Annotated in this window: 50 protein-coding genes and 2 tRNA genes (2 of these 52 cut by a window edge); 26 read left to right on the top strand and 26 right to left on the bottom strand. The window is 37.5% G+C overall.

All coding sequences use genetic code 11. The features are described 5' to 3' along the window. A protein-coding gene (locus FEE95_RS14555; RefSeq protein ID WP_138658736.1) for a BspA family leucine-rich repeat surface protein crosses the window boundary here: on the top strand, positions 1–3,232 show its 3' portion. The gene continues 935 nt to the left of window position 1, outside the view; 3,232 of the gene's 4,167 nt are visible here — the last part of the coding sequence; its start codon lies off the left edge, out of view; it ends in the stop codon at positions 3,230–3,232. A 71-nt stretch (positions 3,233–3,303) separates the two neighbouring features. Here the strand turns inward: FEE95_RS14555 and FEE95_RS14550 are convergent, their stop codons facing one another. The 7 genes from FEE95_RS14550 to thrA form a co-directional block, all read right to left on the bottom strand. Further along, on the bottom strand, positions 3,304–4,014 hold the full coding sequence (locus FEE95_RS14550; RefSeq protein WP_138658735.1) for a YebC/PmpR family DNA-binding transcriptional regulator: 711 nt from the start codon (positions 4,012–4,014) through the stop codon (positions 3,304–3,306). 143 nt (positions 4,015–4,157) lie between these two features. Then, positions 4,158–4,445: a 4a-hydroxytetrahydrobiopterin dehydratase gene (locus FEE95_RS14545; RefSeq protein ID WP_138658734.1), complete on the bottom strand. Its 288-nt coding sequence runs from the start codon at positions 4,443–4,445 to the stop codon at positions 4,158–4,160. Positions 4,446–4,617: 172 nt separating this feature from the next. After that, complete coding sequence (locus FEE95_RS14540) at positions 4,618–5,466, bottom strand: sugar nucleotide-binding protein (RefSeq protein WP_138658733.1); 849 nt, start codon at positions 5,464–5,466, stop codon at positions 4,618–4,620. Between the two features lie 6 nt (positions 5,467–5,472). Then, positions 5,473–6,558, bottom strand: coding sequence for a glycine cleavage system aminomethyltransferase GcvT (gene gcvT, locus FEE95_RS14535; protein ID WP_138658732.1), 1,086 nt, complete (start codon positions 6,556–6,558; stop codon positions 5,473–5,475). A 91-nt stretch (positions 6,559–6,649) separates the two neighbouring features. Next, positions 6,650–7,945, bottom strand: a complete 1,296-nt coding sequence (gene thrC / locus FEE95_RS14530; RefSeq protein ID WP_138658731.1) for a threonine synthase — start codon at positions 7,943–7,945, stop codon at positions 6,650–6,652. After that, positions 7,946–8,875: a homoserine kinase gene (locus FEE95_RS14525; protein WP_138658730.1), complete on the bottom strand. Its 930-nt coding sequence runs from the start codon at positions 8,873–8,875 to the stop codon at positions 7,946–7,948. Between the two features lie 88 nt (positions 8,876–8,963). After that, complete coding sequence (gene thrA / locus FEE95_RS14520) at positions 8,964–11,408, bottom strand: bifunctional aspartate kinase/homoserine dehydrogenase I (protein WP_138658729.1); 2,445 nt, start codon at positions 11,406–11,408, stop codon at positions 8,964–8,966. 307 nt (positions 11,409–11,715) lie between these two features. Here thrA and FEE95_RS14515 point away from each other — a divergent pair, with 307 nt between their 5' ends. Next, on the top strand, positions 11,716–13,260 hold the full coding sequence (locus tag FEE95_RS14515; protein ID WP_138658728.1) for an NAD(P)H-hydrate dehydratase: 1,545 nt from the start codon (positions 11,716–11,718) through the stop codon (positions 13,258–13,260). Between the two features lie 89 nt (positions 13,261–13,349). On the opposite strand, the gene FEE95_RS14510 is transcribed toward FEE95_RS14515, so the two are convergent. Together FEE95_RS14510 and FEE95_RS14505 are read right to left on the bottom strand one after the other, a co-directional pair. After that, positions 13,350–13,751: an STAS/SEC14 domain-containing protein gene (locus tag FEE95_RS14510; RefSeq protein WP_138658727.1), complete on the bottom strand. Its 402-nt coding sequence runs from the start codon at positions 13,749–13,751 to the stop codon at positions 13,350–13,352. Positions 13,752–13,953: 202 nt separating this feature from the next. After that, complete coding sequence (locus tag FEE95_RS14505; RefSeq protein ID WP_138658726.1) at positions 13,954–16,503, bottom strand: ATP-dependent Clp protease ATP-binding subunit; 2,550 nt, start codon at positions 16,501–16,503, stop codon at positions 13,954–13,956. Between the two features lie 260 nt (positions 16,504–16,763). Here FEE95_RS14505 and gyrA point away from each other — a divergent pair, with 260 nt between their 5' ends. Then, the gene (gene gyrA, locus FEE95_RS14500) at positions 16,764–19,313 is read left to right on the top strand and encodes a DNA gyrase subunit A (protein ID WP_138658725.1); all 2,550 of its coding nucleotides are present in this window, start codon (positions 16,764–16,766) and stop codon (positions 19,311–19,313) included. A 40-nt stretch (positions 19,314–19,353) separates the two neighbouring features. Then, a complete protein-coding gene (locus FEE95_RS14495; RefSeq protein ID WP_138658724.1) occupies positions 19,354–20,616 on the top strand; it encodes a tetratricopeptide repeat protein in 1,263 nt (420 codons plus the stop codon). Positions 20,617–20,664: 48 nt separating this feature from the next. Here the strand turns inward: FEE95_RS14495 and FEE95_RS14490 are convergent, their stop codons facing one another. Together FEE95_RS14490 and FEE95_RS14485 are read right to left on the bottom strand one after the other, a co-directional pair. Beyond that, positions 20,665–21,417 carry a C40 family peptidase gene (locus FEE95_RS14490; protein ID WP_138658723.1) on the bottom strand — a complete coding sequence of 251 codons (753 nt, stop codon included), beginning with the start codon at positions 21,415–21,417 and terminating at the stop codon, positions 20,665–20,667. Between the two features lie 15 nt (positions 21,418–21,432). Next, the gene (locus FEE95_RS14485) at positions 21,433–22,608 is read right to left on the bottom strand and encodes an acetyl-CoA C-acyltransferase (RefSeq protein ID WP_138658722.1); all 1,176 of its coding nucleotides are present in this window, start codon (positions 22,606–22,608) and stop codon (positions 21,433–21,435) included. A 181-nt stretch (positions 22,609–22,789) separates the two neighbouring features. Between FEE95_RS14485 and FEE95_RS14480 the strand changes: the two genes are divergently transcribed. The 8 genes from FEE95_RS14480 to FEE95_RS14445 all read left to right on the top strand — a co-directional run bounded on the left by FEE95_RS14480 (position 22,790) and on the right by FEE95_RS14445 (position 31,990). Then, complete coding sequence (locus FEE95_RS14480; RefSeq protein WP_138658721.1) at positions 22,790–24,838, top strand: HD family phosphohydrolase; 2,049 nt, start codon at positions 22,790–22,792, stop codon at positions 24,836–24,838. Between the two features lie 66 nt (positions 24,839–24,904). Next, on the top strand, positions 24,905–27,298 hold the full coding sequence (locus FEE95_RS14475; protein WP_138658720.1) for a TonB-dependent receptor: 2,394 nt from the start codon (positions 24,905–24,907) through the stop codon (positions 27,296–27,298). Between the two features lie 150 nt (positions 27,299–27,448). Further along, positions 27,449–27,537: transfer RNA gene (locus tag FEE95_RS14470), tRNA-Ser, on the top strand. Between the two features lie 79 nt (positions 27,538–27,616). Further along, positions 27,617–27,691 (top strand) — tRNA-Pro (locus tag FEE95_RS14465). A gap of 227 nt (positions 27,692–27,918) precedes the next feature. Then, on the top strand, positions 27,919–29,163 hold the full coding sequence (locus FEE95_RS14460) for a site-specific integrase (protein ID WP_138658719.1): 1,245 nt from the start codon (positions 27,919–27,921) through the stop codon (positions 29,161–29,163). 392 nt (positions 29,164–29,555) lie between these two features. Continuing rightward, complete coding sequence (locus tag FEE95_RS14455) at positions 29,556–30,389, top strand: RteC domain-containing protein (protein ID WP_138658718.1); 834 nt, start codon at positions 29,556–29,558, stop codon at positions 30,387–30,389. Between the two features lie 171 nt (positions 30,390–30,560). Then, positions 30,561–30,848, top strand: a complete 288-nt coding sequence (locus tag FEE95_RS14450; RefSeq protein ID WP_138658717.1) for a helix-turn-helix domain-containing protein — start codon at positions 30,561–30,563, stop codon at positions 30,846–30,848. After that, on the top strand, positions 30,845–31,990 hold the full coding sequence (locus tag FEE95_RS14445; protein WP_138658716.1) for an exonuclease/endonuclease/phosphatase family protein: 1,146 nt from the start codon (positions 30,845–30,847) through the stop codon (positions 31,988–31,990). The genes FEE95_RS14450 and FEE95_RS14445 overlap by 4 nt, the downstream gene beginning before the upstream one ends. Positions 31,991–32,061: 71 nt before the next feature. On the opposite strand, the gene FEE95_RS14440 is transcribed toward FEE95_RS14445, so the two are convergent. The 3 genes from FEE95_RS14440 to FEE95_RS14430 form a co-directional block, all read right to left on the bottom strand. Further along, positions 32,062–33,378, bottom strand: coding sequence for a type II toxin-antitoxin system HipA family toxin (locus tag FEE95_RS14440; protein ID WP_138658715.1), 1,317 nt, complete (start codon positions 33,376–33,378; stop codon positions 32,062–32,064). Beyond that, on the bottom strand, positions 33,372–33,686 hold the full coding sequence (locus tag FEE95_RS14435; RefSeq protein ID WP_238474589.1) for a helix-turn-helix domain-containing protein: 315 nt from the start codon (positions 33,684–33,686) through the stop codon (positions 33,372–33,374). The genes FEE95_RS14440 and FEE95_RS14435 overlap by 7 nt, the downstream gene beginning before the upstream one ends. A 358-nt stretch (positions 33,687–34,044) precedes the next feature. Further along, a complete protein-coding gene (locus FEE95_RS14430) occupies positions 34,045–34,659 on the bottom strand; it encodes an N-acetylmuramoyl-L-alanine amidase family protein (RefSeq protein ID WP_138658713.1) in 615 nt (204 codons plus the stop codon). Positions 34,660–34,849: 190 nt separating this feature from the next. On the opposite strand from FEE95_RS14430, the gene FEE95_RS14425 reads away from it, so the two are divergent. The 8 genes from FEE95_RS14425 to FEE95_RS14390 all read left to right on the top strand — a co-directional run bounded on the left by FEE95_RS14425 (position 34,850) and on the right by FEE95_RS14390 (position 41,743). After that, positions 34,850–35,137, top strand: a complete 288-nt coding sequence (locus tag FEE95_RS14425; protein WP_138658712.1) for a hypothetical protein — start codon at positions 34,850–34,852, stop codon at positions 35,135–35,137. Further along, positions 35,137–35,430, top strand: a complete 294-nt coding sequence (locus FEE95_RS14420) for a hypothetical protein (protein ID WP_138658711.1) — start codon at positions 35,137–35,139, stop codon at positions 35,428–35,430. The genes FEE95_RS14425 and FEE95_RS14420 overlap by 1 nt, the downstream gene beginning before the upstream one ends. Next, the gene (locus FEE95_RS14415; RefSeq protein WP_138658710.1) at positions 35,408–37,816 is read left to right on the top strand and encodes a TraG family conjugative transposon ATPase; all 2,409 of its coding nucleotides are present in this window, start codon (positions 35,408–35,410) and stop codon (positions 37,814–37,816) included. The genes FEE95_RS14420 and FEE95_RS14415 overlap by 23 nt, the downstream gene beginning before the upstream one ends. A 66-nt stretch (positions 37,817–37,882) precedes the next feature. Continuing rightward, positions 37,883–38,470, top strand: a complete 588-nt coding sequence (locus FEE95_RS14410; RefSeq protein WP_138659193.1) for a type IV secretion system protein — start codon at positions 37,883–37,885, stop codon at positions 38,468–38,470. A 2-nt stretch (positions 38,471–38,472) separates the two neighbouring features. Next, positions 38,473–39,315, top strand: coding sequence for a hypothetical protein (locus tag FEE95_RS14405; RefSeq protein ID WP_138658709.1), 843 nt, complete (start codon positions 38,473–38,475; stop codon positions 39,313–39,315). 32 nt (positions 39,316–39,347) lie between these two features. Further along, positions 39,348–39,962 (top strand): conjugal transfer protein TraK, encoded by a 615-nt coding sequence (locus tag FEE95_RS14400; protein WP_138658708.1) that lies wholly within the window; start codon positions 39,348–39,350, stop codon positions 39,960–39,962. Between the two features lie 21 nt (positions 39,963–39,983). Further along, positions 39,984–40,922 (top strand): conjugative transposon protein TraM, encoded by a 939-nt coding sequence (gene traM, locus FEE95_RS14395; protein ID WP_138658707.1) that lies wholly within the window; start codon positions 39,984–39,986, stop codon positions 40,920–40,922. Beyond that, positions 40,919–41,743: a DUF4138 domain-containing protein gene (locus tag FEE95_RS14390; protein ID WP_138658706.1), complete on the top strand. Its 825-nt coding sequence runs from the start codon at positions 40,919–40,921 to the stop codon at positions 41,741–41,743. Before traM ends, FEE95_RS14390 begins: the two co-directional genes overlap by 4 nt. A 15-nt stretch (positions 41,744–41,758) precedes the next feature. On the opposite strand, the gene FEE95_RS14385 is transcribed toward FEE95_RS14390, so the two are convergent. Beyond that, a complete protein-coding gene (locus FEE95_RS14385; RefSeq protein ID WP_138658705.1) occupies positions 41,759–42,532 on the bottom strand; it encodes an SOS response-associated peptidase in 774 nt (257 codons plus the stop codon). Between the two features lie 377 nt (positions 42,533–42,909). On the opposite strand from FEE95_RS14385, the gene FEE95_RS14380 reads away from it, so the two are divergent. Further along, positions 42,910–43,248 (top strand): hypothetical protein, encoded by a 339-nt coding sequence (locus FEE95_RS14380; RefSeq protein ID WP_138658704.1) that lies wholly within the window; start codon positions 42,910–42,912, stop codon positions 43,246–43,248. 188 nt (positions 43,249–43,436) lie between these two features. Here the strand turns inward: FEE95_RS14380 and FEE95_RS14375 are convergent, their stop codons facing one another. The 10 genes from FEE95_RS14375 to FEE95_RS22165 all read right to left on the bottom strand — a co-directional run bounded on the left by FEE95_RS14375 (position 43,437) and on the right by FEE95_RS22165 (position 52,055). Then, positions 43,437–44,903, bottom strand: a complete 1,467-nt coding sequence (locus FEE95_RS14375; protein ID WP_138658703.1) for a hypothetical protein — start codon at positions 44,901–44,903, stop codon at positions 43,437–43,439. Beyond that, positions 44,893–45,864, bottom strand: a complete 972-nt coding sequence (locus tag FEE95_RS14370; RefSeq protein ID WP_138658702.1) for a DUF4407 domain-containing protein — start codon at positions 45,862–45,864, stop codon at positions 44,893–44,895. Before FEE95_RS14370 ends, FEE95_RS14375 begins: the two co-directional genes overlap by 11 nt. Further along, a complete protein-coding gene (locus tag FEE95_RS14365; RefSeq protein WP_238474587.1) occupies positions 45,865–47,085 on the bottom strand; it encodes a DUF4407 domain-containing protein in 1,221 nt (406 codons plus the stop codon). It lies immediately after the preceding gene. 19 nt (positions 47,086–47,104) lie between these two features. Beyond that, positions 47,105–47,731 (bottom strand): hypothetical protein, encoded by a 627-nt coding sequence (locus tag FEE95_RS14360; protein ID WP_138658701.1) that lies wholly within the window; start codon positions 47,729–47,731, stop codon positions 47,105–47,107. A gap of 11 nt (positions 47,732–47,742) precedes the next feature. Then, positions 47,743–48,507 (bottom strand): ion transporter, encoded by a 765-nt coding sequence (locus FEE95_RS14355; RefSeq protein ID WP_238474586.1) that lies wholly within the window; start codon positions 48,505–48,507, stop codon positions 47,743–47,745. An 18-nt stretch (positions 48,508–48,525) separates the two neighbouring features. Then, positions 48,526–49,035: a DUF4236 domain-containing protein gene (locus tag FEE95_RS14350; protein ID WP_138658699.1), complete on the bottom strand. Its 510-nt coding sequence runs from the start codon at positions 49,033–49,035 to the stop codon at positions 48,526–48,528. Beyond that, positions 49,036–49,224: a YegP family protein gene (locus FEE95_RS14345; RefSeq protein WP_138658698.1), complete on the bottom strand. Its 189-nt coding sequence runs from the start codon at positions 49,222–49,224 to the stop codon at positions 49,036–49,038. It abuts the gene before it with no gap. 96 nt (positions 49,225–49,320) lie between these two features. After that, complete coding sequence (locus tag FEE95_RS14340; RefSeq protein ID WP_138658697.1) at positions 49,321–49,989, bottom strand: helix-turn-helix domain-containing protein; 669 nt, start codon at positions 49,987–49,989, stop codon at positions 49,321–49,323. 9 nt (positions 49,990–49,998) lie between these two features. Continuing rightward, positions 49,999–51,864: an ATP-binding protein gene (locus tag FEE95_RS14335; protein ID WP_138658696.1), complete on the bottom strand. Its 1,866-nt coding sequence runs from the start codon at positions 51,862–51,864 to the stop codon at positions 49,999–50,001. Positions 51,865–51,902: 38 nt separating this feature from the next. Next, positions 51,903–52,055, bottom strand: a complete 153-nt coding sequence (locus tag FEE95_RS22165) for a hypothetical protein (protein WP_171037053.1) — start codon at positions 52,053–52,055, stop codon at positions 51,903–51,905. A gap of 375 nt (positions 52,056–52,430) precedes the next feature. On the opposite strand from FEE95_RS22165, the gene FEE95_RS14330 reads away from it, so the two are divergent. From FEE95_RS14330 to FEE95_RS14315, 5 genes are all read left to right on the top strand, one after another. Next, the gene (locus tag FEE95_RS14330; protein ID WP_138658695.1) at positions 52,431–53,105 is read left to right on the top strand and encodes a hypothetical protein; all 675 of its coding nucleotides are present in this window, start codon (positions 52,431–52,433) and stop codon (positions 53,103–53,105) included. A 114-nt stretch (positions 53,106–53,219) separates the two neighbouring features. After that, a complete protein-coding gene (locus FEE95_RS22160) occupies positions 53,220–53,360 on the top strand; it encodes a hypothetical protein (protein WP_171037052.1) in 141 nt (46 codons plus the stop codon). Positions 53,361–53,454: 94 nt separating this feature from the next. Beyond that, the gene (locus FEE95_RS14325) at positions 53,455–53,910 is read left to right on the top strand and encodes a hypothetical protein (protein ID WP_238474585.1); all 456 of its coding nucleotides are present in this window, start codon (positions 53,455–53,457) and stop codon (positions 53,908–53,910) included. Positions 53,911–53,915: 5 nt separating this feature from the next. Beyond that, positions 53,916–54,110: a hypothetical protein gene (locus FEE95_RS14320; protein WP_138658694.1), complete on the top strand. Its 195-nt coding sequence runs from the start codon at positions 53,916–53,918 to the stop codon at positions 54,108–54,110. Further along, positions 54,100–56,526 (top strand): AAA family ATPase, encoded by a 2,427-nt coding sequence (locus tag FEE95_RS14315; protein ID WP_138658693.1) that lies wholly within the window; start codon positions 54,100–54,102, stop codon positions 56,524–56,526. The genes FEE95_RS14320 and FEE95_RS14315 overlap by 11 nt, the downstream gene beginning before the upstream one ends. A gap of 262 nt (positions 56,527–56,788) precedes the next feature. On the opposite strand, the gene FEE95_RS14310 is transcribed toward FEE95_RS14315, so the two are convergent. Further along, positions 56,789–57,671 carry the 3' portion of a type IV secretory system conjugative DNA transfer family protein gene (locus tag FEE95_RS14310; RefSeq protein WP_138658692.1) on the bottom strand. The gene runs 707 nt beyond the window's last position, so 883 of the gene's 1,590 nt are visible here — the last part of the coding sequence; its start codon lies off the right edge, out of view; its stop codon occupies positions 56,789–56,791.

Below are 57,671 nucleotides of genomic sequence, written 5' to 3'. Positions count from 1 at the left end.
AGATAATCCTGGTATTTCAGCGACTAATGAAATAACTATACCCACTAACCCCAATGAAGTTTATGATTATACTGTGGATTGGGGCGACGGCTCTTCCAGTACAGGGGTTACAGGAAATACTTCGCATACATATGCCAATCCCGGTACGTATACGGTCTCTATAAATGGAACTTTCCCAAGTATATATTTCCGGAATCTTGAATTAAATGATTTTGTAGGAGATGAATTCAAACTTTTAACGGTAGAGCAGTGGGGAGATATTCAATGGTCTACCATGGCTTACGCGTTTTCAGGTTGTGAAAATTTAGATGTTAGGACTAATGACGTGCCCAATCTGGCCAATGTTCAGGACTTAAATGATATGTTTAGACGGTGTGAATCTTTAATCGGAAATGATTCTTTTTCACGATGGGATTTAAGTAACGTGACGAATACTAAAGGTATGTTTAACCGAGCGAGAAGTTTTAATCAAGACATATCTGATTGGAATGTAAGTAACGTGCAATATTTTGCCCTTATGTTTAGCCAAGCTGGGGATTTTAACCAAGATATCACCGGTTGGAATGTTAGTAAAGGAACCTCTATGACGGCTATGTTTCAATTAACTGAATCTTTTGACCAAGATATTAGTAACTGGGATATGTCTAATGTTACTTACGCGCGTTCCATGTTTTGGCAAGGAGGACTTTCTGTAGAGAATTATGATAAAATCTTAATAGGTTGGAGTCAACAAAATCTAAAACCAAACCTTGATATTAATTTTAGCAGTCGTTATTGTGAAGGTAAAGTAGCAAGACAATATATAATCGACAATTTCAATTGGAGAATTAGGGATGAAGGTATCCTCTGTAAAGATCAAGATGAAATTTGGCTTGAGGCTGAATGCGCCGAAGTAGGTTCAAATTGGAACATTGTTAACGATAATAATGCTTCCGGGGGTGCTTATTTACTTGCACCTTCAGGAAATAATTATTATCAACCCCCAACTGATGAGGCCTCTATAATTCGTTTTAAATTCAGTGCAAATGATTTTCTCTACAAAATTTATGCAAGAGTAAGTGTGCCATCTCAGGAAGATGATAGTTTCTGGATACGTGTAAATAATGGCGAATGGGTACGATGGAATTTAATACCAGGTAGTAGTGAGTTAAGCTGGCACATATTTCATAGACAAGAGAATCCTCGAAACTCCTTGGCATATGATTTAACTTCTGGTGAGAATATTATAGAAATTGGGCATCGCGAAGACGGTGCAGGTATTGATAAACTATTTGTTGTACGGGCTGACGATCAAAACGGTCCAGATGATATTGGAGAATCTGGGGCAAATTGCGAGCCCATCGCTTTTAGACCTTTTATTACCACTTGGAAAACGGACAATGAGGGATTTTCCGAGGACAATCAAATTACAATTCCAACACACCCGGATGAGGTATATAATTATACGGTGGATTGGGGAGATGGTACTTCTAATTCTGCGGTAACCGGTGATATTACACATACCTATGCTACACCTGGTACATACAGAATTTCAATAGTAGGCAGTTTTCCGAGGATTTATTTTAATGATTTTATTCTTTCTTTTGATACTGATTTAAACAAGATAATTTCTATTGATCAATGGGGCGATATCGAATGGAATAGTATGGAAAATGCCTTTAGGGAATGCCGCAGATTGGATGTGGTGGCCCCAGATGCACCCAATTTATCTAATGTTACCTCAGTACGTGGAATGTTTAGAGATTGCACCCAGCTAATAGGAACTGACGCATTTAATAGCTGGGATGTTTCCAGTGTGACGAATATGATATCGATGTTCTCTCGTGCCGTAGCATTTAACCAGGATATTGGTGATTGGGATGTTTCCAATGTAACACGTATGGGATCGATGTTTTTAAATGCGGATGTATTTAACCAAGATATAGGCGATTGGGATGTTTCCAATGTGACCAATATGGCAGGGATGTTCGAAGAAGCAAGATTGTTTAACCAAGATATAGGCGATTGGGATGTTTCGAACGTGACCGATATGACCGAAATGTTTAAGTTGACGAGGCAATTCAATAGTGATATTGGGGACTGGGATGTGAGCAATATAGAAACACTAAGAGGCACATTTGCAGGGGCAGTAGCTTTTAACCAAGATCTTAGCCAGTGGGATGTATCGAATGTTGAAAACATGTTCGCTACTTTTAATCTAGCAAGTTCTTATGACCAAGACTTAGGGGATTGGGATATTCGGAATGTTTCCAACCTGGGTTACTTCCTGAACAATACCGCGATGTCAACCGGTAATTATGATAACACATTAAGAGGATGGGCCAATTTGACAGGTTTAAATTCAAATCTCAATTTGGATGCTATTACAGTTAGCTATTGCAATTCAGATAATGCAAGACAAAAGTTGATTGAGGATTATGGCTGGACAATCAATGATGCTGGCAAAGCAGCAGATTGTCAACCTTCTTCAAACGATGAATTCTGGCTAGAAGCCGAATGTGCCAATGTCGGTGGAAACTGGAGTGTAATTAATAATGCAAATGCATCAGGCGGACAATATCTATTGCCACCAGCAGGAGCGAATTACAATGGTGCGCCTAGCGACCCGAATTCGATTGTAACTTTCGATGTTGATGCGGAAGCAGGCAATTATAAGATCTATGCAAGGGTAAGTGTACCATCTCAAGAAGACGATAGTTTCTGGGTACGGGTCAATGGGGAGAGCTGGCTGCGATGGAACCTGATTCCGGGTAGTGCAGATTTCAGTTGGCATCAGGTCCATGACCGCGAGCTCAATACATCATTTTTGACCTTCGATTTGATTGATGGAATAAATACGATTGAAATAGGCCATCGTGAAGACGGCGCGGGGCTCGATAAGTTGTACGTAACAAGAACATCAAATGTACCTACCGGATTTGGTGAGGCCGATGAAACATGTAATTCAGGTATAAGTGGCAAACGGGCTATTGTAGAGACAAACGCAGCAATCTTGACACCTAACCCAGTAGTAACGTCTACCACTTTGAGTTTCGAAAAGCCAGTGGAGCTTACCACAATCCAAGTGTTCGATGTAACGGGTAGGTTGGTACATTCCTACAACGGACCAGAAGTAGCCGATGAAGGTTCGTATCTTCTTCAGGTAGACGATTTGGAGTCAGGCACCTATTTTATAAACTCGGTTGATGTCAAAGGAATAAAGCATCAAAAACAGATGGTCATTAAGAAATAGTAGATATATTTTGTACTCATAAAAGAAAAGCGACCTGAATTTCAGGTCGCTTTTTTTAGTTTTATCTAACATCATTCTTGCATCGTATGATACACATTCTGCACATCATCATCTTCCTCAATTTTTTCTAAAAGTTTCTCAACATCCGCAACCTGCTCTTCTGTAAGCTGTTTTGTTACTTGCGGAATACGCTCAAAACCAGAAGATAAAATTTCTACTTCACGTTTTTCCAATTCTTTTTGAATGGCGCCAAAACTTTCAAAAGGTGCATAAATTAGAATTCCATCGTCATCAACGAAGACTTCCTCGGCACCATAGTCAATCATTTCCAATTCTAACTCTTCAGGGTCGATGCCTTCAGCTGGAATTCTGAAATTACAAGTATGGTCAAACATAAATTCAACCGAACCTGAAGTGCCTAAATTACCATTACATTTATTGAAATAGCTGCGTACATTGGCAACGGTTCTTGTATTGTTGTCAGTAGCGGTTTCAATGAGAATGGCTATTCCGTGGGGAGCATAACCTTCAAATAACACTTCTTTATAATCTCCTTGACTTTTATCGCTTGCCCTTTTTATGGCACGTTCAATATTGTCCTTAGGCATGTTCACGGACTTTGCATTCTGAATAACAGCGCGAAGGCGTGAATTTGAATCTGGGTCAGGGCCTCCTTCCTTTACGGCAATAACTATGTCTTTGCCAATACGTGTAAAGGCTTTGGACATTGCGGACCAACGTTTCATTTTTCGTGCTTTTCTGAATTCAAAAGCTCTTCCCATAGTGATATATTATTTTATTTGAACGATAGCAAATTTAAGAAAATCAAGTTCAAGCTCAAATGTAGAATTTTGGTTAGTTAATTATCCAACTGCCAACTGCCAACTGCCAACTGCCAACTGCCAACTACGAACTGCCAACTGAATTATTCCCCCTCAATTATTTCTTCAATAGTATGTGCCAACTTAAAATCTTTCTCTGTTACGCCGCCAGCATCATGCGTGTTTAATCGAATGTGAAGATTCTTGTAAACATTACTCCAATCGGGGTGATGTCCCTGGGCTTCGCATTCGAAAGCTATTCGAGTCATGGTGGCAAAGGCTTCTTTAAAGTTTGCAAACTCAAAAGAGGTTTCGATAGCTCCGTCTATATATTCCCACCCGTCTAATTTTCCTAAATATTCCGTGATTTGTTGTTCTGATAATTTTTCCATGCTCATATTTTTTTAATATCATTTCCTCAAAAGAGGAAATCTAACGGTGTTTCTTGATTAAATCAACTTTCATATAATTTGAAATCTTTCAAAAGTACTGAAACGTTTTATAGTACCTAAAAAAGTCTTGAGTCTAATAGCTAAAAGCGAAGTGGTCTTGAGTCTTTATTATTTAGCTTAAAATATGATGGTCGATAATGTCCTGATAGCTCATCTGCAGGTTTTTCGGCAGTTTATTATCCTTTGGAAGTACGGCTAGATAACGGTCTTCATTAGTTGTGTAGACCCTTTTGTAAATAGGGTTAAAATTGCCTATTCGTTCAACCACCTCTTGAATGAATTCTTCGTGATGTACCAAATCTTTGCTTCCTAAATGAAAGACTCCGGTTTTATTCCTATTGATTAAATAATGAACTTGTTGTGTCAATTTATCAGCGCTCGTCACATTCAATATTAGGTTGGGAAAGACCTCTACGGGTTCATTCTCCAAAATAAATTTCTTGATTTCCTTAATCCTTGGAGAACCGTTACCAAATACCATGGGTACCCTTAGAATTGCCATTTTTTCTTTAGGAAGTCGCAGTAACATATTTTCAATACGAATCTTCAACCTGCCATAAACACTCTCCGAAAGTGTCTTGTCATTTTCATAGGAAGGATACTTACTATAAGCGTCAAAAACATTAGCAGAAGAGATAAAGTACAATTTGCAATCATGCTGAATGAGGTATTCTGTGATATGTTGATGCGCCTGTACCTGGGCAGCAAAGTTTCCGCGGACAGCAGATATGATGATATTCGGACGGACTTTTTCCAACAACGAAAAGATGTCATCTTCCGTCATGTCATACTTAAAAAATTGCTGGTTTTTTTCGAAGGATCTTCTAGCCGTGTTATAGGTTCCGTAGGTGTCGAAATAGTTACAGAGTTCCTTGTAAATGGAGTTTCCTATAAAACCGCTTCCTCCTAGAATGAGTATTTTTTTTCCTCCGTCATATTGCTTTTCCTTTTTTTTACTCATCCAAGCCTATGCTTTATAAAAAGGAAGTTTTACAACTGTTGCCGGAACAGCATTTTTACGAATCTGGATATTAATTTTGCTTCCTACTTCTGAAAAAATAGTCGGTACGTAACCCAGTCCAATACCTTTTCCCATAGATGGTGACATTGTTCCTGAAGTAACAATACCAATCTTTTTTCCTTGTCCGTCTACGATATCATAATCGTTTCTAGGAATTCCACGTTCATCCAATTCGAAAGCAATAAGCTTCCGTTCTGGTCCGTGAGCTTTTTCCTTGGCAAGTGCTTCACTATTGACAAAATCTTTTGTGAATTTGGTTATCCATCCTAAACCTGCTGCAAAAGGAGAAGTTTCATCATTGATATCGTTTCCATAAAGACAGTATCCCATTTCTAGCCGTAAAGTATCTCTTGCTGCAAGTCCAATGGGTTTAATTCCAAAGTCAACTCCAGCCTCCAAAACCTTATCCCATACTTGCTTTACTTCTTCGTTTTTACAATAGATTTCGAATCCCCCAGAGCCGGTATACCCGGTAGCAGAAATAATTACATGTTCGATACCAGCGAAATCCCCAACTACAAAATTGTAAAATTTGATAGTCGATAAGTCTTCTGAAGTTAAACTTTGCATAGCTTCAACTGCCTTTGGGCCTTGAATGGCCAAAAGCGAATATCCCTCAGAAATATCACGCATTTCAGCATTGAACTCTGCGTTGTATTTTGAAATATGATTCCAGTCTTTTTCAATATTTGAGGCGTTAACCACCAGCAAATATTGTTCTTCTTTCATTCTGTAGACAATAAGATCATCAACAATACCACCCGTTTCATTGGGAAGACAGCTATATTGTGCCTTTCCAATAGTAAGTTTGCTTGCATCATTTGAGGTAACTTTCTGAATCAAAGCTAAAGCGTTCGGACCACCAATCAAGAATTCCCCCATGTGGGAAACATCAAAAACACCAACTCCATTTCGAACGGTTTCATGTTCAACATTTACACCTTCGTAAGAAACAGGCATGTTATACCCTGCAAACGGGACTATTTTAGCGCCAAGAGCTTCATGTGTTTGGGTCAAAGCAGTATTCTTCATATCTAAATTTTTAGCTTAGCAAAGCTATTGAATAATTTAGGGATGAAAAAAGAGGATGCTATTGTTTTCTAAACTATTTTGTTTTCGGAAATTAACGATTCATCAAAAAGGTTTTCAAATCATCATAGGTTTTGATACGAATGGATTTTTTCTCCTTATCCAAAACTTTTTGAATCTGCCCAGGAATTGATAATTTTTCAGGAATCGTTTTTTCGACCACATCTAAAAACTTCACGGGATGTGCTGTTTCTAAGAAGATTCCATAGGTTTCTCGATGTGTTTCATAATACTTCTTCAATCCTAAATAACCAATGGCGCCATGTGGGTCAGCAATGTATTTTGAATCACTATAAATAGCCTTCATAGCATCTCTAGTCTCTTCATCTGAGAAAGTGAATGAAGATAGGTTTTCGGATAAAGCTTCGAAGTTGTCTTGAAATAAATGCCGAATTCTAATAAAGTTGCTTGGGTCGCCAACATCCATAGCATTTGAAATGGTTGCGGTTGAAGGCTTGGGGCGGTATTCACCGGTTTTCATAAAATCAGGAACCGTATCATTCACATTGGTTGCTGCAACAAAGTGTTTGACTGGCATACCTAACTTTTGGGCAACCATTCCGGCACAGATATTCCCAAAATTTCCGCTAGGAACCGAAAACACAATTTCCTTGCTTACAGATTTTGCTTGTTTGTATGCAAATAGGAAATAAAATAGCTGTGGCAACCAGCGTGCAACGTTTATCGAATTTGCTGAAGTTAGCTGCATTTTGCTTAATAGTTCGTCATCTAAAAAAGCTGTCTTGACCATTTTTTGGCAATCGTCAAAAGTACCATCTACTTCTAATGCGGTAATGTTCTGCCCTAGTGTTGTTAATTGTCTTTCTTGAATATCACTAACTTTTCCGCTAGGGTATAAAATAACCACTTTCACTCCTTCAACTCCAAGGAATCCATTTGCTACAGCTCCTCCAGTATCCCCCGAAGTGGCTACTAGCACTGTGACTTCTTTCGTTTCTCCCTCGAAAAAATACCCCAAACAATTTGCCATAAAACGTGCGCCGACATCTTTAAATGCCATTGTGGGACCGTGGAATAACTCAAGTGTCGCGACGTTTTCTTCAATCTCCACAACGGGAAATTCAAAGTCCAGTACATTCCCTAAAATTTCCTTTAATTTCTCATTCGGAATGTCATCGCTAACAAACTGATGAATCGCATTGAATGCAATTTCTTGATTGGAAAGTTCTTCAATATTTTCAAAAAAAGAAGAAGGTAAAGGCGTTATGCTTTCTGGAAAGTATAAACCTCTGTCCGGCGCTATTCCCTTAATCACCGCATCTTTGAAGGATGCTTCAGGTGCTTGTTTATGTAGACTGTAAAAATTCATTTATTCTAATATCTTTATTCCTGAAGAATTGATTTTTGAAACATGTATTTCGTAATCGATTCCGACATTTTTATAAACCTCTTTCATTGAATCTGCGACCTTTCGAGCTATCTTTTCTCTGCGACTTAATGCGAATATCGATGGACCAGAGCCTGAAATCCCACAGCCTAAAGCGCCTGAAGCGATTGCTTCTGATTTCACCTTATCGAATTCGGGAATCAATATGGAGCGAATGGGTTCTACAATATGGTCCTCTAATGAACGCCCAATTAGGTCGTAATCATTTGTGTAAAGCCCAGCTACTAATCCACCTACATTACCCCATTGTTTAATGCCATCTTTCAAGGTAATGTTAGTTTTTAATATTTTTCGGGAATCTGAAGTCTTTACTTCAATCTGGGGATGTATTACGGTCGCGAATAATTCTTCAGGGCTTGGTATAGGAATAATATCCAAGGGCTCATAACTGCGCACCAGTGTAAATCCACCAAATAGGGCAGGGGCTACATTGTCCGCATGTGCTACGCCACTTGCTAAACGCTCACCTTCCATGGCGAACTTCACTAATTCTATGGTTGAAAAGGGTTTGTCTAACAGTTCATTCATGGCCCAGACAGCACCGGTAGAACTTGCTGCGCTACTTCCGATTCCGCTTCCTGCTTTGATGTTTTTATAAATTTCAATTTCGAATCCGTATTGGGAATCGCTAGATTCCAAAAGTGCTAAGCCTGCAACTCCCGCAACGTTTTTAAGAGTCTCCATGGGTAAATCTTGGCCCTGAAGTTTCGTAATACGAATGCCTTTTTCCGATGTTTTTCGGACTACCATTTCATCTCCAACGGAATCTAGAGCAACACCAAGCACGTCAAATCCACAAGAGATGTTGGCTATCGTTGCTGGACAAAATATTTTTATTTCGTTAGGCTTCATTTAGCTTATTATTTCTGTCAGTTCGAGCGGAGTCGAGAACCTTTTTAGTAACGAAGCATCTCGACTCCGCTCGATATGACAGCTGGTTTTAAAAATTTCCGATACGAATGATATCAGCAAAAATACCTGACGCCGTAACATCTGCTCCGGCACCGGCACCTTTTATAATCATAGGTTGATTCGGGTAACGTTCGGTGTAAAACAACACGATATTATCACTTCCTTCCAAATTATAAAAATCATGCCCTTTTGGAATTTCCTGTAGACCAACACTTGCTTTTCCTTCCTCAAATTGCGCTACATACTTTAGTTTACTTTCTTTGGCAACCGCGTCAGTATATAACTTTTGAAAGTCATCTTCATACTTTGCCAAAGAGGCGAAGAAATCATCATTGTTATCGGTGTCTAGACTTTCCTGTGGCAGGAATGATTTGTTTTCAATATCACTAATTTCCAACTGATTTCCACTCTCTCGAGCTAGAATCAAAATCTTCCGCATAACATCAACACCACTCAAATCTATTTTTGGGTCAGGTTCGGTATAACCTTCTTCTTGAGCTTGTTTTACCACATCATGAAACGAAGTTTGGTCATTGAAATTGTTGAATACGAAGTTTAGGCTTCCTGATAAAACAGCTTGAATTTTTAATATTTTATCACCTGAGGCTATCAAATGTTTTAAGGTGTCAATAATAGGTAATCCTGCACCCACATTGGTTTCAAAGAGAAATGGGGCATTATAAGTTCGCGCGAGACTCTTTAATTCTTGATAGTTTGAATATTCCGAAGAACAAGCGATTTTATTACATGTAACAACGGAAATGCTATTACCCAAATACGAGTTGTATGTTGTAGAAACGTCTGCACTTGCAGTGTTATCCACAAAAATACTGTTGCGATAATTGAGCTGATTTACTTTTTCGAAGAAATGTTCTTTATTAGCTTTTTCTCCGGAAGCTAAAGTGTCTTCCCAATTTTTAAGAGGAATTCCGCCATCATCAAAAACCATAGTTCTTGAATTCGATAAGCCAATTACCCGAATGTTTAGTTTTAAATTTTCCTTGAGATATTTCTTCTGTTGACAAACTTGGTTTAAGAATTTAGCCCCTACATTGCCAACTCCCATTACAAAAAGATTGAGTTGTTTTATGTTTTCTTCAAAAAACTCCTCATGTAGAGCGTTCAAGGCCTTCTTTACATCATCTTTTTTGATAACGGCTGAAATGTTTCGCTCTGAAGCACCTTGCGCGATTACGCGTATATTAACATTATTCTTTCCTAGGGTGCTGAACATTTTTCCGCTTAGTCCCTGATGACTTTTCATATTATCACCTACTAGTGCGATAATGGCCAAGTTCTGCTCTGCTATAACGTGTTTAATTTTTCCGCGTTCTATTTCATATTCAAAAGCACTATTTACAATCTGTACCGCTTTATCAATATCATCTGTAGAAATACCAACACAAATAGAATGTTCTGATGAAGCTTGCGTAATCAAAACCACGCTGATTTCTGCTTGAGAAAGCACTTCGAAAAAGCGTTTTGAGATTCCTGGTATACCAACCATGCCTGGACCTTCTAAAGAGAGCAATGCAATATTTTCAACATGGCTTATACCACGAACCGTTTTTCCTTTTTCGTTTTGATTTTTGGTAATTAAGGTCCCTTTATCCTCTGGTTTGAATGTATTTTTTATTTCTATGGATATTCCTTTCGCCAATACCGGTTGAATTGTCGGAGGGTATAATACTTTTGCTCCAAAGTGTGATAATTCCATGGCCTCTTCATAGGAGATATGAGGAATTGCTTTCGCCTGTTTTACCAATTTAGGATTAGCTGTGTACATACCGCTAACGTCAGTCCAGATTTGAAGTATTTCGGCATCCACTGCGGCAGCAATAATAGCCGCAGTGTAATCGGAACCCCCGCGACCAAGCGTTGTAGGGTTTCCACTTTCTGAGGAGGCAACAAAACCTCCCGCTACGATAATTTTATGAGGAGTTTTGGAGAAAAACTTTTTACAGTTTGCATTGGTAATTTTAAAATTTACAGCAGCTTTTTCATTTACTTCATTAGTGATAATGAGCGTTCTACTGTCAACATGGCCGGCGTCTAGTTGCTGATGTTGGAAGTACTCACTAATGATGTATGAAGAAAGCATTTCTCCATAGCTAACAATTTTGTCTGATAGTTGAGGAGTGATCTCTCCAATTAAGAAAGCACCTTCTAGTAAGTCTTCAAGTGTGTTTAATTCACTTTTAATTTTACTCAAAATAGTGCTTTGCGCATGTACAGGAATTAAGCTTTTAACCGTATCTAGATGTCTTGTCTCAATTTCTTTTAGCACCGTTTTATATCCTTCATCTTGTTTTGAAGAAAGGTTTGCAGCATTCAACAAAGTGTCGGTAATTCCACCTAGAGCAGAAACGATTATTATGCAATTATCGGCAGCGCAATTCGCTACGATATCTTTTACTAAGGAAATATTTTGAGCATTGGCAACCGAAGTACCGCCGAATTTTAAGACTTGCATGTCATTGAATTAAAAATGTAATTTTTTGAAAAGGGCCTAAAAAGGCAGACGGACGAAATATATAGCAAATTACCCCATAGGGGTTGTAGCGGCTGTAGTGTACGTAAAGCCATTTGTAATAGAAAAATTAGTTGCTATATCGAATCTCATATCGAGCATTGGTCTAATAAAGTAGTAAAAGTAGTACTTTTGACTGCTTAATCAAATCATCAGTTGAATTTTTATGGATTCGATATTAAATCGGATTTTATAGTATCAATTGTTAGATTTTAGCTTTAATTGCCAACCTAAAATTAAGAATACCATTATGAAGCTTTTCAGTGCCGCACAAATTTATGAAGCCGATAAATTCACAATTGAAAAACAACAGATTTCAAGTGAGATTTTGATGGAACGTTCTGCGGTTCAGATTTTTAATTGGATTCATACGCGAATGCAAGGTGCTCCGGTAAAAATTCACTTGTTTTGTGGCATAGGAAATAATGGAGGAGATGGCATCGCTTTGGCAAGACATTTACAGGAACATGGTTATAATATTGCTGTTTACGTAGTGAATTACAGTAAGAAGCGTTCGAAAGATTTTTTAATCAATTTAGAGCGCTTAAAGGACCGAAAGATTTGGCCTGAATTTTTAGATTCTGATTGCACTATGCCCCTTATTGGGCGAGATGATATAATTGTCGATGCCATTTTCGGTATAGGGCTAAACAGGGCACCTGCACCTTGGGTTGTAAATCTTATGAATCATTTGCAGGAAACTGAAGCGTTTGTGCTTTCTGTGGATATTCCCTCAGGATTATTTACGGATAGAGTTCCTAAAGAAGAGAAAGATGCAATCAAGGCTAACTTTGTATTGAGCTTTCAAACTCCGAAGCTGGTATTTTTTCTTCCGGAGACAGGAAAATATATTGATCAATGGGAAGTGTTGGATATCGGTTTAGACCCTGAATATTTGACAACTACTGAAACCGAATATGATTTAATTGGGAAGCATGATGTGCTACCATTCTATATCCCTAGAAAAAAGTATTCCCACAAAGGAACCTACGGACACGCATTAATATTAGGTGGGAGTAAAGGAAAAATTGGCGCTGTAACACTAGCCTCAAAGGCCTGTTTAAATTCTGGCGCAGGTTTGGTAACGGCATATGTTCCTGAATGTGGCTTAACTTCTCTCCAAACAGCTTTACCAGAGGCAATGGTTCTTACGGGGGGCAAAGATTCCATTTCTAAAATTGAGTTTGATATGGAGCCTTCTGTCATTGGAATTGGAATAGGGCTAGGAACTGCTGAGGATACTGTAAAAGCAATTTCTGACTTTCTTGAGAATAACAAAACACCTTTGGTAATTGATGCTGATGGATTAAATATTCTAGCCAAGAACAAAGACTTATTAAAAAAGTTGCCTGCTCAGACCATTCTGACGCCACATCCAAAAGAGCTTGAAAGACTAATAGGGAAATGGAAAGACGATTTTGATAAACTAAAGAAGACAAAAACCTTTTCTAAAACGAACAATTGCATCATAGTAATAAAGGGGGCACATTCAATTACCGTATATGGTGAAAGAGGTTATATCAACACAACGGGAAACCCCGGTATGGCAACAGCGGGGAGTGGAGATGCCCTTACTGGAATTATATCTGGGTTGGTAGCCCAAGGATATGAGCCTTTAAAAGCAGCGGTTTTTGGAGTGTATCTGCATGGAAAAGCTGGTGATATATCGGTTGAAGAAACTGGTTATCAATCATTGACTGCTTCAAAAATTATCCAGGGTATTGGTAAGGCTTTTATTGATTTGTTCAAAATACCTGAGCCACCGCAGCAGGTTCAATCCGAGGAAGCACAATAGTATTCTTTGAATTACACTTAAGATAGAATAAGAAAGTCCCAAGGTTTAAAACCTTGGGACTTTTAGTTGTTCGCCATTCACAACTTTTATTATTTTCCTCTAATTCTTCTCTTAACCCAGGCCAATGCGTTCTCATATTTAATGAAGAACTTCATTGGCTTCTTGTAGAAAAGTTTCTCTATTTTAAAATTATGCATATCGATTTCCTTTACCGAAACAATGGCAAAGGCCTTTAGGTTATCTAGCCCTCTTAAATAGGTATAAACCGTAGGGTCAATTGCATACGAGTTTTTACGAAGGCTGATATAGCCAAAGTCTTTATTCCTAAAGTGTATTTCTGCAATACCTAAAATTTGATATGCTCTTTCTAAGGTCAGCGTAGCTCCATCTTCAAAAACGGATACCATGTAGTTGTCAAAGACTTGAATCTTTCCAACTTCCAATTGATACTCTCTGACAACAACTGTCTTCTTTGATTGTCCTAACTTCATTTAAATTCGTGTTATAGTGTGTCTCACACGAAAGTAGAGCTACCTGTCACGTTAGGGAAAAATAATAGACCAATAGCGCAAATATCGTTCGTACTGCGTTTTACTGGGGTTGCCTGTGTTTTATTTCTTACTAGGGTACTGATTAGGGACAAAAAAAGGAGCCATTTTAGATGACCCCGTTTGTTCTAATTTCTTACATCTATTAAGCTTCTGAAGACTTTTTGGGCTTCTTTATCTTTATGGTAAGTTCTTCTTTCTTTTTGTCTAAATCCATGTGAATACTATCACCCTCTTCAAGTTTTGAATTCACGATTTCCTCAGCTAAAGAATCTTCAATATACTTCTGAATAGCCCTTTTTAATGGTCTAGCCCCATATTGCTTGTCAAAACCTTTTTCGGCAATATAGTCCTTAGCCGCATCAGTTAGCTTTAAATCGTATCCAATATCCTTGATTCTTGCGAACAGCTTCGCAAGCTCGATATCGATAATTTGATGAATATCTTCTCTTTCTAACGGATTAAATACAATAACATCGTCAATTCTATTCAAGAATTCGGGGGCAAAAGCTTTTTTCAAAGCATTTTCGATAACTCCTTTTTGGTGTGCATCTGCCTGTGACTTTTTTGCTGAGGTTCCGAAACCAACGCCTTGTCCAAAATCCTTCAATTGACGAGCGCCAATATTGGATGTCATAATAATAATGGCATTTCTAAAATCAATTTTTCTACCAAGACTATCTGTTAAATATCCATCATCTAAAACTTGAAGTAGCATATTAAATACATCAGGGTGCGCTTTTTCAACTTCATCCAATAATATAACGGAATAAGGTTTGCGACGCACTTTTTCTGTAAGCTGTCCGCCCTCTTCATAACCAACATACCCAGGAGGTGCACCTACTAATCGTGAAATGGCAAATTTCTCCATGTACTCACTCATATCAATTCTTATAAGCGCATCTTCAGAGTCAAATAATTCCTTAGCTAATACTTTGGCTAACTGTGTTTTACCAACCCCTGTTTGACCTAAAAATATAAAAGAGCCAATAGGTTTATTGGGATCTTTCAATCCCGCTCTATTTCTTTGAATGGCTTTTGCAACCTTAGCAACTGCTTCATCTTGACCAATAACATTTGCCTTGATAAGCTCTGGCAATTCGGCCAATTTATTGCTTTCTGTTTGTGCAATACGATTCACCGGGATACCGCTCATCATCGAAACTACGTCAGCGACATTGTCTTCATTAACGGTTTCCTTGTGCATTTTGCTATCGTCTTCCCATTTCTCTTGAGCAACAGCTAGTTCCTTTTCTAAGCGTTTTTCATCATCGCGAAGCTTTGCAGCCTCTTCATACTTCTGCTTTTTGACAACACTGTTCTTTAATTCTCGAACATCTTCTAATTGCTTTTCAAGCTCAACAATCTGCTTAGGTACATCCATGTTAACTATATGTACACGGGATCCGGCTTCATCTAAGGCATCAATAGCTTTGTCTGGAAGGAAACGATCCGTCATGTACCTGTTCGTCAACTTTACGCAAGCAACAATGGCCTCCTCGGTATAGCTAACGTTATGATGATCTTCGTACTTCTCCTTTATATTTTGAAGAATTTCAATTGTTTCATCAACAGAAGTGGGCTCAACGATCACTTTTTGAAAACGTCGCTCTAAAGCCCCATCTTTTTCAATATACTGTCTATATTCATCTAAAGTTGTAGCACCTATACATTGAATCTCACCTCTTGCTAAGGCGGGCTTAAACATATTGGAGGCATCTAAGCTTCCCGTAGCGCCACCAGCACCAACTATGGTATGAATCTCATCAATAAAAAGAATAACATCATCATTCTTTTCCAATTCATTCATAACGGCTTTCATTCGCTCTTCAAACTGTCCACGGTATTTTGTGCCTGCAACCAAAGAAGCAAGGTCAAGCGTAACAACACGTTTTCCATAAAGAATACGTGAAACTTTTTTATTTATAATCCGTAACGCCAAGCCTTCAGCGATGGCACTTTTTCCCACACCAGGTTCACCAATCAACAACGGATTGTTTTTCTTTCTTCTACTTAAAATTTGAGAAACCCGCTCAATTTCTTTTCCACGGCCGACAACTGGGTCAAGTTTATTCTCCTCCGCCATCGCGGTAAGATCTCGTCCGAAATTATCTAGAACCGGAGTTTTGGATTTCTTGTTCCCTTTTTGACTAGAGGGAGCTCCGAAATTTCCTTCTTTGCCCTCGTTCACATCATCATTGTCACTAGGAAAAGATTCTGAGGTTGGCGCATCAACAATATCGTCGTCGCTTGTAATCATGAATTTGAACTGTTCCTTCACTCCGTCATAATCTACCTTTAACTTATGCAGCAACTTGGTAGTTGGGTCGTTCTCGTTTCGTAAAATACAAAGTAATAAGTGTGCGGTATTTATAGAAGAACTCTGAAAAAGTTTAGCTTCTAAAAAAGTAGTTTTCAAAGCTCGTTCTGCTTGTCTAGTAAGATGCAGGTTTTTTTTATCTTTTTGTACACTTCCTTGATTTGGATTTGAAGGACTTAGAATTTCAACCTTGCGTCGAAGGTGATCTAAGTCGACATCAAGTGCGTCAAGAATGCTAATTGCTTTACCATTTCCATCACGCAACAATCCTAGCATTAAGTGTTCGGTGCCGATAAAATCGTGACCCAGCCTTAGTGCTTCCTCTTTACTGTAAGCAATTACATCTTTTACTCTTGGGGAAAAATTATCATCCATATAACTATGCGTATCAGCATTAAAATTAATAAATCTCAGGCAATCTAAGGCAAATACTGTACCTCAATTCGTTAAAGATGTTCGAAATGACGAAAAAAGGTCTGAATTACAAAATAATTAACATTGTAATTATCAACTAACCACAACGCAGAAAGTGTTAATAAATTGTTGAAGAAACGTTTTGATGTATGCTTTGAAGGGGTCTATTTTACGTATATTGGCATACTTTTTTAACCCATAAAATTTAGTAAAATTTAGAAATGGCAGAAGGCGAAAAATTGATACCGATTAATATCGAAGATGAAATGAAATCTGCCTACATTGATTATTCAATGTCGGTCATTGTGTCACGTGCCCTCCCAGATGTCAGGGATGGACTAAAACCTGTGCACAGAAGGGTGCTGTACGGAATGTACGAACTAGGAGTTCGATCATCAAGTGCTCACAAGAAATCTGCTCGTATTGTTGGTGAAGTTTTAGGTAAGTATCACCCGCATGGAGATACTTCCGTTTACGATTCAATGGTCCGTATGGCACAGGAATGGAGTTTGCGCTACATGCTTGTGGATGGTCAGGGTAACTTTGGTTCGATAGACGGCGATAGTCCGGCGGCAATGCGTTACACAGAAGCCCGTATGCGTAAGATTGCTGATGACATGTTGGCGGATATCGATAAAGATACTGTTGACCACCAACTAAATTTTGATGATTCACTGGAAGAGCCTACGGTGCTTCCGGCAAGAGTTCCGAATTTACTGGTGAATGGAGCATCAGGTATTGCGGTAGGTATGGCGACTAACATGCCTCCTCATAACCTTTCCGAAGTTATTGACGGTACGGTAGCATATATCGAGAATAATGATATTGAAATCGATGAGCTAATTACACATATAAAAGCTCCTGATTTTCCAACAGGAGGTATTATCTATGGATATGACGGCGTAAAAGAAGCTTTTCACACAGGAAGGGGTCGTGTTGTTATGCGCGCTAAAGCTACTTTTGAAGAAGTTCAAGGTCGAGAATGTATCATTGTAACGGAAATACCATATCAGGTCAATAAGGCAGACATGATCAAAAAAACTGCCGATTTGGTCAATGATAAAAAAATAGAAGGCATTTCTAGTATTCGCGATGAATCAGATAGAAAAGGGATGCGTATTGTTTATATTTTGAAGCGTGACGCCGTTCCAAATATCGTTTTAAATACGCTCTTTAAATATACCGCACTACAATCCTCTTTTAGCGTCAATAACATTGCTTTGGTAAAAGGAAGACCGCAACTGCTCAATGTTAAAGAGATGATTCATTATTTTGTGGAACATCGTCATGAAGTTGTTGTTCGCCGTACGAAGTTTGAACTGAAAAAAGCTGAAGATAGAGCTCACATTTTAGAGGGACTAATCATAGCCTCCGATAATATTGATGAAGTAATCAAGATTATCAGAGCTTCTTCTAACGCTGAAGAAGCCAGGGCAAACCTTATAGAACGCTTCAAGCTATCTGAAATTCAAGCCAAGGCGATTGTCGAAATGCGACTACGTCAATTAACAGGACTGGAGCAAGATAAACTTCGTGAAGAGTATGATGAGATAATCAAGACTATTGCCGATTTAAAAGATATCCTTGACCGCAAAGAGCGAAGAATGGATATCATTAAGGAGGAGCTTCTTGAAATCAAAGATAAGTACGGTGATGAACGTCGTTCTGAAATCAACTTTGCAGGCGGTGATTTGAGTATGGAAGATATGATTCCGAATGAGCAGGTGGTAATCACCATTTCTCATGCGGGTTACATTAAAAGGACGCCCCTAACAGAATATAAAACCCAAAATAGAGGAGGAGTTGGTCAAAAAGCTTCTTCCACTCGAAATGAAGATTTCTTAGAACATTTATTCGTTGGTACGAACCATCAGTACATGCTGTTTTTTACACAAAAAGGAAAATGTTTCTGGATGCGGGTTTACGAAATTCCCGAAGGAAGTAAAACTTCTAAAGGTAGGGCGATTCAGAATTTGATAAATATCGACAATACGGATAAGGTAAAAGCTTTCATTTGTACTCAAGATTTGAAGGATGAAGAATATGTAAATAGTCATTATGTAATAATGGCTACCAAAAAAGGAACTGTAAAGAAAACATCTCTTGAGCAGTATTCTAGACCACGTCAAAACGGTATTAACGCTATCGGAATTCGTGAAGATGATGAATTGCTGGAAGCAAAGTTGACTACGGGAACGAGTCAAATTTTCTTAGGCTTGAAATCCGGTAAGGCCATTCGCTTTGAAGAAAGTAAAACGAGACCTATGGGTCGAAATGCTTCCGGTGTACGAGGTATTCGATTGGCAAGTGAAAATGATGAAGTAATAGGAATGGTTTCAGTTCATAATTTCGAGGACGAACTTCTTGTAGTTTCCGAAAATGGATATGGTAAAAGGTCTAGTATTGAAGACTATCGTATCACCAACAGAGGGGGAAAAGGTGTGAAAACAATTTCAATAACCGAGAAGACCGGCAACCTTGTGGCGATTAAAAACGTATCTGATTCAGACGACCTTATGATTATCAACCGATCAGGTATTGCAATCCGTATGTCTGTAGAAGACCTTAGGGTGATGGGGAGAGCTACCCAGGGGGTGAAATTAATCAACATCAAAGGTGATGATTCTATTGCTGCGGTGGCTAAGGTTATGAAGGAAGAAGATGATCTTGACGAAGTGGATATCCTTGATATTGAGGTAACTACCGAAGATGGCACGGCTATTGATAATGGAAGCACGGATGCGACTGAAAATAGCTCCGAAGAAGAATAAAATAATAATCAATAAACTCTAATTTTTAATTAATTCGAAAATGAAAACTAAAATTTTTATACTGGCTGCCATGTCCTTTTCAATGGTTGGTTTAGCTCAGAAAACGGAAATCAAAGCTGCTGAAAAAGCATTAAAAGGCGGTGATGCAATGGCTGCAAAAACCTCTTTGGAAGCTGCATCAGGATCGATTGCGGGAGCAGATGCAAAAATGCAGGCACAATATCACTTTTTGAGAGGTAAGGCTTATGCTGAATTGGCAAAAGGTGGTGATAATGAGGCTTTTTCAGAGGCAGTGGACTCTTTTAAAAAAGTAGTTGAAGTTGAAGAAACAAGTGGTAAAGCAAAGTATACCGATGAAACAAATCAACGATTGGCAGCTGTAGTAGCCGATTTGGTAAATTCTGCGGTAGATGATAACGGCAAAAAGAACTTTAAACAAGCAGCTGAAAAGTTGTACATGAGTTATAAAATTAGCCCCAAGGACACTTCTTATCTGTATTATGCTGCCAGTAGTGCTGTAAATGGTGCTCATTATGAGCAAGCTTTGACCTATTATAATGAGCTGCAAGAAGTGGGTTATGATGGAAGCGCTACGGTTTATAAAGCAACCAATACCGCAAGTGGTGAAGTTGAAATAATGGACAAGGTCCAGAGAGATTTAATGGTTAAGTCTGGAACTTATACCGATCCTCTAGATGAAAAAACACCATCGAAGAGAGCTGAAATAGTAAAGAACACAGCTTTAATCTACGGGCAATTAGGTCAAGATGATAAAGCACTTGAAGCCTATACAAAAGCACGGGCAAGTAATCCTGATGATGTAAACTTAATTCTACAAGAGGCTAATCTTCATTACAAACTTGGTGATAAGGATAAATTCAAGACACTAATGGCCGAAGCTGCTCAGATGGAGCCTGATAATGCCGATTTACATTACAATATTGGTGTAATCAATATGGAACAAGGAAATCTTGAAGAAGCTAGAGCTTCATACATGAAAGCCCTTGCAGCAGACCCTAATTATACCAACGCCCAATTGAACCTTTCTACTACATATGTAAATGAAGGAAATGGATTGATTGATGAAATGAATTCTTTAGGAAATTCAAGAAGCGATATTGCTAGATACGATGAATTAAAGCAAAAGAAAGATGATTTATTTGGTCAAGGCGCAAAAATTCTTGAAGATGCTCTAAAGCAGAATCCTGATAACCAAGGACTTCTTTCACAGTTGAAGAACATTTATGGTGCAATGGGTGACAATGAAAACTTCATGCGCATCAAAAAGTTATTAGGAGAGTAATACACATTCTCTGTTGAAATTAAAACCCCCACTTCATACGGGGGTTTTTTATGCCATTTTTTTAATTACACGAAGTGAGTGGGTATAATTTCTTGTTTCGGCATTGAAGATACCGGTATGGTCCAAACGGTCAATCCTTACTTTTCCAAAAGCGTGAATTATGTAATTGTCTTTCATAATAATACCCACATGGTCAATAATACCCTCTTTGTTGTCAAAAAATGCCAAATCACCTGGCTCACTCTCTTCTATAAAACTTAAGGCTTCACCTTGCACCGATTGTTCGGATGATTTTCTTTTCAAGGAATATCCATTTATTTTGTAAACCATTTGAGTGAAACCAGAACTGTCAACTCCGAAAGGAGTGCGCCCTCCCAACAAAAAGGGAGCATTTAGGTATGTCAAGGCAGTTTGTACAAGATTGAATTTTTCTCTTTTGGAATCTATTGTACTTCCCTCGAAAGTATGTGGGAGCGCCTTAACTTTTTGCACAGAAGAGCCTATTATGATTGGAAGTAGGGTTCCAGAATCTTCGGAAACAAAAGAAATCAGGTCGCTTGAATATTTTACGTTATTAGAGTTCTCTAGTATTTCGTAATCTTTCTCCTCAATGATAACAATTTGGCGATTGCTTACCCACCCTTCAAAGCCATCAAATGCTAAACGAATACGGCTACAGCGTTTGCGATGTTCCAAGATTTTAAAATGCTCTCCGTATAATAATTGAGATACCATTTCTCCAGCATCATCAGCAGTCGCTCGAATTGGAACGACACTCAGGGGGCAAATACCGTATTGCATGGTTTGATAGAGGTATTAGTTTCTTTCCACAACAATTGCAGATGCACCGCCACCTCCATTGCAAATGGCTGCGGCCCCAATTTTGGAATTGTTTTGATCTAAAACATGAAGTAAAGTAACCAAAATCCTGGCTCCAGAACATCCTAATGGATGACCTAGAGAGACGGCACCACCATTTACATTTACATTATCATCTTTAAGTCCCAATAACTTCATATTGGCAAGTCCAACGACCGCAAAGGCCTCATTAAACTCAAAATAATCTACATCATCTATGGATATATTGGCTTTATTCAAAGCCTTCGGAAGCGCCTTAGCGGGAGCTGTAGTAAACCATTTAGGTTCTTGGGCCGCATCGGCGTAACTTTTAATGGTTGCCAAAGGTTCTAGGTTTAGTTCCTTAGCTTTTTCTGCGCTCATAAGCACAAGAGCTGCTGCACCATCATTAATAGTCGAGGCATTGGCCGCGGTTACTGTTCCTTCTTTCGAAAAGGCAGGGCGTAAATTTGGAATCTTTTCCAACTTTACGTTTTTGAATTCCTCATCTTCGGAAACTAATACAGGTTCACCTCTTCGTTGAGGTACTTCGACCGGTATAATTTCATTCTTGAATTTACCTCCATTTGACGCCTCTGCAGATCTTTGGTATGATTGAATGGCGAATTTGTCTTGATCTTCTCTACTAAAATCATGTTCCGTTGCACATGCATCTGCACAAACACCCATGGCATTTTGATCATATACATCCACAAGTCCGTCTTTCTGCATTCCGTCTATCAATGACGCCGGTCCGAATTTTTGACCAGTTCTCAAATGAACATAATGTGGAATCAAACTCATGTTTTCCATGCCGCCTGCAACAATTATCGAGGCATCTCCCAAAGCAATAGCTTGGGCAGCTTGCATTACGGTTTTCATACCAGAAGCACAAACTTTGTTTACCGTAGTACATGGAACACTATCAGGAATACCAGCAAAAATTGCCGCCTGTCTTGCCGGAGCTTGACCTGTACCAGCCTGTACAACATTGCCCATTAGAACTTCCTCTACCATATCAGGGGCCAATCCAATTTTGTCTAATGCTCCTTTAATGGCAATTGCTCCTAATTTAGGGGCCGGAATAGTTGACAACATACCCATGAAACTCCCTATTGGCGTTCGTACGGCTGATACAATTACTACTTCTTTCATGTTACAAATTCGTTTATTTCTTTGGCTGCAAAAATACGAATTTTAAGCTGATATAGCTCCTTGGAAATGAATGCTTTTTAAGGCTTGTGAGGACTCTATTGAAGCCTTTATTAAAAATGCAGGGCCGCCGAAAGTTCCCTTAGCTTATTATTTTCTATTTTTGAGAACAGATATCTTCTCTATGAGCAAATCGTTGGATACCTTGTACAAGAACCAATCCCGCATTTATAAATATTTTTTATACGGTGTATCCTTATTTCTTATTGTTTTTTTCTTTCCGAAGGGTGGACAGTTTAAGTATGAATTCCAGAAAGGAAAACCGTGGCAGTATGAAAACCTCTATGCACCTTTTGATTTTTCCATAAGTAAGGATAAAGCCGAAATACTAGATGAAGAGCAGCGTATAAAAAGTAATCGAATTGATTACTATCAATATGATTCTGGAATAAAGTCTAAGGTCTATGAACAATTTGAAGCAAACTTTCCTTCTGTATTTTCTTCAGATGCTTACAGCGAAAATCAATTAAGGACACTATCTCAAACCGGTAGGTCGATTCTTGATGAAATTTACGAGAATGGAATTGTAAAAAAGACGGTATCCAAGAACCCCAAGAATAACGTTTACCTAATTAAGAACAATGAGGCAAGTGAAATACCTGCAGGTGAACTATATAGTGTGCAGGATGTAGAGGGTATAGTAAACGAGACATTGCGAAAAAGTGGCTTGATAACTTTTAAGGCGGCTTATCAAGAGCTGTTTTTCAACCTGACAACTCCAAACGTTCGCTATGACGAAGACCTTTCTACTAAAGCATTGAATGATGAACTTTCAAAAATTTCATATACCCGCGGTACGGTTGATGAAGGTAAGTTGATTATCGCCAGGGGTGAGGTTGTTGAAGCGGAAAACTTCAAAGTTTTAAATTCGTTGAAGGGGGAATATGAATCTGAACTATGGACGGCGAAAAGTCAGTATTTCATCCTCTTCGGATATGCTATTTTGGTAGCTTTAGTCTTAATGATGCTGCTATTGTTTTTAAAGAAATATCGACCAAAAATCTATGAAAACAATACGAAGGTCACTTTTATTTTTTTCAATGTTCTTTTGATGGTTTTTGTAACCACAATAGTGGTGAAGTATGACGAAGCTTATGTTTTTGTGGTCCCTTTATGTATACTTCCTTTACTGTTAAAAACCTTTTTCGATGCGCGGCTAGGACTTTTTGTACATGTACTGACCGTTTTGATTCTTGGGTTTGTTGTGCCCAATAGTTTTGAATATATTTTTCTACAAATTATCGCAGGTATTGTTACCATACTTACTGTTTCTGAGTTGTACAAAAGGGCAAATCTTTTTATCTCTGTCGGACAAATAACGCTCATCTACATTGTTGGATATCTGGCTTTTCATATTATTCATGAAGGGAATTTGGAAAACATAGTTTGGTTTACATTGGGTCTATTTTTACTAAATGGAATGATAACGCTCTTCGTTCAGCCCTTAATTTATATTTATGAGAAAGTATTCGGCTTAGTCTCGGACGTTTCTCTGTTAGAACTTTCTGATACAAACTCTAAATTATTAAAGGAGCTTTCAAATAAAGCTCCAGGTACCTTTCATCATTCATTACAAGTATCCAATTTGGCGGAAGCTGCTGCAAATGAAATAGGTGCGAATGCTATGTTGGTTAGAGTAGGGGCCTTGTATCATGATATTGGTAAAATGTTGAATCCCACTTACTTTACAGAGAATCAAATTACCAATGTAAATCCGCATGACGAGTTGTCGCCAAAAGATAGCGCAAGGATTATTCTAGATCATGTTATTGGCGGAATTGAATTGGCTCGTAAAAATAATTTACCAGACAGGGTCATAGACTTTATAAGGTCGCATCACGGGACAACCTTGGTTTATTATTTTTTTAAGAAACAGCAAGAAATCGACCCAGAAGCAAATGCTGATGATTTTAGATATCCAGGTCCAACACCATTTTCAAAGGAAACGGCAATTTTGATGATGGCGGATTCTGTTGAGGCGGCGTCTAAGAGTTTAAAAAATCCAACCTTCCTTATTATTGATGAATTTGTAGATAAGATAATCGCTGGTCAAATGGCAGCAAATCAGTTTTTGAATGCAGACATTACGTTTAAGGAGATTGAATCGATTAAGAAAATATTCAAGCAAAAGTTGACTAATATTTATCATTTAAGAGTGGAGTATCCTGAATGATTGTAAATTCCATTAGGTTGGAATAATTTTTGCGGCTAAATTCTAAGGATAAAACACTTGAGAGTCATGAGAATAACCATACTTAAATTAGCCGTCGCCCTACTTTTTTATTGCCCATACCTTTTGGCACAGGGAAATTCTGCAAAAGAATACTCCATTAATAAATTGAAACAGACCGCAATTCAAGATGCCAGTATACGAGATTCATTGTTTTTATGGCAAGAACGAGTGGTCCTACATACTGATAAATCTTTAGTGGTAAAAGATGAACCTTTGTTTTTCAAAGCCTACATGTTAACTGGGCCTAATCGCCTCAGAGTGAATGCAAGCAATGTTCTAATAGTTGATTTGGTCGATTCAAGTGGTGAAGCGATTCTTACCCAGTATCATGGCATTAAATCTGGTGCAACCAGCGGTTCATTGGATATACCCAAGAAGTTAGCTGATGGGAATTACTTTATAAGAGCCTATACCAGATGGATGAAAAATTATGGAGAATCTTTTTATTATTCGAAGCGTTTGGTCATTTCCGGCGACAAAAAAGAGCTTTCGGATGATTCTTCTCCAGCGTTTAAAGTAACTTTTCATCCGGAAGGGGGACATTTATTTAATTCATTAGCCAATAGAGTAGTAATAAAAGCAGTGACCGAAAATGGCACTCCAGCAAAACTTCAAGGTACTATTGTAAGTGAAAGCGGGAGTATAAGCATGCCTATTTCAAAGTATGACTCCGGCTTATTTTCGGCAACTTTTACGCCAAGGGCTAATGAAGTGTATCAACTAACAACTTCTGATGGCCGCACCTTCAATTTACCAAGGGCAGTGGATGAAGGTTATCAGCTGAGTGTTAATAATCTAGATTCCTCAAAGATTATCATCATTATTAAGCCAACTAAAACTTCCAAGAGCAATGTGCTTCATTTGAAAGGCGAAATGGCAGGTGTAACTTATTTCAAAAAGAATTTGAAAGTTGACGAAGGCGAAGTAAAGTTGGATATTCTAAAAAATGATATTCCCCACGGAATAATGAAAATTTCCCTATTCGATGAAAATCGAGAATGGGCTTCACGATTTATAAATATTGAAGGGTATAATCGGTTAAATCTTGAAATTTTTCCACTGGAGAGGAATGAGGAGGAAAATGGAATAGCTATAAAGTTGCTGGTGAAGGATAATTTGGGTAATCCGGTAGAGACCGAACTTTCTTTAAGTGCAAGAAGTCTTCGAAATGAGAGTCCATTTCTAAACGAGCAATTTCAAGAAGAACACTTTTGGGCTACGAGTTCAAAAAGTAGGAATAGAGAAGTCAGGTTCTTAAATGATATACGAATGATAGCAGCGGATACTGCATCTTTTGATTTTAGTTCAACTTTTTCCGAACAAAAAATTCAGTATCCCTTTCAAAAAGGGTTGGAGCTATACGGCTATGCCTACGATTTGAACAACACTCTGCTAAAAAACAAAGAAGTTCAAGTCATTTCTGGGGGGAAAGAGAATGTTTTAGTGAAGGAAGAGAAGACGGATGACAATGGTATGTTGCGACTTACAGATTTGAATTTAACTGGTGAAAATGAAATGGTTTTTAGAACCAAGGGAGATGATTCAAAGTCTCGTCTGGTGAAATTTTCACAAATTGAAAATCCTACTGAAGATAGCAAGGAAATCAATAAAAGAACGAATAGAAAAAGGGACAGCAAGAAACCATTGCAACCATCTGTTTGGCAACCAATTGACACAACTGGTTTGATTGAACTTGATGAGGTAGATGTCAAGGAAGGTAGAATTAAAAAACGCGCTTCAGCTCCTGTATATGGAATCAAAGCTCGTCAAGGAAGAGTAGTTATTCAAGATCCAAAGAGACCTAAATCAATTTTTGAGCTTCTTATTAAAATACCAGGTATAACTGTTTCGGGTAATCCAAATAGTCCTAACATTGGATCTTCAGGAGAAATTTTCGGGAATGCTCCAACCCAATCTGGTTCGACACTTGATCAACCAGGACCATTATGGGTCGTTGATGGAATGATGTTGGAAAATTCAAATGTTTTTCAGACTTCTTGGGGTTTGACTGAAAACGATATTGAAAGAATTGAGTTCATTAGCCCCTATAATTCAGATGCATCCATGTGGGGGTCTAGGGCCGATAAAGGTGTTTTTTTAATTTATACTCGAAACGGATCTGATATTGATTATGTCTCCAGAAAAGAGGGTCAGTTTACCTTTAAGGGTTACCACAAATCGATAGGATATGATTCTTATAATCGCAAACTTCTTAAAAGATCTAGAAAAGATCAGGTTTCCCTATTTTGGGATCCGAACGTTAAAACAGATGAAAATGGTGAGGCCATCGTAAGATTTAAGACTCCACCTAATTTTGATAACATTATGGTAAATGCCAAAACGATAACTGAGAAGGGAGAAATTGGTAGTGGAAAAGCCATTATCAGAGTCATCGAGTAGTTGCCTTATTGACTATGTATAAATGGCGTTTTAAGTTGATTTTCAAAAACCGCAATATTAAAAAAATTAATGAAAAAATTGTTGCGTTCTCGAATAGTATAAAGTACATTTGCATCCGCATTTTATGCGATAGTTCATTGAAGATATTTAGGAGAGGTGCCTGAGTGGCCGAAAGGAGCGGTTTGCTAAATCGTCGTACCCTAACAAGGGTACCCAGGGTTCGAATCCCTGTCTCTCCGCAAGAGTCTGTGTGAGAGTACAGCAATACCATTTTCTATTTTTTGGAATCTGGTATTTATTTTTGAAATTTTTATGCTACGGGGTGTAGCGTAGCCCGGTTATCGCGCCGCGTTTGGGACGCGGAGGTCGCAGGTTCGAATCCTGCCACCCCGACAAAAGTGGTATTTTTAAATACCATCTTTTTACTAAACAAATGAAAATCAAGGAATTACATTTTCCTTGATTTCATTTGAATAGTTTTAGAATCATATTTGAAGGTGTCCTATTAGGTGTCCTATTGATAAATATCAATTTTGTATCTTACACCTAGATTGTCGCAATTGATCTTCACAGCGATTTGACTTTCGTTTAACGGAATTAATAACTCTAAAACGAAAGTGATGAAAACAGTACACACTTTTAGCGTAGTATTTTGGTTAAAGAAGCGTTCCACTAGAAAGGATGGCACTATTCCTATTTATGCGCGAATTACAGTTGATGGCATCCGTTCCGATGTCAGCACAAAACATTCTGTATTACAATCCTATTGGTCTTATGATACAGGTAGAGTAAAAACTAAGGTAAATGGAGCGAAGTCCATAAACGATGACTTGATGGAAGTTTACCAAGATATTACCCAGGGTAAAAAAGAGCTTCTAGAAGAAGGCAGGATCCTTACCGCACAGTCTGTAAAATTGAGATATCTCGGTCAGGACGTACCTTTACGAACACTCAAGGACTTGCTTCAATATCATAAGGATAATGAAGTACAGAAGTTGGAGGCTGGTACGGCCAAGAATTATGGTGCCACGGAAAAATACTTGTTATTGTTTATCAAAAAGAAGTATAAGGCTTCGAATGTGCACTTGGGCCACATCAATTATTCCTTCGTTCTTAGTTTTGAGAACTACCTTCGGAATTGTAAACCGTTAAAGGCCTCTCAACCATTGACTAATAATGGTATTATGAAGCATATGGAACGGTTGAAAAAGATGACGACTATAGCATTTAAATTGGATTGCATCAAGAAAGACCCTTTTGCGTTTTTCCGTGCAAACTTCAACAGGTATGATAGACCTTTCCTGAGTATCGAGGAATTGAAATTGATGGAAAGTCTTTCTTTGAAAGACATTGGACTTGGATATGTTAGGGATGTTTTCGTCTTTGCATGCTATACGGGCCTATCCTACATAGATGCAAAGCAACTTAAACCTGAACACGTTGTTCTTGGGATGGACGGGGATGATTGGATATTCACACGCAGGGAAAAAAGTGAGACATTCGTAAAGATTCCATTATTGGAAAAGGCCAAGGTCATACTGAACAAATATGCGGATAAACTTTACGGGAAGAATGAAGACTTGCTTTTACCTGTTTATTCTAATCAGAAATGTAATAAATATTTGAAGGTCTTAGCTTCCAAGTGTGGAATAGACAAGAATCTTTCTTTTCACTGTGCAAGACATACTTTCGCAACATCCGTTACTTTGGCCAATGGTGTTCCAATAGAAACCGTATCTAAATTACTTGGTCACAAGAAACTTTCGACCACTCAGATCTATGCCAGAGTATTGGAAAAGAAGATTAGTGCAGATATTTCGGACCTCAAAGTAAAACTTAAATCCACGGAAAGAAAAGTTGCGTAAAGCGTGTTTTTTTGAAGATTACGAAATTTTGATAAACAAAATGTGTTAAGATCGTTCGATTTTGGTTCCGTGCGTTTTGTTTCCAATATGTTTATCCTTGAAGGTCAAATTGCGAGAAAAGGCTGAAATCAAGCTACATTTTTGATTCAGCCTTTTTTAATGGAGTTTCATTCATTACAAAACCACTTGACTAACCCTACCCTTAGTTTCCCTAATTACAGTTTGAATTTTTAAGCTGGTTCAAGTATATTTTGGAGTTGTCGATAATGAAGGCATGATTTTTGGGGTTTGATATTCTCGAAGAAATTCAAATTTCTAATTCAATACTCGTCTACGCGAATCCCCATTCCTACAATGAACGATGGTGTTAACTGTTGTCAAAATTAGGGGATATGGAAAGAGTATTACTTTCAGAAAAGTTATTAGAAGAATTAAACGTCCTTGAAAACACAATTTCAGAGGTCATTAAAAAATGTGACCTATCCATCACGAAATGCAGAGACGTTATCTATCGGTTCAAAAAACAGATTTCAAGCTTCAAGTTTAAAAATACCGATGCCGAAATCCACTTCTTTAAATACATCAAACAAGTTCCCTTGTCCAATTTGGTGTACTATTCGGAACTGCGTTCATTTGAAATTCAATTTCCAGTTGGTAACCAAGATGTCCAAAAAGAGTATATACAGAAAAAGATGGATAAGATCAATCGATTCTTCAGATACAATCTTGACTTTACGCAATACATTGAACAGGAAAAGAACCACTTAGATGAGAATTACTTTACTAGGGCAAATTTTCGAGATGTAAATATTACTTATTCGAGACACTATTATCGTGATAAGGATTTCAGTACATCCCACGATTTATTGTTAGCTAAGTTATTTGCAAATAAGAGGTTGATAGAATACTTGCAAAAGCGCCTTGCAAAAATTGATTCTGACTGTCCACCATGCGATGAATGTTCTGAGAGTGAATTGAGATGGACATTTTCAAATACCGCTTATGTTGAACTCATATACGCTTTGGTAAGTGTAGGAGCGGTAAATGATGGTAAGATTGAGATTTCGATAATCGATAGAGCTCTTTGTAGGGTTTTTAACCATGACTCTGGAGATATTTATAAAATCTACTCCGAAATTCGTCGAAGGAAAAAAAGCCGGGCCAAATTCATGGAAGACCTTACAAGAGGGTTGGAAGACAGAATGGACAGTGCTGACGCGGGATAGGTTATCCGAGGATAATACTTTCTCTAAAAATGTTAAAATTTGACCAGAGGTCAGGTGTACTGTTGAATTTTCTCCATTGTTTATAATCAAATTTGTTTAAAGGGATACAAAATAATTCACCGAATAGAAATTGATTCCCAGTAGATTAATTCTAATGTAAACAAATGGGTTATGGCAGCAAATATCATTACTACAGAAGATTTAGAGGAGTTCAGAATTAAACTGCTCAACGAAATCAAAGAATTACTTGCAACACATGGTAGGGTAGGAATCGATCATTGGATCAAGTCGGGACAGGTAATGAACAAACTTGAAATAAGTCCTGGTACCCTTCAAAATTTCAGGATAAACGGAACCATCCCCTTTTCAAAACTTGGCGGTATCATCTACTACGATGAGGAAAAGATTAATGAGATTCTAGAGAACAATGAGATTGACTTTAAAAGAAATGCGGCATGAAAATAGCGACCTTTAATATTCAAAATCTATTCCACAGACATACCGAAATGGTGGAGTTGGAATATGAAATCAAATCCGAAATTTGGAAAGAAGAGTTTGAGATTCTAATGCTAAAAGCAGAGCGGACGGAGGAAAATTATATTCGCATGCGAGAATTGGCAAATCTTTTAGGCTTTCATAGCACCTCGTACGAACCATATTTATCGATGTTGAATTTCGACGGAAGCTTGCACGTCAAATCTTCAATGAAAGTTATGGAGACGCGAGCATCATACATGACCGATTGGAACGGTTGGACAAAGCTTAGATCGGTACCCATATCCAAGAACTCAATAATCAATAAAGCAAAAGTCATAAGTGAGGTCGATCCTGATATTATTTTAATGCAACAAGTCGAAAACAGGGAATCACTTATCCAGTTTCATAATTCATTCTTTAAAGAGAATCAAAGCTCAAATTATGAAGAGATTATGCACCTTCAGGGAAATGACGGTAAGGGTTTAGGTATGGGCATCCTTTTAAAGAAAGGTTATCATTTAAAATCCCTGAAATCCTTTTCAAATGAAAGGGATACGGATGGCAGCTTACTCTTTAATACAGATTTTCAGCAATACAAAATTAAAACCCCTGAAAACAAAACATTGTATTTGCTTTGTTGTCAGCTAGAAGGTGAAAACGCATCTGACACCTTACGAAAAAAGCAGGCTAAAAAGGTAGCCGAAGTGTATACCGACCTACTTTCAAAAGGAATTGAAAATATTGTTATCGCAGGTACCTTAAATGCTCCTTCCTATGCCGATTGTATTTCTCCCATTATGGAATCAGGAGTTTCAGACGTTGTTAAGCATCAATCTTTTGATGTAATGGCGGATTCAGGAAAAGATGCAGGCTATTATCGAATGGGGGCTTATCGAATGGGTGTCAACATTAAGCAAAAAGACTACCTATTGGTTTCTCCTATTTTGTATGATAAAATAAACACGTGTGGCATGAACAGAAAGGGTATGTGGCCGTTGAATAAACCGGAATGGGAAACTTATGAAACTGTAGAGAAAGAAAAAGATGCGGCAAGCGACCATCCCTTATTATGGGCTGATTTCAAATTAGAAGATTCGATTCGGCTATATAAAAAAAGTGCATAAAGCATGAATGCTTTAAAGTTAGTTTGAATGTAAAAATATTACTTACCTCAATTTCATGCCAAGCAGAGCTGTTATTCATTAAAAATAGGAGCAACCAAAGTTTTTGAAATAGAATTATATAAGTTATTTGAAACGTTCGCTTTAGTTGCATACTTTTTCCAATCAGTTACTATATCTTTAATTTCACTAATTATTTTTTCTCCTTTTTTAATGTTATTGTCCTTTGCTATTTTCATTAAGTCCGATTTCTCAATATTCTTGTGTTTCCCGTTTATACTTAGCGTATGCTGACTTACCCAAATATTATTTGGGTCAAATGAGTAGCAAACATCATAGGCTGGAGAAAGCTCCCATTTACTGTTTTCTTTGAGCCTAAAGGAAAAGTTCTTTGTATGGTCGTCATAATTGGTTGCCATTACATTGAATACCATCCTTCTGAACATTTGCTCGGCCTCCGGATAGGTCAATTTAAGTATTCTCATTGTCTGAAATAATTGCTCGTAACTATAGCCTTGTAAGTTGTTATAATCAAAATGCTGAATTCCGCATAACGTTTGAATATGATGCTTTGTGTTATTGCCTTCTCGGTCGAATCTTTTTGTCATGAAATGCGCTCTTTCGTTTTCTTCGAGTAATCGGCACTCCATCATATTAATTCCGCAGTCTTTGGCCATTAAATAGTATGCGTATTCAACTCTTCCAAATCCAAAACTTTTACCAAATTGCGCATCACTTACACCATCGAGTTTAATCAGCCAATGTTCAAAACCTTTTGGGGAATCCGTCTGCCCTGATCTGACCTCACCGGTTTTTTCATTGTAAGCAATTACTGCTTTTGGTCTGGCACCACCAGCGGATGTTCCTATTGTTAATATTTCACTCATTGCTTTTTGCTCATTGCCCTTGAGATTAGTTTCAAAATTTTCTCTATTCGAGAGCATTTTTTGAGCAACTTCGACTAGGCTTTTTATCTCTACAGCGAATGTTTGATTGTTTGATTTGAGGCTTGCAGGATGAAATTCTAGTGCCCCCATGCCTCTTAATCCGATAAAACATAATTGTTCAACGGGGTTCATGCTGTTTGGTGGTCTACCTTGTTGTGCTAGCCATATGTTTATTAACTGGTTGCCATACTTGTCAGGGAGTGCATCAGCTAGTAATCCTGGAAGTCCTTTAAAAGTAGAAACCTCCTCATTTTTTGATTTTCTCAATTCTGGAAAACTATAAATCCGGTCTCCATTTTTTATAGGCATTTTTATTGGGGATAGGTCTTGATTTCTAGTCAAGAATTTTTTGTCAAATTGAAAACTAGCCAATTGCTGGTTTGTATCCCAACGAGCAGCTCCAACTAATTCGCCCCATATTTTTATTTCAACTGCGTCTACCATTCTGAATCTTCATTTGAATTAGTGGTTTTGTTTCGAGCGCGTTGTCTTTTGTTTTTTTTAAGTTTAGCGTATGCTATTGGACTTATTTCATCACTTACTTTAAAAACGTCCATAACGTATAATAAATCAAGAACTCGTAATACTTGCATTAGACTATTCAGCGATACTTTTTCGCCACGCTCCAATAGACTAAGTGTGGAGCGACTAATATCTGCTGCTTTGGCCACTTCACTTTGTGATTTGTTTTGATTTAATCTGTGATGTTGAATAAAAGCACCTATTGTTTCGATTAGAGCTTTGTCGCTCATTGAAATCCAATTTATGTATGAATTATCATTCATAATATCATTTTTACCTATTTAATGCATGAAATATCATTCAAATATACAGATATTCTTCGATTAATTGATCTTAATTCGCATTAAAAATCATTCACTAAGTACTAAAATTGTAGTTAATGCATGATATATCATGCATTTTTTAAATCAGAATTACTACTAAAAGCTCTATATGTGGCCAAATAAGTAATGAAATTCTAGTTTTGGCCACTTATAAGTTCTTGTTTTTACAATTCCTAACGAACTGGGCCACTTCTTTATACATCGCTGAAACAATAATTCCAATACTCTTTACGACCTCTGATATCAGCTCTTTCATAACATTCGATTAAATTGCCATTAGAATAGCCAAGGCCAATGCCTTCCTGTTTTGGCTGTCTTTTAAATAGTTAGATTCACTTGAATTGGACAAATATCCAAGCTCTAATAGAATAGCAGGACAGTGTTCTTTTATTTCCCTTAAAACCTGAAAATTGCCTTCCTTGGGTTTTCTGGTCATAAAGCCCAGATTCCGATTTAGCTCATTCAAAATTGTTTGGGCGTACATTTCGGATAGTTCATTATTATCATAGGTATAAACTTCTACGCCTTTTATGTTTGAATCACTTATATGATTACAATGCAACGAAATAAAAATATCCGGCTTAATATGTTTGACAAGCCTAGTTCTATCGTCCAATGAGATAAGTGTATCCTTATTCCTTGTTAAATAGATATCATATTTAGATTCCAACAAAATGCTGTTCCAAGTAATCATACTTCGCGCTATGTCAAGAACAATATCTTTTTCTTGAAGGCCGTTTGTCGATACCGTACCTGAATCAATTCCCCCATGTCCTGCATCAAGAACAATAACTTTTCTCTTTGCCTCTAATGTTTGCCCAATAGCTTTGTTGTTACCTAGAATTAATAGACCTATAAGAAGGATTATCCTTGACTTCATTGATTCACGATTTTACGATTCTTCATTGAGCAATATTCAACGAATCTCTCAAAACCATGTATTTCCATTAAAAATTAACGCTATTCCTAGTTAATTTTTAAGAATCCTTTGGTAAAAAGTACAATCCACTTCTACATTCCATAATAATTAATCACAGGCCGAAAATGTTTCGACCTTAAAATTATCAGTTATGGAAAAAGCTAAAAGTCTAACGCTGGCATTCCTGTTTATGAGCCTTGCCAGTTACGCTCAGGTCGGTGGAATCGAAGATTCCGTAAACGACGTATCGGATACCATCCGTGCCATCTTTCCCATTATCCTTGGGGTCATCTTTCTCATAGGTTTCCTATTTAATGCGGGTCACTTCTTCGGTGAAAACGCCGACCTTAAAAAGGGTATTACAAGGGTACTGGTATTTGTACTTATCGCGGGTGCCGTCGTCGGCATCTTTACCTATTTAATCTCAATAGTCGTGTAATGAGAAGCTACGAGGTTTACCGGAACATCCGCAAAGGGGCATTGATATGGGGTCTGCCTATATCGCTTTTTGCCCTTTTGATGGTGTCCGTCGTAGCCTCACTGTTGGTCATTATTTTCTCTTTCAGCTTGATAATGGTGCTCTCTCTTTTTATCTGGAATGCCGGCCTTTTTATAGGTCTAAATAAAATGAACGGCAGCACTCGGCTTTTCAATATCAGAAAGGTATTCCCTAAAAGCATCAGTAATAAAAAAGACAATATCCTGAACCATGTCAAAGATAAATATCTCTAAATATCATCCCATAGCGGACATCAAGGACCACTTGTTATTCTGTAACAACGGGAATGTCGTGGCATGCTACAAGGTGGAACTTCCAGAAATCTATTCCCTTTCGGAAAAGGATTTTGAGGACATGCACAGTAATTGGTTTCAGGCTATGAAATCCTTACCTGTTGGAACCGTAGTGCACAAACAGGACATTTATTTCAAAAAATCCTTCACTTCACAAAACCTACCCAATAACACGTTTCTATCAAAGGCCACGCACGATTATTTTAAAGGAAGGAGTCATATGGAGCACCATGGGTATCTCTTCTTTACACTTACCAAGAACAAACAGCTAAACAACTCAAAATATTTCAACCCCTTTCGCAAAGCGGATGCAAAGATTCCCGAAGTGCTACAAGAAAATCTGCAGCGTTTCAAAGCGGCCGTCAACGACTCGGTTTCATTTATCAATAATGGACGAAAGGTGTCATTGATACCGATGAGGAGTCAAGAAATCGTATCAATGAGTTCGGATTATTTCAACGGCTATAACGACGGATTTGATACAGCTATCGAATTGGGAAGAAAAGACATCCAAATAGGGGAAAATCATTTCGATGTACTTACCGTGAACAGCGAAAGCTGTTTTGGGGAGAAAGTCCAGACGAGTAAAATAAACGAACGCTTTACCTCAGATGATTTCAGTTTTCATCAAGGTTTTATAGATGGGCTTGGGCTTTCCCTAAACGAAAACCATGTGGTCAACCAGATTATCTATCTCGATGATAAACAGAAATGGCGAAAGCTGTTGGACAAGAAAATCGAGGAACTCAACAAGAGTTCCAACTTCGGTTCACAGAACAAGGTCATCCTTAAGAAAATCCAGCACATCCAAGAACAAATCAATACCGATGATAGTTCTCGAATCATACGTGGACACCTAAATGTCATCTATTGGCACCGCGAGGCGCGGAGCCTGGAAAAAATCGCTTCCCAAATAAAAACGGAATTCAAGGAACTGGATATAGTCCCCTACTATCCAAGTAGCGAAGAGCGCAAGAACTATTTCCTGAATAGTTATTGCTGTTTCGCTTCCAACTTTTCAAATGAAGACCTCTATGTGACCGATTTGAAGCATGCCTTGTGCTTGCTGATAAACAACACGAATTATCAATCGGATAAAACAGGAATCATCTTCAATGATCGCGAACATAACATTCCCGTACTCAAAGATGTTTGGGACGAAAAGAAGAAACGGATCAAGGCAAGGAACTTTGCCATTTTTGCCCCAACAGGAGAAGGAAAATCTTTCTTGGCCAATAACATCCTTCGCCAATATTTTGAAATGGATGTCCGTCTGGTCATTATCGACTTAGGGGGTTCGTATACCAAGTTCGCACAGTTATACCCTGAGCAGTATACTGTTCTGCGTTATGAGAGCGGAAAGAACTTAGGTATCAACCCCTTTTATATCTCGGATGTAAAAGATATCAGTCCAGAGCGTTTAGAAGACCTTTCCGTCTTTCTGTTTGAACTGCTGGCATCGGATTTAAAAGTGACCAAGGCACAATCAGTATCGCTAAAGAAAATCCTGCAGCATTATTACAAAACTGTTTCTGAGGCCCATTCCTTGGAGAGTTTCTATGGATTTATCCGAAACAATCGTGAGCAACTTCTGGAAACCCTTGGTATCGACAAGGCGTACTTCAACATTACCAATTTCTTGCACATCCTCTCGGAATATGTCGAGGGCGGATTGTACAGTTTCCTTTTTGAGATGAGCGAGGACCAATCCTATAAAATCGAGGACAAGCGATTGATCGTCTTCGAACTGGACGAGGTCAAGGACAACAAGGAAATCCTGTCCGTTATGCTAAAACTTATCAAAACGGCAATCCAAAGAACAATTTGGCGCAATAAGGAAGAAAAGGGAATCATCCTTTTCGATGAGTTCGCGAAGCAATTGAAGTTTCCCAATGTATTGGAAAGCGTGGAATTCTATTATCAGGCCATTCGGAAACAGGAAGGAGCAATTGGCATTATTTTACAGTCTATCAATCAACTTCCCGATAATTCCACATCTGCAAGTATACTTGAAAACACACAGGTCATTTACAGCCTGAACAATGAAAAAGGATATGACGAATTGATCAAAAGGCTCAACCTTTCGAGCCACGACCTGAACCAACTCAAATCCATTAAGAACGACCTTACTGGTGAACGCAAATACACCGAAATGTTCATCAAGATTGGTAAGGAGAGTAACATCTTCCGATTGGAAGTGCCACCAGAGGTATTCGCGGCCTACCTAACCGACGGCTCCGACAACGAGGCCATAATGGCCCTTTATAAGGAGGAAGACAATATGGAAATAGCTATCAAGCGGTTCTTGGAACGCAAAGCTGCATAGCATAAATAATGAATGTTTAATCAGATGACGAAATCAAAAGCTTCGGCATCACAAAACCCAGAAATCATGAAAATAACAATAAAAAAAATAGTGTTTACGGCATCCCTGATACTGGCCTTAACAATGCCCGGCCGTGCGACGGCCCAGGGGATTCCCGTTTACGACAATGTGAACTTTATCTCCTTTGTCAAACAACTGTTGGAAGCTGGAAAGCAGACCGCCAATATCATCAAGACGGTCAAATTTCTGAAAAAGCAGAAAGAGAATATCGAAAAGGTCAGTGCAGCCATTGAAAAATTAAAGGCAGTACAAGAACTCATCCGCAATAACAAACGCCTTTATGATACGGTGCAGGGAGATTTAAGGGATATTCTTAATTCACCGCATATAAGGGCGGATGAAGTGGAACGGATATCGACATCGTTCAACGCCATCTTAGATCAAGCTACGGAGGATTTGGAGTTCATAAACGAAATCCTATCAAGTGACCATTTGAAATTGACAGATGGGGAACGCATGCGGGCCATCCGTGCACATCAAAAGGAGTCCAAGGAAATGGTGACCGAAATCGAGCGTAAGACTGAGCGGTATCGAGATATCATTGCCTTTCGTGAAATGCAGGACAAGATCAATAATAGAAAAACTAACTATTAAAGATGGAACTCATGATTCCCTTGAGCATAGGACTTGAATATGTAGACGCTGTCTTTGAGACGATCAAGGGCACCGATTTCTCTACCTATACGATTAGGGGTATCAAGGTCTTGGCCGTGCTGTTTTTTTTGGTCAACATCCTTAAAAAATACAATGAGGGAGTTGCCGATAAGGAAGGACATTCATGGGGATTGTCCCCAAGGGATCTCGCAAAGAATTTTGTAATCGTCCTATTGGTCATATTCTCTACGCAGATCCTGGGCTTTTTCGATGGTATTTTGGTGGCTATTGAAGGCCAGTATCGCGATACCGCTCCGGCCTTGATTCCGTTGCAATTACAGGAAATTCCTATTGAAGAAGATGTTGGCGCTTTCGATGCGGCCAAGAAAGCTTGGGCTTTATTGTACGAAGCTTTGGTCACTCCGGTATTCGGGATAAAGATGTTCAGCTTTTTCATTGGATTGGTCCTATGGATGATAGACCTGTTCATCTATCCCTTGTTCTTGGCGGAACGATATTTCCTTTTAGGAATCATGCAGGCCTTTTTTCCTTTGGTCATCAGCTTGGCGGTTTTTGAGAAATTCAGGACTATGGCCTATACCTTTTTCAAATTGTATGCGGCTGTTTATATGCTTGTACCAGCTTTTTTTCTGGTCAACATTTTCGTGAACCAATTGTATTCGGAGATCAATGCCAATTTCTGGACGAACCTCTGGGGAGGGCCAACGGACAATAATACCATCAAGATTTTAGTGGAGGCAGCCACAATTGGGTTTATCGTCTTCCTAAAATTCAAACTGTATAAAAGGGCGACCTCCTTTACGCTAAGGCTTTTCACACAATAGGGTCATTGACCCATTTTAAAAATGATAGAATTATGAAACTACCGTATAAGAACATTTATGATATACTCAAACTGAACCGCTATGTGACGATTATAGTAACCGTTACAGCACTTTTGTCAAGCGTATTTTCAGGGGTGATGGTATTCAATATGTACCAAAAGGCGATGGGAAGCGCCTTTGCCGTGAATACGGATGGCTCTGTTATTCCCCTGAAGCTGGTATCCCAAAAAGAAAACCTTCAGGTCGAGGCATTGTCCCATTTGCAACTGTTCCATGAATACTTCTACGGTATCGATGACAGTAACTATGAAAGCAATTTGGAGAAAGCCCTTTGGCTTGGAAATAGCACAGTTGACAATGTCTATCGGCAGAAAAAGGCCGATGGGGTCTACAACCGGATATTGCAATATTCCCTGGTCCAAAAAGTATTGAGTGTCGAATCACAAGTGGATTTAAGGGCCGAACCCTATCGCTTTAAAACCATAACCGTTTTCGAAATCAACAGAGGGGCTGTCATTGACCGCTATGAAATGGTCTCAACAGGAGGACTTATTACGGTAGACCGAAACTACCCCAAGAACACACATGGTCTGCTGATTACCGATTATTTCGAGAATTCCCTAAAAAAGGTAAAAGAGCAGGAGTGAATTGAACTTAAAAAACGAACTATGAAAATGGACAAAAAGAAAATAGTGTTTGCAGCGGTCATCGGAGTGGTCATCTTATTCATCGTCGGCTATTCGTTTTTTATATTGGGCGCGGATGATGATACTGTCAACGAACTTCAACAGACTTTGGTGCCCGAACTGGAAGAGGGGGAGGATATGTATTCCTCCAAAAAGGTAGCAGTGGATGCCATAAAAGAGGAAAGGGAACGGATTGCCCCCAGTATTTATGACGAACGTTTCTTGGATGAATCGGGAATATACGATGAAGACCTTTTGGACAAAAAGAAACAACGTATCGTGGATAGTATATATCGTATCGGTCGTATAGATTACTCACAGGATTCCGCAGCTTCTGGAACCCGGGAACCATTACGTAAAAAGCGAAGAAAGAAAAACGAGGTTATCGATACAAAGGATACCATTTCTCCCTTGAAGGCAATGGGTCTCGAGCATCAATTGTTCTTTGCCGTTAGTCCCCAAGTGTTGGCGGATGGCACTGGTGAATCTTTGGTAGTCGAAATCGATGGCAAACAGACCATAAAGGTCAATGACCGGCTACAAATGCGAGTAACCCAAAACACGACCCTACAAGGTTTGGAAATCAAAAAAAATACCCTGCTCTACGGAATTGTAAAGTTCCGGCCGAACCGGGTAGTCTTAAATGTGCAAAACATAGCGGGAATTCCACTAAAGCTAAAGGCATACGATAATGCCGATGGATTGGAAGGCATTTACATACGAAACAGTTTTCGGGGCGAGGTCTTTAATGAGGTCTTGAGCGATGCGATTTCTGAATTCAATATACCCGGCGTTCCTGATGTTTCAGGGGCGGTCAATACTGGGGTAAGTGGAGTGAAAAAAGTATTCCAACGCAATAACCGTAACGTTAGGGTTACGGTCAACAATAATTACAAACTCATTTTAAAACCAAAGCTATGAGACGTTTATTCTTAATTTTATTATTGGCAACCTTAGGCAATATTTCATCTGCACAAGAGCCACAGCAATTGGACACGCTTTATGCAAATGAAAAAATGAACCTTGCCATCTTCTTCCCAACAAACATCCGTCAGGGAATAGTCGGTGCGAACAACTTTGTCTTCAGTTATAATCGAGAGCGCGCACAACCACTAGGGCTTTTAAAGGCAACTAAAGGAAATCAAAGTAACCTTCTGGTGGTCACTACCGATGGTAAGGTCTATTCATATGTTATCAAGTACGCTGATTCGTTGAAGGAGATGAACCGTTTTGTTTCCTTTTCGGAAAGTATCGGGCATGTACATCAAAGGGAGTCTCTCGTCATTCGTGACACCATACAAATGGATTCCAATATGGTCGTACACAAACAATACCCAAAAGCGTTTTTGGTAAAATCATCAGAAGCAATGCTCGAACAACCGGAACGAAAGAATATTTTCAAGCGAAAAGAAGGTGTTTCATTGGCCATTAAGAATATGGTCTATTTCGAGGATTTGGTCTTTATGCAGTTCGAGATCAAGAACGAATCGGGTATTGATTTTGACATTGACTATCTGAAAGTAGCGATGGTCATAGGTAACGAGAAACGCAGAGCTTCATATCAATCCGTACCGCTTAAGCCTCAATATGTTTATAAAATGCCTGAAAAAACTAGGCATGCAGAGACTTCAAGGTTTGTTTATGTACTACCGAAATTTACTTTGGGAGATAATGAGAAACTGGAATTAAGGCTAAAGGAATTGAAAGGGAATCGGGAATTGATACTAAGAAGAAGATTATAAGTAAATAGGACGGAATCAAAAATCGATTGCCAATTCTTCGTACACAACCTTCTCGATAATGTCAGGTCTATCACTATCGGCCTTATGTAGGTCCTTGCTTATGGGCCAGGTTTTAAATTCAAAGTCGGGCAAATCGTTGTCCAGAATATCGATTAGGTCATCTTGGTCCAGGTCATCCTCAAGCCAGTATTCAGCTTCGCCGTCTTCAAGTACTACAGGCCTTCTATAATCTCCATATTTGTTGCTAGGTTGATTATGTATGTCTTCGAACAAAGGGGTAGCCTTTTTGGTAAAAATAGAGAAAGTGACCATTTTATCTTTGGTAACATTATAAATACCTGCAAGGTTCATAGGTTTGTCTTTTATTCTTCTAAAGTAGAACGGAACCTTAAAAGGTTTTCCTTTGACCTTTACCGGAGTGGTATGTGGCTCGAAAAAACCATCAACGGGAATTATGCATCGCTTGGTAAAAACATTGTCGCCGTACATGTAATGATTGAATACATCTTCAGACCTGAGATTTAGTCCACCGTAGGCCCCACGGTTTTTCTTAAAATACTCTTTGAATTCAGTACCTTCTGCGGTAGAGGGCATAATACCCCATTTTGCCGGAATCATATGACCTTTTCGCTGTTGAGGAAAAATCCACATATTGGGGTGTGCCCAGCCGTTGGCATGATTGTATATTAATTCGTATTCTTTTTCTTCCTGTTCCCCTAGCAGTCTTTCAATTTCATAATAATCCTCTAACTCTCCGACCTTTCTTGTAGCTCTCGTACTGTAGCACATAACAAATCGTGTTTATTTAAATTTCAATTTACTGAAAATTGTTAAAGTTTTAAAAGTATAAAAAATGATTGATACATTTGGAATAAATCCATAAATAAGGAATATATCCAAATTATGTTTGTTCACAATATTGTTTTTAGAAATAATGGTCGGTTCGCCATTACTACCCTTTTGAGGGAGATAGGAGAAAATACCTTGAACCATCATTGCTGGAACAGAAAGCTCAACAAACCCAGACGCCTCAACCAGTTTTTTTTGGAGGCAAACGAGCACGGAACAAGGCTAAAATATAAATACCCCCAAAAAGGAGTTCATACCATTATGGAAGTCGATAAATATGAACTTCCTGAATGTGGATGGATCAGGGTAAAAGTCAAATGAAAAAGAAAACAGATGTTAGGACCATTTATATTGGAATGCGAAAACTAGACTTGATTGAAGGGCTTACGATTAAAAAGTATCTACCTGAAGGAATACTAAAGAGGGTCCATATGGCCATGGATGATCAGGGATTGGAATGGAGGGATGAAATAATCGAAGACTGCACTATGGTTATTTCTAATAAAGTGCATATTTCGGTCATGTACAAATACGATGCCCTTCGATTTAAGGGCTTATTGCTCTTTTGTTTTATGGACGAACCCAAACATGATTATCGGTTCTCATTTCCTTTAAAGCAGTTTCATATTGAATACTATACAAGAACAAAATATTGAAAGTATTACAAGAACGATTTTACCACTTTTTTAAAACTCTTTACAAAAAGAGGATTTTGTAAAGAGTTTGACTTTTTTACAGTATAGTTCATGGGGCTCAAATGTAATTCTTAAACCCTGCCCAAAAGGCGTTTTGTAAAGAGTTCTGAAAAAAGTCTAAAATTCTTAAGATGGTTTAGTCCTTCTGTTTAATATTCCCTCTTACATAAAGTTTTCCCTTGTCTTTCAGCTGCTGGTATATTTATTTGATAAATACGAGTGGAGCAATTTGAGAGACCAGGACAATCAGGGTTAAAATGATAACGTTTACTGTAACCGCCTTTGCAGATATAGACTTCTCCTTCGTGAAATTCAATGCCAGACATAATCTCCATTGCTTTAGACTGCTTTTGCCTAGTACTTGATGCCTGGGTTTGGGGTTGGTTTTCATCTGTTCGTACGTCGGTGTTATTTGATTTAATGTTTGGAAGCTCTGAAGTTGATTTATAACTATTGGTTTTCTCAGATTGTAATATTATATTTTCCTTACTTGAGTTATTTACTTCTTCCGATCGGGTTTTTAAATCTAAAATTGAGGAATTATTTTGTTTGATATTTTGGCTTTCGAAGCTTTCTTGAGATTCATCATTTATGGCATCGGTTTCAATTGTAGAATTTTGTTCTATTGAACTATTTATCTTTTCATTTTGAGGTTTTGCGTTTGGTTGAGGTGAATTGCCAATATTTCTGGATTCTTTAATTTTCTGAGTTTTTGATGTCTTATTTTTATCGTGTGGTATTGAAGAAAAATTGACTAGATTATTTTGTTCTACAAAATACCACAGAATCCCTAGAAGCAGGAGCCCAATAAAAGAATAAAGCAACCATTTTAAGCCCCTGGTTAGATGTTGAAAGGTTCTAGTAAATGGGCCACTGATTGCATAGACTAGAAGTATTAAAGCTCCTATTAATATACCCGGCAGCCCAAAGGACATCAGGACAAGTAGACCAACCAATAGTCCTAGGGCTCCAAGGCAACCAAAACCAGAACTATCAAAGAAATTCCAACCCCAATTTTTATTGCTGTTTGTCCATGAACCAAAGTTTCTTGACCAAAAGGATTTTTCAAAGCTAGGATTCGAAACTGGGTCTTCAACAATTGTAGCGTTAGATGATATACTATCATTACAAATACATTCTTCTAGAAACTGATTACACTGATTGCAAGTTTCAACTTGGATTTCACTAGTTTCTGTTGAAATTTTTGAAAGATAACCGCTCACAAAACAACAAAGAGTTCCAAAGGTTTGATTACCATCTTTTACAACATCATAAATTTCAACAGATTCTAGTTTAGGGTCATTGATAGTAAGTCTGAAATTGTTATAATCCCCATAAGGAGAGTCTAAATTGACGAGGACATTTTCAAAGCTTTTTTGAGTTAATTGTGTCTCCGATACTATTGAATTGTAAATGGTTTCATTAATTGTTTCCCTATGCTCTTTTTCGTTTTTGAGATTATTAATTTCCCCATGATATATATGGATGTCGTAAAACTCAAAAGTGGAATGCCATTTCTCCTGATTTAAAGAACCATGATATTTTCCCGTGAATTCTCCTTGAACATAGGTTCTTTGTTCTGTTTCATTTGTAAACGTTACAGTCTTATGGCCCATACAGGTGATTCAAGAAGTCTTCCTCTTCTCCAGTTTTAAGTTCAATAGTAATTGGAACCAAGTTGAAAGGCGGATCTTCATATCGCTCTTCCAAGTGTATTTGTTCCCCTATGGCTTTTTCAAAAACTAAGGGATATTGTAATTTTAAATTTTCATATTCTTCTAAAATGATTTTTTTATCTAGTAAAGTCATATTTCTGACATAAGTACTTGTACGAGACATAAAGTATTTTAAAAACAAGGGTGATAGAAATAAAAACAAGAACACAATGGAAATGTTCCAGACCCACTTAAATTTGGAGTTCAACAGTAACAAACCTCTTATGTAATGAGGTGATTCATCAATGCGTTTTTCCGTTTCCTCGATTAGAGCTTTTTTGTCACTTAGCAATTTTCGTTTTTTGGACTCAATTTGATCTAGTTTATCTTGGCTAATTCGAATTCTACCACTAACTAATTGTTCCTTCAAAGCTTTTATATCGCTGTCACTAGCATCTATCGCATCATCGAAATGAGCTGCTGTTTTACGAGTTGCTTTATCGATTTCTCCAACTTTTAGATATGCCAATTCCAAATCCAATGTTCTTTTAAGAATCAGGGTTTCCAAGGGTTTTATGATAGTTAGTCCTAGTAAAAGCATAAAACAGATTCTACAACTCAGTGATACGAAATATCCAATTCCTTTTTTATCGGGATTTGTCGAAATCGTAATAAGGTTAAGCTTATAAATATTGAATATCATCAACGAAAAAAGTACTCCCAACACCCATGATAAATAAGGGATGTTGAAAATTTGAAAAAAAGTATGATGGTATGAAATGACCCCAGAAACAAAGAGGAGGGAAATGATCAACCCGCTAACCGCAAACCGTAACTGAATACCTGTTGAACAGTTTTTTAGTATCTGTCTATCCTCACCCGAGAATTTCCAAAAAAGACCATATTTACTTCTTCGAGCCATCTATGCTTCAGAAATATAGTGTTCTATATTTTCATCGATATTCTTCTTTTCTTTTTCTTTCCAGCGCTCTATGATGTAATCGCTTAGTTCTGTTTGAGCTTTCATCAAAGCGATTTTTTCATCAATTTTTCGTTGTGCTTTATGGCTAATGATTAGGTCTCTTTCTTGCCCTTCTTTGTCTTTGTAGTAGTCGTATTTGATTTGAATACCATCTTCTGCTTTCAACAATTCTTGAATGTTGTCGCCCATAAAATCATAGGGGCTCTTAATCAACATCATTTTGAAGAAAATGGGAGTCAATTCTATGACTACAAAAAGAAGTGTAATAAAAAATGTAATCCATGTACCTGCAATTTTATGAGCAAGTTTTATACGTTCCAATAGCCCATCTAACCCATTCGCGACTTCTTCGTTTTTTGCCAGTTCCTTATCAAGTTCTTCGGTAAGTTGGATTTTTTCCCCATTTAATCTTTCCAATTCTCCACGATGCGCTAGGTCGTAGCCATCTAAATCATTTTCGACTTTATCCATTTGCTGTTTTAAAGCTCTGGAGAGTGGGCCATCTCCTGCTCCTGCTCCTGCTCGACCTTGCAGTTGATCGGTATATTCTTTTTCGGCTAATTTTACTCTTTCAACTACATTACCACGTTCCTCCTCTATTTTTTGTAGATCTTTTTCAATTAGTTCAAACCGACCCTCGTAATTTACTTTTGTTTTCTCTTCGTAAATTTTTCTTTTCTCTAATTGAGCTTGGTGCAGTTCAGCATCGATTTCCGATTTGAACATTCTAATTTCCATAGGTTTGGAAATGGTTATAGCAATGACCAATCCCATGATGATCCTTGGAACAGAATTGACGAATTCACCCCAAGTAATCGCTTCGGTTCCGTCACCCTTCCCTGTAGCTGCAACGATGAATCTATCAATATTGAAAATGATTAGTCCCCAAATCACTCCGAAGACGCTAGCCATAATTGCTGTCTGGGTATGAGTGCCTCCGTCAAGGGCGGAACCTTTCGGCTCAAAAATGGTATATATCGCGTAGCCACCAGCTACGGCGGCCATAAAGCCAGTGGCAACGACAATACCGCCTAGACAAGCATATTTTACTTGGTCAGAGTAAGTACTTCTTTTTAAAATATAGCCATCTGAACCAGCAGCTTTCCATAAAAGACGCATGACTCTACCTGGTTTAGGGCTCTCGTAATATTCTCTTTTCATGATTGGTTATTTTTGGTGATTATGATTGGGCTACCTCTTGATTCTCCTCGATTAGTTCTCTTAGTTTCTGTACTTCTTTTATTGAATGCGTATTGAAAAGAGCAACTGAATATTGGTCTAGAAATTGAGGTCGCTGAAATTGTACTCTTCTTTTCTCTGGTGATTTCGGCATTAAAGACTTTTGGAAGGAAATAGAGTGATTTTGGATGTGCTGCAAACGAATATTGTGATTATGTAGAATCTTATTGAATTCAACAGCTATATTATTCGAGTTTAGAACAACATTGGTTAAATCAATCTTCTCAAGAACTACAACTTTAATTTGTGTTCTAAGCTTTTCTTTATAACCTATTCCATATGCACACAATTCAAATTGAGTTTGTGTACTGTTCGCTTGAAATAAAAGCTCATCAGAATCGAAGAAGATTTTTGAGGAATTACTAACTGTTATGAACAAAGCATTTTTAACTTCCCAGATTAATTGATTGAGGGTTCCTTCAATGCAATAAGAGCTGTTGGGACGAAAGTCTTTACAGGTCATTTTCTTTCTTTGTAAAAGAAAATTTAAAAACCGTAGCGTAATTTTAGGGGTTGCTTTTAGAATATTTAGGGTAGATAGATGCTGATGGAATTTTGATTTTTTCATTTTCTTAGAATTTATCTTTTTCCACAATGAGGGCATGCTCTTTTAATCGAGTCGTCCATGGGTTTTAAATTGTCAATAAATGCGGAACTAAGTATACCTGTAGGTAGGGCAATAAACCCAATTCCTATTAATGCAATAAAAGCACTTAAGAATTTACCAAGAGAGGTAACAGGATAGACATCACCGTACCCAACTGTAGTTAGGGTAGCAACTGCCCACCAAAGTGAATCTGAAATACTGGAGAATTTTTCTGGCTGTGCTTCATTTTCTGCATAAAACATCAAAGTTGAAGACAAAAGAAGAAGAATGCTTGCTATAAAAATGGTAATTACTAATTGTGGTTTAGTTTCTTTTAGAACATTTTTTATACCGTTAAACGAACTAGAATATCTACCTAGTTTAAGTATTCTAAAAAGTCTAAAAAGCCTAAGTATTCTCATAATTCTTAGGTCAAAGGGAATAATAAGCGGTAAGAAAAAAGGAAGAATGGCAATCATATCGACAAGCCCATAGAACGAGAAGATATATCCTGCTCTTTTGGAATTGAATATTCCTTTAATATCATTATGTGAGTCCGCTGTCCAAATTCGTAATAAATATTCCATGGTAAAAATCCCAATAGAGAAGTATTCTATAAACTCAAATGAGGAGTTATAATCAACTCTCAATTCTTGATTTGTTTCGAGAACTAGAGCAACAACGTTTATCAGAATAAGCCCGTAAATAAACTTTGTTACCAGAACCGAATGTAATATGTTATAAAATTGTTTTTTCAAAATAAGATGAAATCAGGTTTACCCGCAGTTACAGCCTTCCCCCACAATCCATTGACAGCATGGATCCGCCTCGCAAGGTGATTTGTTCTTGCCAGAACAGCCACAATTGGATGTGCTTGCACAGTCCTTTACACTATTGCCTGGCTCTTCGCATGCAATACCGTCATTATCGGCATCCAAGTCATTTCGGCAATCAGGATCTGCATTAAAATCAGCTTGTGCTGCTGCTTGTGAAGTGTAATTGGCACAATTGGTATCACGACAGGGAGTTGAACCACTTTCAGAAGAACAAGAAAACACGAATAATACAAGAAAGAACGGTATACACATTACTAGAAGACACCCACTATTTTTCGATTTTTTAAAGTTCTTACGATAGGTGAAACCTGATATACCTGTTCTTATTGAATATCCTTTTGAACTAATAGAACCTCTCTTAGTTCTTAAACTCGGTGAGATTCCGAACTTACTAATGTTAAGTCCGAATCCCTTACCTAGCTTTATTCGTTTTTGAAGTCTAAAGCTCATTTAGTTGGTTTGATCATCAATTTCGGCATCTGCTGCATCTCGTTTTACAGCGGCTACACCATTTAAGCAAGCTATTTTGGTTGTGTATCTTTCGCTGGTTGCAATAATTTCTCCATTACCCTTAGAGTGGAGGTTGAACATAAATTGACCATCACTGGTGTCTTTGATAACAAATTTTGGAAATCCCATTTTCTTATATTTAAAGATTAATTCCTCAAACCTAACCCTATCAAAAGGCAAAGCCTTGCGGAAAACCGCAGAGCATCTTACTTTTTAAAAAACAGGTTAAATGAGACCGAGACTGGTAACTAAATGAACTAATTGAGCAGGGGTAGATGCGTTGAAATCATCTTTAAGCTTACTTAGGCATGATTCGATAGAGCGAACGCTATTGGGAGTAATTGAGTGTTTCTTAAAATGAATGCTTATTTCGCTTTGCTTGTACCCATTTGCCAAAAGCTGTAGTAATTGTTGTTCGTAGGTATTGAGCTGAAGAAGATTTTTCTGTTGTAGCGAAGCGGTTGCAATTGGGCAAGTATATTTTTGGCTATTATTTAGAGCTTCAATGGCTCGCTCAAGTTCTTTTAAGCCATTAGTGCCTTTGCAGACATACCCATCAATTTGCTGATGGGTAAATAAGGATTGAATAGTGGTTTGTTTATCGATAACACTGAATACAATGACCTTTATGGAAGGCTGAATCTTTTTTACTTCTGAGATAAGAGTTTCCCCAGTCGTTATCTTGTTTTTTCGATAGGTATTGTCATAAGAAAGGTCGCTAATTAGAAGTTGGTAGGGGTTTTTGTCGAATATTGCTTTCTTAATTTTCAAAAGCGCATCATCGCAGTATTGTGCTTGATTAACTTCTTTAATATTTAGTGTGCCAAGTTTCGCAACTATTCCAAAATTGTTACTATCAGTATCTTCCGCAACAAAAACCTTTTTAAAATTCATTAAGTGCTATTAAATGGGAAACTTCATTTTTATGGTCAAACCTTCATTCGGTTTTGAATCGAAATTAATACTTCCCTTGAGGTCGTGCATGCGGTTTTCCACATTCTTTAGACCATTTCCGAAATCTTGTTTACTTTTTTCAAACCCGATACCGTTGTCGGTGTAATTTATTTTAAGCGACCCATCTTTTTTTGTAAAAGTGATTCCAATAAAAGTAGCCATACTATGCTTGCGCATGTTCGTGAACAATTCTCGTACGATCCAGAAAAATTGAATTTTTTTGTCATGTGACAGAACATCCCAAAAACTGGAATCTAATTTAGTGGTTGCAATTTTGATGCTATCACTACTGTAAGAATTCATAAGAGCCATCAGTTCATCGCCATAAGTTTCGTCAGTTTTGATTGGGGTATATTCTCTAGTGATATCCCTAGCTTTTTGGTAAACCGTATCCAATCCTTCTAAAATCATAAGAGCCTCTCCGTTCTCTGTGAGCTGTGGATTTTTTTTGATTTGGGTCATTAGGTAGAAGATATCGTTTCCTACTTCATCGTGTATTTTTTTTGCGAATCTTATCTCAGTTCTGTAAGCCGCTTCTATCTTGGCACGTTTTCGTTGTTGGTTTTTGAAATACACAATTAAACCTATAGCCAGAAGGGAAGCGAGAAATGCGGAAAGATATAACAGATTCTGTTTCTCCTTTTGAGCTTTTTCAGCCTTTAAGACAAGATTATCGTTTGTGAGTTTGTTATTGTCGTACTTTGTTGTTGCGTAGATACTTCTTACTTTTTGTTGAATTTCAGTTAATTCGTTCCTTGTTTTGGAATAAAGGACCGCTTCTTGATGCAATTCTAATCCAAGCTCCGTTTTAAGGGGAATTACCAAATCAAGAGCTTCTAATATTGATACTGGGTTTTTAAGGGTTTGTGCATTTTTTAGAGCAGCGGTTGCATGTTGCAAAGATTTGTTTAGGTCAACGTTTTTATAATACTTGGAAAGATGAACGTTACTTGAAATTAATCCAGAAATTGAATTCCTTTCTTTTCTTATTTGAAGTGACTTTAAAAGCAACTTCTCACTTTCATTATTGGTGGGGTTTTCTAACCATTTGACACGACCTAAATTGGTAAGCAGCCGAGCGTATTCGATTTTATTTTCCTTAACTATTTTCTCTTCGAGTAGGCTTTTGAAAATGGAAATGCTTTCATCGTAGTGTTGTTCCTCTGCTAAAATATTGGCTTTTGTATTTTTATATAACAACATATTCGCTGTCTCTAAATTTGATTTTTTCTTGACACTAATAAGCAGGGAAATTGCTTTTTCATTCCATTTTAGGCTTTCGGAATAGTTTTTCTGTTCTTTTAATGATACAGAGATGATATGATAAAGTCCGGAAACATTTCTATAATGGTCAGTTTTGATTAGATATTTTAATGCCTCAATAGCCGTCTCCTGACTTGCGGTAAAATCACCTATTCCTTTTTGAATATTTGCCATGGAAATAAGCCGATTAGAAGCATTCAAGCTATCTCCTAATGCCAAGTGAATTCGATATGAGTGGTTATAATTGAGAAAGGAGGTGGAATACTGGTCAAGTTTTTTTTGATAAAAGCCTAGTCTGAAATGCGCCTCGGCTAAAAGAGAGCTGTCGGGAATTTTCTTAGAAAAACTGAGTAGTGTTTTGGAGTAATGAATTGCACTATCGTAATTCTTCTGTCTAGCGAGAAGTTTAATTTTATCTTTTATCAGTGCTATTTGAAGGCTATCTTGTGTGAATTCATAAGGTAAATCAACAACAGTATAACTTAGGGAATTGAATATGCTCAATGATTTTAAAAAAATAATAAAGAGGGACAATGCAAGAAATTGCTTCATCCCTCTAAGTTAGAAAATAACTCCTAATTTTCTTACAGTTATGCGTCCGGATCGGGATCTACATCCCCATCATCTCCTTCAGTGGATTGAGTCTCATAAAGAGTATCAGTTTCCGCAATGGAATCGGTTGTACAAGAAAATAAAGACATATTCAATACTAAGGCCATAATGGCCAACATTACTTTTTTCATGATTCTAAAAATTTAATTGTTAAACAAAAGGGTGGCTGTCCGCGCTTTCGGCAGAAAGTGTTTTTAGGTACAGCTACCCATTGAAAATTGAAGCGTTCTAGACGCTAATTGAGAAGTAGAAATCCAATTGCGGTAGTTTTCAGCTACTTCTCAACGGCTATTGACAAGCCGCAATGTGGATTCCCGCAATGATTGATGTTGTACGTTGCTTTACTTGCAGGGTAAAGCGCTCATCAATCATTGGGCAAATTAAATCATGAAGTGATGGACAGTAGTAGTCAGAGTTTGGAAAGGTTTGTCCAGATTATGTCAGACAATTTTGTCCAAATAATGTCTAAGTTTGAATATATTTAAAATGCTAAAAAAGAGGAGTTTATGATTTTGAAATTACTTAAAGCGGCTTTTGAAAAAATAGAAAGACAAACAAGCAATAAAAGTGATAATGGTAGGGCTGCCCATCTCGAACATGAACTTCGAGAAAATTATAAAATATCAGTATCTGCAAAATCTTTAGTGAGATACCTTAAGGAAGAGTCCGCTCCAAAAACTGAGTTATTAAACAAACTTGCTGAATTTTTAGATTATGAGAATTATGAAGACTATGTAAGTAAAAATTCAGGGGGTGATAAAACTCCTAAGAAAAATTTAAAGGGAGGCTCAAAGCTAATTAAAGATGGTATAAGATGGAAAGCTAGAAATACTTGGATGGCTTTTGTTGCCTTGATTATTGGTAACCTCGCTTATATAGGCTTAATTAATGATGAGAAATGTATGGTTTGGGTAAATGACCATTACGAGAAATGCGAGTGCACGGGACAAGCCTTGGAATTTGAGTTAAATGAAACTGAATTGGAAAATTTCAGAAAAGTTTCGGTTTGTGATACTACTAAATTCTTTGAAAAGTATGATGCGATAATCTGGTATGACAAGTACAATAACAAGATGGAATATTTCACCTTTTACGGTAGGAATCCCATTAATGGAAGAACTTTAAGGCCAATAACTCAAACTATTATAGATAATCACGTACAACCATGTGATAGCTTATAAAAATTTCCGGTTAATGGGATGGTTTTATTAAAATTTTGAAGCTACTGCGGATATCCACAGAAAATTACTCTATCAGTTCGGTACTTTTATTTTTGAATTTTTTAAATGAAAGTTATGACAAAAGTTGAAGCTATTAAACCTGGTCCTAAACCAAAAAAAGAAGATGGTTCTCCAGATAAAAGGAGAAGAGTAAATCCTGAAAACAAACCAAAGCATCCAAAATTAAAACCTCATAAGCATAAACCAAATGATTAACTATTAACGGCGAAATCGACCTAAATTCCATACAATTTTGCGTAAACAATTACTTGTTTAAACTCTGTATATTTGAGAGACAATAATTGTATAAATGGTAAAAGAAGTAACAATATATTTTGACAGTCCTAAAGATTTTATTCCAAAAAATATAAGGCCGTTAAACGGTATTGCAGGTTTGTATTTTATTTTCACCCAGTCAATAGATATCAATTATCCATTTGATAAATCGAAACTATTATACATAGGTATGAGTGAAAAGAAAACTAATAGTATTGGTAGTCGGTTATTAGGACATTTTGATGGTAAATCAAAGAACCTAGGACTATCTAATTATAGAAAGACAGAGCCATTACTTTTTACCTATATAAATTTCGAGATGTTAAGAAGTGTTTGGGAGTTTAGAATTGAAGATTTAGAAAGTTACTTCCTTCTCGATTTTGTTGATAAATATGGTGTCTACCCTATTTGTAACAATAAGACTAGTTCAGAGATTTTGAATAATGAGTTAATCACTAGTTTCCGAATTAACTGGGAGTATTTTAAATAGAAAAAATGAACAGCGAAGTGAAATCAGGTCAGGAAATATTGGATAACTTCTTTGAGACTATAGAGTCTATAGAAGGTGTGGACCCTAAAATATCAAAAATGATATCCGAGCTTTATAAAGAAGGTACACTTACCGAGGCTAGAATAAAAAACGAATTGCAACAACTACGAATTCAAGAAAAGGATAAAAATGAAGCTTAAGCAAATTGAGATAAAAGGTTTGCGTGGTATTAAGGAGTCATTCCCTCTAGACCTGAATGGCAAATCTATTGTTATTTATGGAGATAATGGTACGGGAAAAAGTAGCATCTCAGATGCTATAGAATGGTTCTATACAAATAAAGTTGCCCATCTAGCTAGTAATGAAATTGACTTAAAAGAAGCTTTGAGAAATGCATCGGTAGAAGAAGGTTTCGTGTCAGAAGCAGCTATGAAATTTCTTAAAAAAAGCGATTTCGATACAGGAAAAACTCTTTTTTATAAGAGAGGAAAGTTAGACCAAGATTATACCGTAAAAACGGATGACATACGTGATTATATAGTAAAGTCTAAAGAAGAGAATTTACTGCTGCGATATAAGAGTTTAAATGATTTTGTAGATATCACTAAAGGAGATAAGCTAAAGTATCTTTCAGATATTATTGGCTTTTCTGAAGTTACCAAGAAAAAAGAAGTACTTAGGAAGGCCTATTCTTCTATTAAAATTGAAATCAAGAATCAAAATTTCGAAGGTCAAATTACTGGACAAAAAGGCATCCTAATAGATAAGATTGGAGCAGCAATTAGTCAGGATAAGGATTTATTTGAAATAATAAACACAAAAATTGCTTCACTAAATACTAAGATGAAAATTGAAAGCATCGAAGATATCGATGCGCTTTTAAAACATTTAAAATCAAGAACTAATGATAAGCTATTAAAAGAAAATTCGTTTTTAGAAAAAGTTCAAACTAGTTTACTTGGTCTACAAGGAGAGATAATTGCAATAAATACTAGTTACGATGAGTATTATGATGAATTCCAAAAAATTGTAGCCGATGTTGAAAGTATAATGAAAATTTATATTGGGGAACTTTTAAAATCTGGAGACAAAGTAATTCAAAAGTTTCATAAAGAGGAGAGTTGCCCGTTATGTTTACAGCCTAAAAACAAGAATAAATTAAGAACAGAGATTGCAGAACGCTTAAAAGAAATTGAAGAAGCTTCAAAGAAATTAGGGGCTTTTCTAAAAGCCCAAAATTTAGTTGAAAGTATAAGTGTTGAACGAATAAAAAGGATGGACCTCCTATTATCTGAGCCACTTTTTAAAGCACCAGAAAATGAGCAGCTAAAAAAAGACTTGGAATCTATAAACAGAAAGCTAAAGATTATGGAGACAGCAAGCTTAGTAAAAGCTGCTTCTGGTGATAAAATTCAGCATTCCAAAAATATAGGCTTAAACAGTTCTGACTATCTTTTTCTTGATGATTTAGCCACGCGGATTAAGAAATTAAAAGAAACTATTAAGAAAGATAATGTAACAGAGATTTATTCAAACATAGACGCTTCCAAGGATGCTTTTCTTAAAATAAAAACTTTTGAAAAAGAGAGGAAGATACTTGAGAAACAGAGCTCTGCATTATTTATAATGTATAATGAGTTTATTAAAGTACAAAAAGAAGGATTAGAAAATTTTATTCACTCTTTTTCTACCAAGATAAACCAGTACTATCAATATATGAATCCTTATGAACCATTTCAGGAAATTAAGATTGTCACAATAGGAGAAGAAGACGAACTGAATGGTATAACTATAGAGTATAAATATAATGGAAGTTGGGTTTCCCCTCCTCAAAAGTACTTTAGTGAATCACATCTTAACTGTTTCGGCATATCATTCTTTCTTGCCTCAGTAGACGCTTTTAATGACATCAATGAGTTCATTGTTTTGGATGATGTAATATCAAGTTTCGACTCTAATCATAGAAAGCGATTTGCAGAGCTGTTATTTGAAAGATTTTCTGAAAGACAAATCATTTTACTTACACATGAAGAAGAATGGTTTAGAAATTTTGTCAAACCACTTGCTAAGAAAAAGGGTTGGCTTGTAAATGAAATAAAATGGACAGAGGATAAAGGAACTCACTTTGAAGAATCACAAGAGGGTATCAAATCAAAAATAGAGAAAAAGCTAACAGAATCTGAGGTTGAGGGTTTAGGTAATCTCATTAGACAATATCTAGAGTCAACATTAAAAGAGATTTGTACTAATCTAGATGTGAAGGTCAGTTTTCGACCCAACGAAGTTAATGAGAAGAGAATGCCTGACGAATTGATTAGTGAGTTAAAATCAAGAATTAAGTCTAAGAGTAATGATTTACTAGACCACTTTCCAACTATTGAAAGAGTTGGAAGTTCTTCAACATTAGGCAACCTACTATCTCATGACAATCCAATTAATCCTAAAATCGGTGATTTGAAAGCTTTCTGGGCAGATATTCAAGAAATGGAAAAAATATTCTATTGTCAAGAAGAAGGTTGCACAAATCCAAAAGTATCCTGGAAAAACTTAGATACTGTAGGGAAAAAAATAAGATGTGGAGGGTGTGGAAAAACTAAATACGATTGGAAAAAATAAAAGCTTGTATCGACCTATCAGAATTTTGGGAAAACATGTGGTCATCTGCTAGAGGAGCCACAAGATAGTTTGTTAACCATTATAGTGTTTCAAGAAGTTCAAAGCGTTCTTAAAAGCCAAACTACTTTTTAGAATATAGGGACTGAGCCGTACATTTTTTCAAAAATCATCCATTAACTTTATTTCTTGTTTCAAAGTATTAGCCGAATACTCTTTACAAATTGCACCTTTTGTAAAGAGTGTACAATTTGAATTTTTGATACTATTTTTTTAGAATCTCTTTCACTTCCCTATGAATCTTTTCAAAATTCTCCTGAAGTTTTTCCTTTAAATTCCGCCCCGGCGAAGGCAACTGCCTAACAATTTTGGGTGTTTTGAATTGCACCTTCTTATCCTTTCCATCCGCCAGCACCACGAAAGCCCCTTGTTGCAAGCCATAGAATACATCGGCACGGGTCTTCGCTACTTCCCGCTCCCCTTTGGTCACACGAGTGTCAAAGTTGAGGTTATAGCCCTTGTTGACGCTCTTGGTCTCCTTCTTTACGATTTCAAAAAAGCGCTCATAGTATTTGGCCGTGTCCGGGTCATTGGCCTTGCCAAAAAACTGATAGGACAGATTGGCCAAAATCGCCTTGCTTGCCATCGGCCCGTAAATCATGTCATTTTGAATCTTGTCCTGCAATACGTAAACTGTGGCAATATCATAGCTACGTAAAGTAGCAGGAATACGGTGCATGTTCAACAGCCTTAGGGTTGCGGCTTCTTCCATCAACAAAAAAGAAGGGTTTTGATTACGTACACTCATTTGTTTGGTCATGGTATGGATGATGGTCGCAATAACGGGGGAGAGGGAAGTTTCGATTTTCGGGTTATTAACTACCGAAACAACCGCCAAATTATCCTTGTGATTGATGTTCAAATCCACTTCATCCGCTGAGAGCGCCATAAAAATCCGTTGGGTACTGATTTTTTTAAAGGCATTGGCCAAGGTACTTTTAACCCCAGCTGTCTGCCGTTCAGAATCCACTCCGCTAATGAAGGCATCCGCCATAGCTTTTGAGGTGACATTGTCGGATAGGAACTCAATCAGTTGTGCCGTATTTAGATGTTGATATAGGGCGATCAAATGGGGCAGGGTACAGAAT

Source organism: Maribacter algarum (ex Zhang et al. 2020), assembly GCF_005885635.1.
Taxonomy (GTDB): domain Bacteria; phylum Bacteroidota; class Bacteroidia; order Flavobacteriales; family Flavobacteriaceae; genus Maribacter_C; species Maribacter_C algarum.
The sequence above is the reverse complement of the archived record's forward strand: the minus strand, read 5'-3'. Positions and strand labels throughout refer to the sequence as shown.

Bases quoted from the DNA above. Each gene is read 5' to 3' on its own strand.
- FEE95_RS14550 (WP_138658735.1), bottom strand. From the start codon at position 4,014: ATGGGAAGAGCTTTTGAATTCAGAAAAGCACGAAAAATGAAACGTTGG.
- FEE95_RS14545 (WP_138658734.1), bottom strand. From the start codon at position 4,445: ATGGAAAAATTATCAGAACAACAAATCACGGAATATTTAGGAAAATTA.
- FEE95_RS14540 (WP_138658733.1), bottom strand. From the start codon at position 5,466: ATGAGTAAAAAAAAGGAAAAGCAATATGACGGAGGAAAAAAAATACTC.
- gcvT (WP_138658732.1), bottom strand. From the start codon at position 6,558: ATGAAGAATACTGCTTTGACCCAAACACATGAAGCTCTTGGCGCTAAA.
- thrC (WP_138658731.1), bottom strand. From the start codon at position 7,945: ATGAATTTTTACAGTCTACATAAACAAGCACCTGAAGCATCCTTCAAA.
- FEE95_RS14525 (WP_138658730.1), bottom strand. From the start codon at position 8,875: ATGAAGCCTAACGAAATAAAAATATTTTGTCCAGCAACGATAGCCAAC.
- thrA (WP_138658729.1), bottom strand. From the start codon at position 11,408: ATGCAAGTCTTAAAATTCGGCGGTACTTCGGTTGCCAATGCTCAAAAT.
- FEE95_RS14515 (WP_138658728.1), top strand. From the start codon at position 11,716: ATGAAGCTTTTCAGTGCCGCACAAATTTATGAAGCCGATAAATTCACA.
- FEE95_RS14510 (WP_138658727.1), bottom strand. From the start codon at position 13,751: ATGAAGTTAGGACAATCAAAGAAGACAGTTGTTGTCAGAGAGTATCAA.
- FEE95_RS14505 (WP_138658726.1), bottom strand. From the start codon at position 16,503: ATGGATGATAATTTTTCCCCAAGAGTAAAAGATGTAATTGCTTACAGT.
- gyrA (WP_138658725.1), top strand. From the start codon at position 16,764: ATGGCAGAAGGCGAAAAATTGATACCGATTAATATCGAAGATGAAATG.
- FEE95_RS14495 (WP_138658724.1), top strand. From the start codon at position 19,354: ATGAAAACTAAAATTTTTATACTGGCTGCCATGTCCTTTTCAATGGTT.
- FEE95_RS14490 (WP_138658723.1), bottom strand. From the start codon at position 21,417: ATGCAATACGGTATTTGCCCCCTGAGTGTCGTTCCAATTCGAGCGACT.
- FEE95_RS14485 (WP_138658722.1), bottom strand. From the start codon at position 22,608: ATGAAAGAAGTAGTAATTGTATCAGCCGTACGAACGCCAATAGGGAGT.
- FEE95_RS14480 (WP_138658721.1), top strand. From the start codon at position 22,790: ATGAGCAAATCGTTGGATACCTTGTACAAGAACCAATCCCGCATTTAT.
- FEE95_RS14475 (WP_138658720.1), top strand. From the start codon at position 24,905: ATGAGAATAACCATACTTAAATTAGCCGTCGCCCTACTTTTTTATTGC.
- FEE95_RS14460 (WP_138658719.1), top strand. From the start codon at position 27,919: ATGAAAACAGTACACACTTTTAGCGTAGTATTTTGGTTAAAGAAGCGT.
- FEE95_RS14455 (WP_138658718.1), top strand. From the start codon at position 29,556: ATGGAAAGAGTATTACTTTCAGAAAAGTTATTAGAAGAATTAAACGTC.
- FEE95_RS14450 (WP_138658717.1), top strand. From the start codon at position 30,561: ATGGCAGCAAATATCATTACTACAGAAGATTTAGAGGAGTTCAGAATT.
- FEE95_RS14445 (WP_138658716.1), top strand. From the start codon at position 30,845: ATGAAAATAGCGACCTTTAATATTCAAAATCTATTCCACAGACATACC.
- FEE95_RS14440 (WP_138658715.1), bottom strand. From the start codon at position 33,378: ATGGTAGACGCAGTTGAAATAAAAATATGGGGCGAATTAGTTGGAGCT.
- FEE95_RS14435 (WP_238474589.1), bottom strand. From the start codon at position 33,686: ATGAGCGACAAAGCTCTAATCGAAACAATAGGTGCTTTTATTCAACAT.
- FEE95_RS14430 (WP_138658713.1), bottom strand. From the start codon at position 34,659: ATGAAGTCAAGGATAATCCTTCTTATAGGTCTATTAATTCTAGGTAAC.
- FEE95_RS14425 (WP_138658712.1), top strand. From the start codon at position 34,850: ATGGAAAAAGCTAAAAGTCTAACGCTGGCATTCCTGTTTATGAGCCTT.
- FEE95_RS14420 (WP_138658711.1), top strand. From the start codon at position 35,137: ATGAGAAGCTACGAGGTTTACCGGAACATCCGCAAAGGGGCATTGATA.
- FEE95_RS14415 (WP_138658710.1), top strand. From the start codon at position 35,408: ATGTCAAAGATAAATATCTCTAAATATCATCCCATAGCGGACATCAAG.
- FEE95_RS14410 (WP_138659193.1), top strand. From the start codon at position 37,883: ATGAAAATAACAATAAAAAAAATAGTGTTTACGGCATCCCTGATACTG.
- FEE95_RS14405 (WP_138658709.1), top strand. From the start codon at position 38,473: ATGGAACTCATGATTCCCTTGAGCATAGGACTTGAATATGTAGACGCT.
- FEE95_RS14400 (WP_138658708.1), top strand. From the start codon at position 39,348: ATGAAACTACCGTATAAGAACATTTATGATATACTCAAACTGAACCGC.
- traM (WP_138658707.1), top strand. From the start codon at position 39,984: ATGAAAATGGACAAAAAGAAAATAGTGTTTGCAGCGGTCATCGGAGTG.
- FEE95_RS14390 (WP_138658706.1), top strand. From the start codon at position 40,919: ATGAGACGTTTATTCTTAATTTTATTATTGGCAACCTTAGGCAATATT.
- FEE95_RS14385 (WP_138658705.1), bottom strand. From the start codon at position 42,532: ATGTGCTACAGTACGAGAGCTACAAGAAAGGTCGGAGAGTTAGAGGAT.
- FEE95_RS14380 (WP_138658704.1), top strand. From the start codon at position 42,910: ATGAAAAAGAAAACAGATGTTAGGACCATTTATATTGGAATGCGAAAA.
- FEE95_RS14375 (WP_138658703.1), bottom strand. From the start codon at position 44,903: ATGGGCCATAAGACTGTAACGTTTACAAATGAAACAGAACAAAGAACC.
- FEE95_RS14370 (WP_138658702.1), bottom strand. From the start codon at position 45,864: ATGGCTCGAAGAAGTAAATATGGTCTTTTTTGGAAATTCTCGGGTGAG.
- FEE95_RS14365 (WP_238474587.1), bottom strand. From the start codon at position 47,085: ATGAAAAGAGAATATTACGAGAGCCCTAAACCAGGTAGAGTCATGCGT.
- FEE95_RS14360 (WP_138658701.1), bottom strand. From the start codon at position 47,731: ATGAAAAAATCAAAATTCCATCAGCATCTATCTACCCTAAATATTCTA.
- FEE95_RS14350 (WP_138658699.1), bottom strand. From the start codon at position 49,035: ATGAGCTTTAGACTTCAAAAACGAATAAAGCTAGGTAAGGGATTCGGA.
- FEE95_RS14345 (WP_138658698.1), bottom strand. From the start codon at position 49,224: ATGGGATTTCCAAAATTTGTTATCAAAGACACCAGTGATGGTCAATTT.
- FEE95_RS14340 (WP_138658697.1), bottom strand. From the start codon at position 49,989: ATGAATTTTAAAAAGGTTTTTGTTGCGGAAGATACTGATAGTAACAAT.
- FEE95_RS14335 (WP_138658696.1), bottom strand. From the start codon at position 51,864: ATGAAGCAATTTCTTGCATTGTCCCTCTTTATTATTTTTTTAAAATCA.
- FEE95_RS22165 (WP_171037053.1), bottom strand. From the start codon at position 52,055: ATGAAAAAAGTAATGTTGGCCATTATGGCCTTAGTATTGAATATGTCT.
- FEE95_RS14330 (WP_138658695.1), top strand. From the start codon at position 52,431: ATGATTTTGAAATTACTTAAAGCGGCTTTTGAAAAAATAGAAAGACAA.
- FEE95_RS22160 (WP_171037052.1), top strand. From the start codon at position 53,220: ATGACAAAAGTTGAAGCTATTAAACCTGGTCCTAAACCAAAAAAAGAA.
- FEE95_RS14325 (WP_238474585.1), top strand. From the start codon at position 53,455: ATGGTAAAAGAAGTAACAATATATTTTGACAGTCCTAAAGATTTTATT.
- FEE95_RS14320 (WP_138658694.1), top strand. From the start codon at position 53,916: ATGAACAGCGAAGTGAAATCAGGTCAGGAAATATTGGATAACTTCTTT.
- FEE95_RS14315 (WP_138658693.1), top strand. From the start codon at position 54,100: ATGAAGCTTAAGCAAATTGAGATAAAAGGTTTGCGTGGTATTAAGGAG.